This is a genomic window from Micromonospora sp. DT68, from assembly GCF_049847245.1.
Lineage (GTDB): Bacteria > Actinomycetota > Actinomycetes > Mycobacteriales > Micromonosporaceae > Micromonospora > Micromonospora profundi.
On record NZ_JBNCNZ010000011.1, the window covers coordinates 1 to 55,751 of the forward strand.

Consider the following 55,751-nt stretch of genomic DNA (forward strand, 5'->3'; position numbering starts at 1 on the left):
CCACCCCGAATTCATCCCACCCACCTGGCTCGACCCCACACAAATCCCCCGCCGCAACCACTACCACCACCGAACGTGAACACGACAAGCAACGACCACCACCTCCGTCAAGCGGCGTGGTGAAGGCGTGCACCGGCTTGGCCGCCGCCGAACCGGCCAATCGGTGACCGTTCACCGAGGCCGATTACCTGCGACCCGCACGCCCAGCGCGTAGGGCAAGCGAGCCCGCGACAATCAGCGAGTGCCCAGGAACCCAGCGGACAACTGGCACCAGCCAGCGACAAAGGCCAGCGGGAAAAGGGCAACGGCCCACGCCAGCGGGCAACAGCCAGCAGAAGCAGACAGCAGGCGGCGGGGCGGCGGGGCGGCGGGGCGGCGGGACGGCGGCCGCAGGAGGCAGGCAGCGGGCGGCAGGCAGCAGGCAGCAGGCAGCAGGCAGCAGGCAGCAGCAACCAGCAACAGGCAGTGACGCAGTGGTCAGCGGCAGCCGCCCAACAGCCAGCCGCCCCGCGCTCGTTCGGTCGAAGCGATTGAGGCAGACCGGCGACCTACGGCGAGTCCGCGCGGACCGCCGCCGCAGGCCGTTTAGATGTCGGTGACGCGGATGCCGGCGTGCGCCTTGTAGCGCTTGTTGATGGCGATCAGGTTGGCGGTGAACGCCTCGATCTGGTGGGCGTTGCGCAGGCGGCCGGCGTAGATGCCGCGCATGCCGGGGATCCGGGCGGCGAGCGCGCCGACCACGCCGACCAGTTCGCGGTCTTCGGTGCAGATCAGCACGTCCAGGTCGATCCGGTCGACCTCGGGGTCGGCCAGCAGTGGGGCGCTGACGTGGTTGAACGCGGCGCAGACGCGGGAGTTGGGCAGCAGCGCTGCGGCCTGCTGGACGGCGCTGCCCTCGGGGACGGTGAGCGCGTACGGGCCCTGCTTGTCGAAGCCGAGCGGGTTGACGCAGTCGACGACGATCGTGCCGGCGAGCGGCTCGGCGAGAGCGGCGATGGTCGCGGCGTGTCCGTCCCACGGCACCGCGATGATCACCACGTCGCTGCGGCGGGCCACCTCGTCGTTTGCCGCGCCGGTGATGGTGGCGTCGGCGGGCATGCCTGGCAGCGCGGCGATCTCGGCGGCGGACTCGGAGGCCCGCTCCGCTGACCGGGAGCCGATCAACACCGTCTGCCCGGCCCGCGCGAACCGGTAGGCGAGACCCCGCCCCTGATCGCCGGTGCCACCGATGATGCCGACCGTCAGCCCGGACACGTCGGGCAGCGTGCTCGCGTCGTATGCCATGGGTTCATCCTCGCAAACCGCCTGGTCCGGCAGCAGCGGTGGGCACTGTGACAATCCCCGCTACGCACGCGCCGGATGCCCGCCAAAGGCACGCCCAGCGCGGGCCAGCAGCGCGCCGGACTCCCGGTCAAGACGCGCCGAACGCCGGGCCAGCGACGCGCCGGGCTCCCGGCAGGCGTGCCGAACGCCGGGGCGAAGGCCGACGGACACCCGAGCGAGAAGGCTCAGGCCAGCTCGAACAGGACGGTACGGGTCGTCGGGTCGGCGGTGACGAGGCGGACCCGGACCCGTTCGCCGAGCGGCAGTTCGCCGAGGCAGCGGGCGCGGACCGGTGGGGCGTCCAGGGCCACCGTCCCGCCGGGCGGGCGGGGGCGGGACTTGCCGTTGGGCGGGGAGTCGACGTCGAGGACCGCCGCGTCGAAGGTCTCCCCCACCCGGTGCGCGAGCAGCACTGCTTCGGCCAGTTCCACTGCGCCGCGGCTGGCCGCCGAGGCGGTCCGGTCGGTGCTGGCCATCACCTCAGGCAGCCGGGGCAGCGCGGCGCGCGCCCAGTCGGGCACCTCCTGGCCCTCGTGCAGGGCCAGGCAGACCTCTGTGGCGTACCGGTCGGCCAGGCGCCGCAGCGGCGCCGTGACGTGGGCGTACGCGGCGGCGACGCCCCCGTGTTCGGGTTGTTCGGGCGTTGCCCCGTCGAATGCGGTGTACGCCGCGCCGCGCATCAGCTCGGCTGCCTGGTCGATGAAGGCGGCACAGCGCGGTTCGGCCGGGTCCAGCCGTGCGATCACCTCGCCCGGGGCGGCGCCGTCGGGCCAGTGCACGCCCAGCGGCGCGGCGGCGGCCCGCAGCCGCTGCACCGCCTCCGGCTTGGGTCCGGGCATGGTGCGCAGCAGGCCGACGCCGCCGGCAAGCATGATGTCGGCGGCGGCCATCCCGGTCAGCAGGGAGATCTGCGCGTTGTGTTCCTCCATGGGGGCCGGCCCACGCAGCACCAGCCGCCAGCCGTCGCCGTCGGGCTCCACGTCCTGTTCGGGCAGCGGCAGGTTGATGGCACCCCGACGCAGGCCTCGGGCAGTCAGCCGGTCGCCGATCTCGGGCAGCAGCGCGATCGGGTCGGGCAGCGTGCCGGCGTCGGCTGCCGCCTGCACCCCTGTGTAGTCGAGCTTGGCGCGGCTGCGGACCAGTGCGCGTTCCAGCTCGACGGCCACGGTGCCGCCGTCGGCGTCCAGGTCGATGGTCCAGACCACTGCGGCCCTGTCGTCGTCGGGCAGCAGACTCGCCGCGCCCTCGCTGAGGGTCAGCGGGTGCAGCGGTACGTGCCCGTCGGGCAGGTAGACGGTCTGCCCCCGCCGCCACGTCTCCTCCTCCAGCGCGCCGCCGGGGCGGACGTGCGCGGCGACGTCCGCTATCGCGTACCGCACGCGGTAGCCGCCGCCCGGACGGCGGGCGAGGTGCATCGCCTGGTCCAGGTCGCGGGAGGTGGCAGGGTCGACAGTGACGAACGGTACGTCGGTGCGGTCGACGGCTGGCCGGGGCGGCGCGGCTGCCGCCGCGTCGGCCTCCCGCTGGGCGTCTGCCGGGAACTCCTCGGGCAGGCCGAGTTCGCGGCGCAGCGCGCCGAAGTCGATGCGGGGGGCGAGTACGCGTCGGATCACCACGAGGTCAATCCTGACAGCGCCGCCGGTGATCCGCTTCCGGTGACCGGCCGAGATCTCCCGGCCGGTTCACTCCTCGGATCGGGCGGCGTGCGCTCAGCCGGTCGCCTTCCGGGCGGTGCTGCGCGTACCCCGGGGGGCTGTGGCTCGTGCGGCGACCGGGCGGGCCGGTGACTTGCGGGCGGTCACCTTGCGGGCGGGCGCCTTGGCCGCGGCGGTGGTCTTCTTGGCGGGAGCCTTCTTGGCCGCCGCCTTGCGGGTGGTGGCCGACGAGGTGCTTGTCGACTTCGCGGCGGGGGCCTTCTTCGCCGCGGCCTTGCGGGCGCCGCCGCTCGGGCGGGTGGACGCGGCCTTCTTCGCCGCCGTCGTCTTCTTCGCGGGAGCCTTCTTGGCGGTCGTCTTCGTGGCCGGTGCCTTCTTGGCCGCGGTCTTCGTCGCCGACGAGGTGGTCTTGCGGGCTGGCGCCTTCACCGCGGCGGTGGTCTTCTTCGCCGCCGACGAGGTGGTCTTGCGCGCCGTGGACGCCGGGGTCCGCTTAGCCGCGGTGGTGGTCTTGCGGGTGGTGGTCTTCTTCGCCGGGGCCTTCGCGGCCGCCGTGGTGGTCTTCTTGGCCGGCGCCTTCTTGGCCGCCGCAGTGGTCGTCCGCGCCGTGGTGGTCGTCCGCGCCGCGCTGGTCGTCCGCGCCGCGCTGGTCTTCCTCGCCGCGCTGGTCTTCTTCGCGGCGGAGGTCTTCTTCGCCGCGGTGGTCTTGGCTGTGGTGGTCTTCTTCGCTGGCGCCTTCTTGGCGGCCGTGGCGGTCTTCTTGGCCGGGGCGCGCCCCGCGCCGCCGGCTGCCTTCCGGGCTGGCGCCTTCGCCGTGGTGGACTTGCGCACGGGCGTGGTCCGGCTCGCTCCCGTGTTCCGCTCCGCCGCTGCGGTCTTCTTAGCGGTGGTGCGCCGGGCAGCCGGGCGGGTGGTGGCCTGCTGTGCTTCGGCCATCGTGGTTCCTCCTTGAGGACGTGCTCTCGCGTGCGTCCTCGCGGAGCACGAATCACCGCGACGCGGGCCGTCCCGCGCCGTCTACTTGTCCTCCCCAGCCCAACGGGCGTCCTCGGCATCCCACGCCTCGTTGCGCTCCTGCACCCGTTGCAGTGCGTTCTCCGCGTCGGCCGCCGAGTTGTACGGGCCGAGAACGTGCTTCGCCGGGCACACGTCGGCGTCCGTCTCGACCCGGTGGTGCCGCGTGCACCAGTAGAACTGCCCACCACGTCCGCTGTCGCTCATGGGAATCACTGTGCACCGGGAACCGACCGGCCGCCACTGGATCGCGCAAGTCGCCGACTTCTCCACAGTAGAGCTGGTTTTAGCCGCTTGGGCCAGAACAGCGAAAGAAGCCCAAGTCGGGATACTTCGTCCGCCAGCGGCAGTCGGCCGAACGGCCGGTTCCGCCCTTCCGAAGGGTGGGGCAGCATCGGTCGCCGTGATCAACACGGTGACCGGCACGGGGGCGTGCCCGGGGTGTGGGGCAACGACGGCGTCCGTACGAGACGCGGTGCCCTGGTGTCCCCGCTGCGAGTGGAACCTGGACACGTACGACCCGGTGCGGCGCGAACAAAGGAGTACGAGCGCTTCCGCCGTACCGTCAGCTGGTCGGCGTGACGCCGACGCGGCCTGACGCCGATGTGGCGCGCCGGGACGACGGCGGCCGCCGGGGTCGTGCCTATGATCGCCGGATGGGGACACCGGACTACATCGTGGGGATGCGTGAGCACGTCGGCCACGACCTGCTCTGGCTGCCGAGCGTCAGTGCCGTCATCCGTAACGACGCCGGTGAGCTGTTGCTCGGCCAACGCTCCGACGACAGGCGTTGGTCGGTGATCAGTGGGTTCGTCGAGCCGGGCGAGCAGCCGGCGACCGCGCTGGTCCGCGAGGTACGCGAGGAGACCGGCCTGGACGTGGCTCCGGTGCGGATGTCCAGTGCCGTCTCGCACCCGCACACCTATCCCAACGGGGACCGGTGCGAGTACCTCAACCTGGGCTTCCTGTGCCGGGTGGTGGCCGGCACGGCACGGGTCAACGACGACGAGTCGCTGGCCGTGCGGTGGTTCCCGATGGACCGACTGCCCGCGCTGGACAAGCACGCGCTCCTGGTCATCGCGTACGCGTTGCGCGAGAACACCACTGCCGGCTACCTGCCGCCGGGCACCACGTGGGACGACGTACCCGACTGAGCCGCGCCGGGCTGCTGCATGATCCAGGTCGGCAGCGGCTCTGCCACGTACCGCACGATCTCCCAGCCGGCGCGGCGGTACAGCTCGACGTTTGCCGGGTTGCTGGTCTCCAGGACCGCCGGTAGACCATCGGCGGCGGCCCGATCCAGCCCGGCCCGCATGGCGGCGCGACCCCAACCACGTCCGGCGCTGTCGGGGTGGGTGCCCAGGACGCCGAGATACCAGTACGGGAATTCCGGCAGCGCGGCGTGCACGGCAGCGTCATAACCCTCGACCCGGCCCAGCACGTCGGCCGGGTAGTGAGCGGCGAGGCTGACCTCCGGCGATCCGTGGCCGTCGGCCGGTGGCTCCCAGATGGCGACCGACGCGCCGCCGCCGATCGTCCAGATCGACGACCTGTGCACCCGCTTGTCGAAGAGGTGCCCGAAGAAGGCGGCGGCGTACCGCGGGTAGGTCTCCTCGTCGGGGAACAGGTACCGCAGGACGGGGTCCTTGACGAACGCGGCGACGAGCGTACCGACGACCGCCGGACGGTCCGCTGGGGTGGCGATCGTGATCTCGGGCGCTGTCACAGCCGCCGACACTATCGCGGGCCGAGCGACGCGGGTGTCGTGCGCTATCCGAAGGTGAACGCGTACGCCTGCGCGCCGGGTCCACCGAACCTGATCTCCAGGGTTCGCTCACGCACGGTGTCGTGCTGGCGGACGAGCTGGTAGAGCCGGCCCTCCTGGAGTACGCCGTTGCCGCCCTCGTCGACGTCGACGCCGTGCGACGCGCCGGGAGCCGCACCGTCGATGAGCACCTGGAACCCGACCGGCTGCCGTACACCTGATGACAGCACGAGATGCGCGTCGCGTGCGTGGAACCGGAAGGCGATGCTGCCGCCGGCACCGTCGAGCACGACGTTCTCCGGCCCGATCGTCCACTCCCCCGCCAGTGCCCACTTGTTGAGGTCCAGGCGCTCCGGTATGTCGTAGGCGCGACGTTCGTCGAGCGCCGCGCCGTTCGGCGACGCGAAGTGTTCGCCACGGCTGAATCCGAGGTACGTCTCCGGCGTGCGCAGCTGCCCCCAGTCGGCCTCCGCCTCCACGCCGACGCCTTCGACGGGTACGGGGGCGCGCTCGACGCCGAGCAGTTGCTGGATGACGCGCTCGGACTGCTCGTAGCGTCCCTCGCCGAAGTGCTGGTCGCTGATGACGCCGTCAGCGTCGACGAAGTAGAGCGCCGGCCAGTAGTGGTTGTCGAAGGCGCTCCAGATGGCGTAGTCGTTGTCGACAGCGACCGGGTAGTCGATCGCCCGCGCGGCGACCGCCTGCCGTACCCGGTCGGTGTCGTGCTCGAAGGAGAACTCCGGCGTGTGCACACCGACCACGACCAGCCCGTCGTCGCGGTACGCCTGGGACCAGGCGCGGACGTACGGCTCCTGGCGCAGCCAGTTGATGCACGTCAGGGTCCAGAAGTTCACGAGGACGGCACGGCCGCGCAGCCCCGCGGGGTCGAGTGGCTCGGAGTTGAGCCACTCGACCGCCCCACCCAGCGGGGGCATGTGCACGGTCATCTAGCGCAGCGACCGGAAGGCGGTACGGATCTCCTCCGAGAACAGTTTCGGCTGCTCCCAGGCCGCGAAGTGCCCGCCGGTGTCGAGCTTGTTGTAGTAGATGAGGTTGGGGTACGCCTGCTCGGCCCAACTCTGCGGCGCCTCGTACAGCTCGTCGGGAAAGACGCTCACGGCAACGGGGACGTTGACGCCCTTCGTGGCGAAGAACGAGAGCTTGTTCTCCGCGTACAGGCGGGACGCGGAGACCGCCGTGTTTGTCAGCCAGTAGAGCGAGATGTTGTCAAGGATGTCGTCGCGGGTGAGGCCGGCTGTGGCGCCGTCGAAGACCTGCGCGATCAGGGCCAGGCTCTTCGCGTCGTGGTCGAGCAGGAACGACGCCAGACCCACTGGAGAATCGGCGAGCCCGGTAAGGGTCTGCGGGCGCGTCGCCATCATGAGGGCGTACGCCACGTGCTTCCAGACGTAGTCCAGCTCGGTGGCCGCGCGCATCTCGTCGTCGGACAGCCCGGACGGCAGCGAACCCATGGCGTTGTTCGCGCCTGTGGTGTCGCCCTGGAACAGCAGGTCGATCTCCGGCGGCACCGCACCCGGCATGTTCGTGTGGATGCCGAGCAGCTCCGGGGGCGCCTGGACACCCATCTGGTCCACGACGACAGCACCCCAGTCGCCGCCCTGCGCCACGAACCGGTCGTAGCCGAGACGCTTCATCAACTCGGTCCAGGCCGTGGCGATCTTCTCCGGGTTCCAGCCCGACGCTGTGGGCTTGCCCGAGAAGCCGTGGCCGGGCAGCGACGGGATCACCAGGTGGAAGGCGTCCGACGCGCTCCCGCCGTGGGCAGTGGGGTCGGTAAGCGGCTCAATGATCTTCAGCTGCTCGATGATCGAACCGGGCCACCCGTGCGTGACGATGAGCGGCAACGCGTCCTCGTGCTTGGAGCGGACGTGGATGAAGTGGATGTCCACCCCGTCGATGGTGGTCAGGAACTGCGGTACGGAGTTCAGGCGTGCTTCGACAGTGCGCCAGTCGTACTCCTTCTCCCAGTAGCGGGCGACGGCCTGGATCGTCGCGAGCGGCACGCCCTGCGACTGGTCGTCGACAGTCTCCTTGTCCGGCCAGCGGGTGGCGGCGATGCGCCTGCGTAGGTCGTTAAGGTCGGCCTGGGGGATTTCCACCGTGAACGGCCGGATCTCCGTGGTGCCGGGACGTGTCTTGGTCTTGACCGCCATGCGTGCCGTCCTCTCCCGTTCGAGTTCACTGGAGGGTGCCGTCTGCTGGGCGCGGGCGGGCGGCAAAGAGGCCGCCGCGAACCCGTTCGTCAGGCCACTGCCGGGCTCCGGTGCCCGTCGAACCAGGGCACGCCCGCCGCCACATCTCGAAGCGTAGAACGGCCCGCCCCGTCATCGCGGGCATACCAGCAAGGCCCGTCCGGGACCAGCATCCGGCGGCCGGCCAGGCCGTCGTCACGCCATCGGGTCGGCCGTACGCCGTGGTCGACGTTTACGACGACGACGCGCACGATTGCCCATCTGAGCCGGACCGCTGCGGGGCTTTCGGCCCGGCCGGGGCCAGCCGTTCAACGGCTTCAGGACAGAAACGGCAGCGGACAGGGGAAAGATGGCCAGAACCGGCAAACCGATCGCCAGCGCCACAGCGAACACCCACTCGATCTCGCCATCGGGCCACATCCACTGCGCCCCCGGACCACTGACCCGACCGGCGACAGTGGGGCCAGGGTGCTCATCGCCGTGCACGAAAAGCTGCACCGAGTCGATGTGGAGCTCACCCGCGTCCGAGGTGAAGGGGCCGGTGCAGCTCCAGCCGAGCGTCCAGAACTGCGGGTCTTCCGCCGCCGTGCTCTCCTGACAGACCACGGCGACCGAACCGGGCACACCCCAGATGGTGGCCCGGACGCCGTCCCAGGCGTCGGGCAGCACGAGGTGCCACCAGGCCAGCGCGATCGCAAGAGCGCACGAGACCAGGACGCCGGACACGAGGCGGTCCAGCCAGTCGGCTTCCCGGATCGCTGCGGGCAGATGCTTCAGCCGCGGACGGCGGGCTCGTGACCTCCGCACACGCCGCATGGTCGGAGGGTAGCTGCCCTCGGCTTCACCACCGTCGGCCAGTAACACCGCCAGCGACGCAGAACCTCGATGACGGTGATCCCGGGAAGGACCACCTTCATATCGGGGTTCTGCGTCTTCTCGTTGCGCCGCAACGAGACCGGGCGCGTCCGGACCGCCGATCGAGCCAGCTACTCCAAGTCATCAACCCTTACTCGGAAAGGCCCAGTGGAGGATCAGCAGGGGGTCAGCTGCCAAGTCACCTTCGTCACGTTGACCGGTATATACAGGTCGCCCCCGGTCCCGCCGGCAGGAGCGCAGCTTTTGAAGGGAATCGACGAGCCGAAAGTGAACCCGGATATTACGGCGTCGCGGCCTGTGCCGTTGTAGAAGTTGAATCCCTGGATGCTGCCGGTCCACTCGCTGTTGGTCGTCAGAGACGGCGTCTCGACGGGGCCCTGCGGCGGGTGATTCCAGTTGGGCCAGATGCAGAGCATGCCCTGCGGGCAGTTCCCGGACCCCCAGTCTTGTATCGACACTCCGGGTGCCGCCGCCGAGGCGGCGGGGGCGGTGGCCAGCAGGCCTGCGACGGACGCGGCGATGGCGATGGCGATGGATTTCAACAGCACGGTTCACCCACTCTTAGATAGATGCTTATCATTGCGAATTTAAACTACCGGCGGAAAATTGACAGGTCAAGCACCTGAAGCGACGTAGTCCGGGCGGGTCGCTCGGAAGCTGGCGTCCTTCGCCACCATCCCTCTCCGAACGGCCTGCGACCCCGTCGGCGTGGCGGGTGACGGCCCACTCGATGATCTTGCGTTGCCGCAGGGCACTGCGGCAGCATCAGGCGTCATGATGGCGCCAGACCCGGACCCCAACGACGACATCCCGGCCGGCACCAACGGCACACGCCGGTGGCGTCGCCGTGCCAGACACTTGTTGGCCGGAGCCGGAATCACCGCCTTGGCGGCCGTACTCGGCATCACCCTCGCCGTACGTGGCGGCGCCACCCCGGCCTGCGCCGCGCCACCCACCGGAGACACCGTCCACAAGGCAAAAGCCAGCTTCTACGACGCCGGCCGATCGGGCGGCAACTGCTCCTTCCCGGGCCCACCCGCGGACCGGCTCTACGTGGCCCTCGGCTCGTCGGCATACTCCGGGGCCGCGGCCTGCGGCAGCTACCTGGACGTGACCGGCCCGAAGGGCACCGTCCGGGTCATGGTGATGGACCAGTGCGGCGGGTGCGGGTCCGGCAAGATCGACCTCTCCGAAGAGGCGTTCGCGAAGATAGCCGACCGGGCGCAGGGCATCGCGCAGGTGACGTACCGGGCAGTGGTGGACCCGCCGCTCGACGGAGGGCTCACCTTCCGGATGAAGGGCGGCGCCTCCCAGTGGTGGTTCGCCGTGCAGGTCGGCAACCACGGAAACCCGCTCCGCTCGGTCGAGGCGAAGGGGCCGGGCGGCAACTTCCGCAAGGCCGCCCGCCAGAGCGACAACTACTGGACCGTCGAGGGCGGGCTCGGCCCCGGGCCCTACAGCATCAGGGTCACCGACGTGTACGGACGCGAGGCGACCGCCACCACCATCCGGATGGTCACGAAACAGGCCCAACGCAGCACTGCCGTACTCGCCTCCCCCACCCCCAGCAGTTCACCTTTACCTTCAGCTCCGCCGTCCCCCAGCATCACGCCCTCGCCGACCCCGTCCGAATCGGTCGCACCAACAGCGACCGTCGAAGCGCTCGCCGGCGCCGCTCCCCTCAACGTCCCCCGCTGCTGACCGGCGAGGCCGTCGGGCCAGAGACAACCACCCGAGGAACCTCGCGTGCATGGCGGGCAGGTCCGGCCGCAGCCCCAGGCCGTACACATCGTCGATCGCCTCACGCATCGACGCGGCCAGATAGAACGTCAGCGCGATCGAGTGGCCGTGGAACTCGATCATGAGGCCGAGTTGCGCCGGACTGCACGGCCAGGGCGCGGCGCAGGTGCGGCACAACCACGCCGGGCGCATCGGCAGGTGCGGACGAGGCCGGGTCATCCGACCCGCACCGGACCCAGCCGGGCGGGACGACGCTTCACAGACCCCGACGGTACGACGGGCAGGGCCAGCAACCGCACGCCCGCGCGCATCACGAACAACTCCCGCCGCGCCACCGCGTCGCCGGCCGCGTCCAGCTCGTAGCCCTCAACCCATACCCATCCGTCGTACGTGTGCCGCTCGGGCAGCTCACGGATGACGCGTACGAAGATCGGGCGCAGGAACTACACGCTCGCGGCGGTGGTCAGGTAGACCACGTCGCCCGCCTTCATCGTCCCGATCACTGCTCGGGGCTTCCGGACTGGTCGTTCGCGGACGTTGGTCTTCTGCTCTCAGGCTCGTCGCCAGGCACAGTGCTCCCCCTGGTGCCGTCGGAAAAGGGCCGCAACCGCGAGTGCTGTGCGGCTTCGGTACGGACGCGACCGCCGGTGTCGTGGTACCCGCCGGACGCCGCCTGGTGACACTCTGCTGTGGAGGCCACTACGCTCGGAAGGTGCTCGCGACGTCCGGGCTGAGCTGGCAGAACAGGTGCCCGACGTGTGGTGCCACGGGTAGTTGATCTCTGATTTGGGAGGCGTTGAATGGGCGATGTGCCGAGTCCCCTCGCGGACTTCATCGTCAGCGAGATCCGCCGCGCTCGCGGCGCGGCCGGGATGACGCAAGAGGCGTTCGGCCGGGCGGCAGGGTTCAGCGCTTCCCACGTCAGCGCAGTGGAGAGCGGCACCCGAGCGCTGACGATGGACCTGATTCGTGGAGCAGACCGCGCCTTCGGCAACGGCGGCCTGTTCGGACGCCTGGTCGGGAAGCTCGGCGCACCGTCGTGGTTCCTGCCGTGGCTCGACGCCGAACGCGGCGCGCGACAGCTTCGACTCTTCGAGCCACTACTGATCCCGGGACTGCTCCAGACCGAGAACTACGCGCACGTCGTGATGCGCCTGAACGACCTCATGTCGGCCACAGAGGTGGACCAACAGGTGAGCGCCCGCATGAGTCGGCACAAGATCCTGACCGGTGACTCGCCGCCACAGGTGGTGGCAGTGCTTGATGAATCCACGCTTCGCCGCGCAGGCGAGGAACACGCCGGCATCATGGCTGAGCAGGTCGCCCACCTCATCGCCGTCGCCGAACTGCCCCACGTCCACGTGCATGTGATCCCGGCAGGCGCCGGCCTCCACATCGGGCTGTCCGGGCCGTTCGCGCTGGCGCGGGCAAGCGACGGGGCGTGGGTCGGGCACCTCGAAAATCAGCTGGGCGGGATCGTGGTCGACAGCGAAGATGGGCTACATACTCTTCAGGCGAGGTGGGAAAACGTCCGGAACGAAGCCCTCCCGCGCAGACAGTCCAACGAACTGATGAAGGAGGTACTCAGCCATCATGGACCTCACTAACGCCACGTGGCGAAAGGCCCAGCGCAGCGGTTCGTCGGGAGGCAACTGCGTCGAGGTCGCCGACAACCTGCCCGGAGTCATCGGCGTCCGGGACAGCAAGGACCCCGCCGGCCCGGCCCTCACCTTCGGCCCGGCGGCATGGCGGGCTTTCGTCGCTCACGTAGCCACCCAGCAGTAACCGAGCCAACAGGGAGACCGCCCCCAAGGGAGTAGGAGCCAGCTCCAAGCCAGGCCGTGACGGAAGCCTGCGGGGCCACTCTGCGCGGATGGCCGGGGCTTCCGCCTGCCGCGCCAGTCCAACCTCAGGACTGGCTTGCCACCGGGTCACCGGGAAGGAAGCAGATCAGGAGGCACCCAGCCTGATCGTGCTCTGCAGCCGTACCCTCGTGATCGTCGAGGAGGTTGCCGGGTGACCATTTCGTGGGGTGCTACGTGTCCGACGTCAGGGAAGTTCGCTTCGGTGGAGCGGTCGGACTTCGCTGGCCTCATCGAGCGGTTCGAAGAACTGCGTGCCCAGAGGCGCGGCTACCTCGAAGTACGGGGCAGCGCCGTGTTCCCTGTGCTGACGCTCGGGTTCGCGGGTTCTGCAGCGGTCGTCCATCTGATGATGGACGAGGACGCCATGTCTCTCCTGGCCGCCGATAAGCCTGCGGACGCAGATGCGGAAGTGGTGGTGCTGGACGACCCGGTCGACTTCAACGCGGACTTCGTTCTCAATCTCGAACGCGCCTGGCAGATTGTCGAAGAGTTCGTCCGCACCGGTGATCCTCGTCGGGCAGGAGAGTGGCGCGAGTTGTAGTGATGGCTACGGCCGGATTGCTCCCGCGCGTCGCCGCAGCGGGCAGCCGGCACGACGCTTGCTGAGCCGGCGCTCAGGGTGTCTCCAGGGCGTCCGGGCGTCGTTAGGCCGTCAAACGCCGACCATCGGCGCCCGGACATAGAACCAGCTCACAGCCATGATCGAGGCTCTGGGCTGGTGGGCGACGGACGAGTCGACCTGTACGCCGGATTCTGTGCGCGACGCGTACCCCGGAGGGTTGCGCCGGCGGCGGCCATCCATCTCGGCCTGCCGTTGCCGGCAGGCTCCAGCGGCCTACCCGCAGACATCGGGCGGGCAGCCCTCAAGCGTCTGCGCCGGGTCGTCATCTTCCGGTGACGGCCCTTGCTTGGCCTTGCTCCGGGTGGGGTTTACCGAGCCACCCCGGTCACCCGGGGTGCTGGTGGGCTCTTACCCCACCGTTTCACCCTTACCGACCCCCGTGGGGGTTGGCGGTCTGTTTTCTGTGGCACTGTCCCGCGGGTCGCCCCGGGTTGCCGTTAACAACCACCCTGCCCTGTGGAGTCCGGACGTTCCTCGGCGGCGGGCCGGGGCCCGCCGACGCGACCGCCCGGTCGACTCGTCCGTCGCGCTCTCATCCTAACGACGTACGGTCGGCTGGTATTGCCGCCCCGCACTGGGCAAGATCGCGCAGCTCAGGGGCCGACGGTCCGGCGGGTGGATTGCCGGGGGTAAGGACTAGCCTCAGGGGGCTATGGATCTCCCTCATGCCGCGCTGCTGCTCGCCGCCGGTCTCGCCGCTGGCACTGTCAACGCGGTGGCCGGCGGCGGTTCGTTGATCACCTTTCCGGCGATGATCGCGGCCGGCTTGCCGCCGGTGGCGGCGAACGTCAGCAACTCGGTGGCCGTGTTCCCCGGCTACGTGGCGAGCGTGGCGGGCAGCAAGGCCGATCTGCCACGCCGTCGGGCGCTGGCGACCCTCGTGCCCACCGCCCTTGTCGGCACGATCGCCGGGGCGTTGCTGCTGCTGGCCACGCCGGCCCGCGCGTTCGAGGTCGTCGTACCCTTCCTGGTCCTCGGTGCGACAGCGGTCCTGGCCTTCCAGGATCCGCTGCGCCGCCTGGTCGGTCACCCCCGCGATTTGTCGCCGCGCCGCCGGACGGTCGCGGTGCAGACGATGGTCGCTGTCGGCGCGGTGTACGGCGGGTACTTCGGCGCGGCATTGGGAGTGATGCTCGTCGCCGGCCTGGCACTGGTGCTGGACGCGACACTGGCACGGGTGAGCGCGATCAAGAACCTGCTCTCCGCGGTGGTCGGCCTCACGACGCTGGTGGTTTTCGCCCTGTTCGGCCCGCTGAACTGGGCGGCCGTCGCGGTGGTCGCGCCAGCCACGTTGATCGGTGGGTACGCCGGTGCGCGGCTCGTCCGCCGGCTGCCGCCGGTGGTGCTCAAGACGCTGATCGTGGTGTTCGGCACGACGATCGGCTTCTACCTGCTGTGGCGTGCCTTGAGCTGACCGCCCCGCCCACGCGCGCAAGATCTACGCAACTTCACTGGTAGTGCTGCCTCAACCGGCGTCGAGGCAGCACCTTCCCCGAACTTGCTGCCTCGCGAGCCCGGCGCGGGGAGCGGGCGTCGGGTCGCTCAGTAGGCCTCGCCTACCGGCTCTTCCGGGGCGTGTTCGCTCGACGACGGCGATGCCAGCGATGGCGAGGAAGGCCACCAGCGTGGTGGCGTAGATGGCACTGCGGTTCGGTTCGGTTCGCCGATCCACTGCGACTCCCGAGATAGCTGTATGATACAGGCACTTATCCTGTATCATACAGCTATGAGCGACGACCCCCGCCGGGACACCGAAGCCGCCCTGGACGAGGCCACCCTCGGCCGCATCGAGACCGAGGTAGCCCTACTGATGCGCTTCGGCGAGGCGACGCGCCGGGCCACCGGCAACGCCGAGCACCGGGTGCTCGACCGCGCGGCGTACGTGATCCTGCGCCACCTCGACGCCGCCGGCCCGCAGAACGTCTCCGTGCTCGCCGCCCGGCTCAACCTGGACGGCTCGACAGTGACCCGGCAGGTGACCGCGCTCCAGCGGGACGGCCTGATCACCCGTACGCCCGATCCGTCCGACGGCCGGGGCACGGTCATCTCCCCCACCACCGCCGGCCTGCAACGGATGGCGGCGGTGCGGGCCGCGCGGACCCGGCTCTACGGCGACATGCTCGCCGACTGGACCGCCGACGACCGGGAAGACCTGGCGCGGTTGCTGAACCGCCTCAACCAGGCCCTGGTGGACCGCAACAGCCGCCGTTCCTGAACCCCGCGCCGCCGCTCCGAAGCGCCACACCGACGGCTTCGGCCCGACGCCTGGCACCTAGCGCGTGGTGCTAGGCGCCAGGTGCCAGGCGTCGATCTTCGGACGGCGGGGCGTCAGGAGAATGTCCGCCGCGCCCAGGTGCGGAAGTCGGTGGTGGGCAGACCCATGGCACGGGTCAGCTCCGGACGGGCGGGGCTGCCGTTCTCGTTGATCTGCTCGACCGCCTTGACCATTGCGGGCAGCAGGCCGCGCTCGACCGCCTGCTGCGGGGTGAGCACGGGCGCGCTGATCTCCCGGCCGGTTACCTCGCTCAGGATGGCCGCGAGCTCGGTCATGGTGAGCATGTCGCTGGCGAGCTCGACGTCCAGGCCGGCGAACTTCTCCGGGTTGGTGAACGCGATCGCTGCGGCCTCGCCGATGTCGTCGACGGTGACCCACGAAATTCGCGTGTCCTCAGCGAAGCCGGTGATGATCGTGCCGCTGGACCAGTCGCCGAAGAGGTAGGACCAGCCGGTGAGGTTCTCCATGAAGGTCGACGGCTTGAGGATGGTCCAGCGGGCGAAGCCACCGGCGCGCACCATCTCGTCGATGGCTGCCTTGCTCTCCCAGTAGTGCTTGTCCCACCGACCCTCGGCCCATCCGGGCTGGTTGCGGTGGAACTCACCGGCACCCGAGACGCTGCTGTGCACGACGTGCGACACCCCGGCCCGGCGTGCGGCCTCGACGACGTTGCGACCCCGGGTCACCTCGGCGTCGCCCTCCATGTCCGTCACATCCGGGTACGGGATGGAGAAGAGGCCGTCCATGCCGTCCGCCGCGGCGAACAGCGACTCCGGGTCGTCCAGGTCACCAGTGACCAGTTCGACGCCCCGATCCCGCAGAGCCTGGGCGTTGTCGGCGCCGGGATCGCGGACCAGGGCACGGACCGCGACGCCACGATCGAGCAGCGCTCGGGCTGTGGCCCCGCCCTGCTTGCCCGTCGCGCCGATAACGAGAACAGCCATATTTCCTCCTGAGAACAAGTGGGGTGACCCCCCACTTCTCGACGGTTACGATATGGGGGACTACCCCACTTTTGCAAGGGCGAGCCATGAGAGCGGACGCGCAACGCAACTACGACCTCATCGTCAGGGCGGCCGCCGAGGCGATCGCCCGCGACGGCGCGTACGCCTCGCTGGAGGAGATCGCCCGATCCGCCGGGGTGGGATCGGCGACCCTGCACCGGCACTTCCCCACCCGGTGGTCCCTGCTCCAGGCGGTCTTCGGTGGCTGCGTCAGCAACCTCGCGGCGCGCGCCGGAGACCTGCTCGACTCGCGGGACGCCCTCGACGCGCTGACTACCTGGCTCCACGAGGTCACCGCGTACGCCACGACAACCCGAGGTCTCGCGGATTCGCTCCTGAACGAGCCGGCCGAGAAGCCCGACGCCTGCGGCGCGACGCTCGTCGCCGCCGGTGAACCACTGCTGCGCCGGGCCATCGACGAGGGCTCGGTACGGCCCGACGTCACGATGGCCGACCTGATGATCCTGGCCAACGGCATCTCACTCGCGGCGCAACCGATGGGCGCGGCCAAGGCGGAACAACTGCTGACCTTTGCCCTGCAGGGAATCGGGTCAGCGGGCCGACCGCAGCCGTGAGCACCGCCGCCCGGGTGGACCGGCGTGAACCGGTCCACCGGGCGGTGGGTGACAGCGTCCGCTCGGGCGTGGGCCGCGTCAGCGGCCGGTGCCGCACAGGGCCGTCTCGACGGTCTTGTTCACCGCGGCGAGCATCTGCTCGCTGTTCGGCAGGCCGGTCACGGCCACCACGGCGCTCCGGCCGTCCTGGGTGGCGAGGTTGCGGGTCTGGAAGCCCTGGATGTCACCGCCGTGACCCCAGGCATAGCCGCCACAGGGCAACTCATAGCGGGCCACACCCAGCCCGTACGCGTACTCACCAGCCAACTCGAAACCGGGCGCGGGCACTGTGGTCATCAACGCCGCCTGCTGCGCGGGCTTGAGCAACCTGCCGCCCACCAGCGCGTCGAAGAACGTCCGCAGCTCGTCCGGCGTGGAGACCAGTTGACCTGCCGCCCAACCCAGGGACGGGTCCATCACGGTGACATCCACCCACGGCACGCCCGGCGCCAGCGAGAGGTAGCCCTGCGGGTGGGTGCCGCGAAGACGCTGCTCCCCGACGCCCGGCCAGTAGGTGTCCCGCAGCTTCAGCGGCTGGATGATCCGGTTGGTGATCTCCTCACCGATCGGACGTTCGGTCACCTGCTCGACGATCAGCCCGGCGAGGACGAAGTTGGTGTTGCTGTACCCCCACTTCTCCCCCGGCGGGAAGTCCGGTGCGTTGGTGAGCGCCGCGTCCACCATCCGGCGCGGCTGGTAGTACGCGCTCCTCTTGTCGATCAGATCCTGCGGCCCGGTGAACACCACGTTGTCGTAGTCCGGCAGACCGCTCGTCTGTTGCAGCAGCTGACGTACCGTGATCTTGGTGCCGTCGTGACCGTTACCCCGCACGACCCCCGGCAGGTAGTGCTCGACAGGGCCATCCAGGTCGATGCGGCCCTCGCCCACCAACTGCAGGACGACCACAGCGGTGAAGGTCTTGGTGTTGCTGCCGATGCGAACCTGGCCGTCGCGAGGAACCGGGCGGCGCTTCTGGAGATCGCCGACCCCAGCCGTGTAGTCGCGCTCGCGCCCGCCGGCCTCCCGCACCGAGGCAAGCGCACCGGGGAAGCCACTCTCGCTGACCAGACCGTCCAGATGCTGCTGCACGGCGTCCCGCGGGCCGCCGTGCCGGCCGGAGTCGGAGTCGGAGTCGGCGAACGCAGACGGGCCGGTCAGGGCGGCGCCGACAAGGGCAGCAGCCACCGCGACGGCAGCCATCCGCGTGACTCGACGACGGTGGGCGGGATCGCCTGATCTGGCGGGCATGATGGCTCCTCGGTGTCGGAAACGCTTGCCCCTCAACGGTGCAAGAAGTCCGATTAAGGAACGATCCCCCCTGCTGCCATCCTTCAGTACAGCCTGCACTACCTAGGCTGTTCGGTGATCCCGGCCTCCGCGTCGATCATGGAGTTGTGGTGGGGGACGATTAGCGTAAATCGCCATCCACCAGGCACCACAACTCCATGATCGACCGGGGAGGGGGCGGGGACGCGGGGACAGGGCGGGTGGGTGGTTAGGCGACTGGTTCTCGGGTTGCGGTGGCTTCGGAGGTGGGGCCTGGGGTTACTCGGGGGTCGCCCTCGTCGGCGAAGTAGTCGTCCGGGGTTGTTCCGTCGACGCCCTCGGGGGCCTTGGCAGCACGCAGGATCAGCGTCAACAGGGCCGCTACCGCCAGGTTGACGAGCACCGCCACGATGCCCACGTAGATCGTCTTGGGGGTGTCGAAGCCGAACTTCTCCAGCGGGAACGCCGAGCCGCCGAAGTGCTTCCGGGTCGGGCTGGCCACCTGGTAGAGCATCCACATGCCGAGCCCCATGCCGGCCGCCCAGCCGACGATCAGCGCCGTCCGGTGGAACCAGCGCGTGTAGAGGCCCAGCGCCACCGCCGGCAGCGTCTGAAGGATGATCACGCCGCCGATGAGCTGGAGGTCGATCGAGAACTGCGGGTCGAGGAAGACGATGCAGGCCACAGCGCCCACCTTGACCACCAGTGAGGTGATCTTCGAGACGTTCGCCTCCTGCGCGGCGGTCGCATCGCGCTTCAGGTATTCCTTGTAGATGTTGCGGGTGAACAGGTTCGCGGCCGCGATCGACATGATCGCCGCCGGCACCAGCGCGCCGATGCCGATGGCGGCGTAGGCGACCCCGGCGAACCAGTCCGGGAACTGCTGGTCGAACAGCAGCGGCACGATCGTGTTGTTGTCGACGCTGCCCTCGGTCGCTCCAGGCAGCGGCTTCACCCCCGCCGCGATGGCCATGTAGCCCAGCAGCGCGATCAGACCGAGCAGCAGACTGTACGCGGGCAGCGCCGACATGTTCCGCTTGATCACGTCGCGGTTCCGGCTGGCCAGCACACCCGTGATGCTGTGTGGATAGAGGAACAGCGCCAGCGCCGAACCGAACGCCAGTGTGACGTACTGGAGTTGGTTGTTGCCGTTGAGCAGGATGCCGTCGTTCGGGTTCGGCGACGCCTGGAACTTCGCGTCCGCCGCGTCGAAGATCTCACCCCAACCACCCAGCTTGTACGGCAGGTAGATGACCGCCACCAGGATCACGATGTAGATCAGGCTGTCCTTGACGAACGCGATGAGCGCCGGCGCGCGCAGCCCCGACTGATAGGTGTACGCGGCCAGGATGGCGAACGCGATGATGATCGGCAGGTGCCGGGCCAGGGTGCTCTCCCCCGTCACGCCCATGGTCTTGAGGACCGCCTCGATGCCTACCAGTTGCAGGGCGATGTACGGCATCGTGGCCACGATCCCGGTGATCGCGATCAGCAGCGCCAGCACCGGCGAGTCGAACCGCCTGCGGACGAAGTCGGCGGGGGTCACGAACCCGTGCCGGTGCGATACCGACCAGAGGCGGATCAGCACCAGGAAGACAAGCGGGTAGACGACGATCGTGTACGGCACCGCGAAGAACCCGGCCGCGCCGGCCCCGAACATCAACGCCGGCACCGCCACGAAGGTGTACGCGGTGTAGAGGTCACCGCCGACCAGGAACCAGGTGATCCAGCCGCCGAAGCTGCGCCCGCCCAGGCCCCACTCGTCCAGGTGCGCCATGTCCTTCGGCGCCCGCCAACGCGCGGCCACGAAGCCCATGGCGCTGACCAGCAGGAACAGCAGGGTAAAAACGATGATCTCGGTGATATGGTCGCGCCACATCAGCGAACCCCCCGCTTTTTCGTCATCTGGTAGACGAACGTCGTGGTGGACACGCCGAGCAGGATCCAGGTCAGTTGCAGCCAGTAGTAGCGGGGGAACCCGAAGATCCGTGGTGCGTCGCCGTTGAAGAACGCCGGGATCAGCGGCACCACGATGGGCACAAAGAGCAGCCAGTTCCAGGGGCTGTGGTCCTTCGCCCTGGACTGGGCCGTCGTGGGCGCCGTGGTGGGCGCCTCCGGTTCCGGTGCAGCCATCTGACACACCTCCGGGGAGTCGTGGCTCTCGATGTAACGGCCGGAGGCTACGACTCTGTGACCGCCATCACGGTCGATGAATGGACGGCGCTGCGCCGAACGGCGTCCGTAGTGCGCCGAGCGGCATCGACAGACGTACCAGGTGTCAGGCCGATCCGAGCCGCCCCGGAGACGGCGTGGGGCCCGGGTGCGAAACGCACCCGGGCCCCACGTGGGCAGGCTGTCAGCTCACCCGATCAGACTCAACGCTGGGCTGCCCAGAGCAGCGCCCGACCGAGCTGCGACTGCAGACCCTTGGGGTGCAGGCGGAACGTCGGGTCGGTGCCGAACAGCACCACACCGTTGCCGGCCGTGGAGACGGCCCGCACGATGCTTGCGTTGTTTGCCGCAGCGGCCTGCCCGTTGGCGCCGCCGGTGGCCCACCAGCCCGACAGCAGCGGGTCGGCGGCGTACGACTGCTCGACCTGGACGTTGGCGCCCAGGTTGGTGAACCAGACGGGCTGGCTGATGAACGCGTGCGGGATGGCCGAGGTGGTGACCGGCCCGCCGTTGTTCACGATGTTGGCCACGCCGCTGGCCAGGCTCGGCGCCGCGGTGGCGGTCACGCTCAGCAGCCCCGTGCCGTTGCCGAAGGACGCCCCGGGGGTACCCAGGCCGACCACGCCGCCGCCGCGGGCCAGGAAGCCGTCGAGGGCGGCCCGGTTCTCGGCGGTCAGGTTCGTCAGGTTGACGTTGCTGGCGACCAGCAGCACGTCGACGTCGGACGTCAGCGTGCCGGCCAGCGTGGCGGCGGTGACCGCACGCGCCTCGAAGCCCAGGGCTGCGAGGGTGTCCCGCTCCTCGACAGTGCCGATGTAGCCGACAACTACCCGGTCCAGCAGGGTGCCCCGCCAGCCCTTCGGCGCCGCTTCGAAGCGCACGCCGTGAGCCTTCACCTCGGCACGGGCCAGCTTCTGGTTGGCCGGAGTGTTCGGAACGACCACCGAACCGTCGGCGAGCCGGTAGACCGCGACGTTCTTGGCCAGCAGCGAGTTCACCGCGAGCAGGTCGGCGGCGTCCCGCAGGTCGAGGCGCAGGTCGGACTTGCCGGCCGGCAGCGTGCCCTCGGCCCGCGCGTCGTAGACCCGCTCCAGACGCACCCCGGGGAGGGTGTTCCACAGGGTGTCCACAGTGGCGCCCCAGGTCAGGCCCTGGCTCCAGGCGGCCGGGCCGGCGTAGAGGTCGCCCACCCGGTCGGTGATGTCCGCGCCCGGTTCGAGCAGCGAGTTGACCAGACCGCGCTTGGGCTGGTGCATGTCGACGACGTACGAGCCGGCAGGGTAGGTCTTGCCGTCGGCCTTGAACGCCTTCTTCGCCTGCCACACCCGGCCGCCACTGCCGACCAGCAGGTCGACCAGACGGGCCGCGGCGGGCTCGGAGCGCTGCCCGGTGCCGGTGGGGATGACGTACGACCGGGGGAACGTGGTGTTGTAGTTGTCCTCCGGACCCCAGCCCGGGACGTAGCCGTCGGGGATGTCGCGCAGCGGCTCACCGGCGAGGCCCCGGCGGTAGACCTCGGCCTGGTCGTGCAGCACCTGCGCGCGGTTGTCCTGGATGTAGCGCAGCGACGTACGGATCGCCACCTCGTGCACGTCGGTGTTGATGCCGGAGCGGCGGACCCGCTCGGCAGGGGTGAGGTTGGTGCCGCGCGGGTTCAGCGGTGCCTCGATGGTGTACGGGATGCTGCTCTGGAGCATGGCGAACGACGGCACGTAGATCGGCGGGAAGTCGTCCCACACGCCCGGCTCGTCGTCACGGAACGGAATCCGCGCCTGCTGGGTCTCGGGGTAGCCCAGACCGCGCAGGTCCTCCTCGATCGCCAGGGCGTTCGGCAGGCCGTGCTTGATGTACAGGTCGTACTCGTTGTTGACGTTGTGCGGCGGGGTGCTGGGGTGCAGCAGGGTCGGGTTGACGTACCCGTGCAGGTCCAGCGTGATGATCGGCTTGGTGTCGATGATCAGATCGCGGATGATCTTCGTCTCGGGCTGCGAGACGATGGTCAGGTCACGGTTGAGGTCGTAACCCGCCGAGTTGGGCCGGGTCCCGGCCACCCGTCCGTCCGGGTTCGCGGTGACGATGAAGACCAGCCGGTTGCGCTTCAGCAGCGCGGCCACCTCGGGACTGCGGTCGGTGGCGAGGTTCTCGATGACCCGCAGCGCCGCGTCGGTGCCCTCCCACTCGTTGCCGTGCAGGTTGCCGTTGACGAAGAGCGGGGTCTTGTAACCGGCGAGCAGCTTGCGGTCGCGCTGCGCCCGCGCCGGGTCGTCCTCGATGAGCCGCTTCCAGGTCTCCTGCTGCTGTGCCTCGGCGCGGCTCTCCGGCGCGGTCACGGTGACCACGTACAGGTCGTAGCCACCGGCGGACTTGCCGGCGACCTGGGCGGACACCCGGTTGCTGGCCCGCTGGAGGGCGTTCAGCTTCGGCGCGATCTCGTCGTAGGGGATCACACCGATCGGGATGGAGGCGTCGGCCGGATTGTCCGGCCAGAGCGGCAGGGTGCTCTGCCGGGGGTAGCCCCGGACGTCGGAGTGGCCGGCACCGTGCTTCGGCCCGGGATGCCCCGGGGTCGAGTGCCCCGGTTTGGCGGACGCCGGGTTCGTGAGGGCCACTGTGGCCAGTAGCGCGGTGCTCACCACCGTCACGGTGAGGCGGGACAGACGTCTCTTGAGCAACATGGACAGATCTCCTGTCGGGAGGTACGCGCAGGCGGACTCGCCGCTGGGCCGGAGACCAGCGGTGAAGGGGGTACGCCTGCTGCGTGCGAGAAAGGGTGGACCCGGCGTCAGATGGAGCGTCGACAGGCTGCGCTGGCGACGCGCAGGAGGTCGATGTGACCCCGCTTCGTCAGGTGAACGCTTCGCACAAACCGATCTTGGGGCGCGCGAGCTCCACTGTCAACGGTTTCCGCCCTGGTCGGAGCCCTGGAGCTAAAACCCTCCCGACAGGTGGGAATTAGTCGATCTTTACGAGGTGTGCGGTGTCGTTCACCGTGCGCACCGCGATCCCGCCGTCGGGCCACATGTCGAGCACCGAGATGCCGGCCGCGTCCAGAAAGAGCCGGTGCAGGAAGCCGTCACCGGCGGCGAGCGCATCGCGCAGCGCCAGCTTGATCGGCGAGACGTGGGAGACGACAACCACAGCCTCAGCGGGGTACGCCGTGGGCAGCGCGCCGACGACCCGCCGGATGCGCTCGGCCACCTGGGTGAACGACTCGCCACCCGGCGGGGCGATCCGGGGTGAGGCGAGCCAGGCGTCCATCTCCCCCGGCCACTGCTGACGCACCTCGGCGAAGGTGCGCCCCTCCCACTGGCCGAAGTCGCACTCGATCAGGTCGTCCTCCGTGCGGACCGGCACGTCACCGAGCGCACTGGCGATCGCCGCCGCCGTGGACGTACACCGGGACAACGGTGAGCTGAGCACTGCCGCGACGGACGGGACCAGCTCGGCGACCCGGGCGGCGGTGGCGCGGGCCTGGGCGCGACCGCGCGCGGAGAGCGGCACGTCACCCCGGCCGGAGTAGCGGCCCTGCTCGGTGTACTCGGTCTCGCCGTGACGCACCAGGACCAGCCGGGTGGCGGTGAAGCTCGGACGCGGCTCCCAGGACGCCGGGGCGGTCGCCGGGTCGCTGCCGATCACGGCACCGCCGGCGGGGGCGCTGGCCGAGGCCGGGGCGCTGGCGGCAGAAGGCGTGGGGCGACCGGCGGCAGCGTCCATCGCGGCGTTGGCGAGCGCGTCGGCGTGCCGGTTCTGGTCGCGGGGAATCCAGGTGAACCGGACGGCGTCGAACCGGCCCACGAGCGTCGCCGCCTGAGCTGCCAGCGGACGCAGACCGGGGTGCTTGATCTGCCACCGGCCGCACATCTGCTCGACCACGAGCTTCGAGTCCATCCGGACGTCCACCTCGCCGGCACCCACCTCGGCGGCGGCCGTCAGACCAGCGATCAGACCCTGGTACTCGGCGACGTTGTTGGTCGCCGTACCCAGTGACTCGGAGCGTTCGGCGAGCACCTCGCCGGTCTCCGCGTCGCGCACCACCGCGCCGTAGCCGGCCGGGCCGGGGTTGCCCCGCGACCCGCCGTCGGCCTCGACGACCACCACGCGCGGTGCCACGACCTACAGGCCCGACTCGTTGGTACGGACCATGATCCGTCGACAGTCCTCGCAGCGGACCACGTCGTCCGGGGCGGTCTTGCGGATCCGCGCCAGGTCGGCGCCGGACAGCTCCAGCCGGCAGCCTCCGCAGCGGCCCGCGGTGAGTAGCGCCGCACCCAGCCCGGTCTCTTCGCGGATCTTGTCGTAGAGGGTGACAAGTTCGGCCGGGAGGTCGGCAGCGAGCGGCTGACGGGCGCCCCGCTTGAACTCCTCCTCCTTGGCGATCTCGGCAAGCGCGTCGTCGCGGCGCTGCTCGGTGGCGGCCCGCTTCTCCCGGACCTCGGCCAGCCGCTTCTCCACGCCGTCCAGCACGCCCTGCGCGGTCTCCCGCTGCTCCATCAGCTCCAACTCGGCGTCCTCAAGGTCACCCTGGCGCCGGTTGAGCGAGACCAACTCGTGCTGCAACGCCTCCAGCTCCCGGGCCGGCCCGGTGCCGGCGGCGAGCCGGTTCTCGTCCTTCTCCTTGCGCGCCCGGACCTGGTCGACGTCCTTCTCCAGGCGGGCGATGTCCCGATCCAGATCGTCGACCGCCACCTGGGCGCGGACCCGCTCGTCCTCCAGCGACGACAACTCCCGGGCCAGCGCCTCCAGCTCGGCACGCTCCGGCAGCGACCGACGGCGGTGCGCGAGCTGGGCGAGGTTGGTGTCGATGGCCTGAAGGTCGAGCAGGCGGCTCTGCACCTTGGGGTCAGCCTTCACGGTCGGGCTCCTTGTCGTCCACAGCGGGTGCGGCGGCGTGCACGGTCCACGGGTCGGTGTCCAGGTCGGACACCAGCGTCTCGACGCCCGGCGCCTCCCGAAGGAGGGCGGCCAGATCGTCGAGCCACGGTCGTTCGGTCGCCCAGTGGGCGGCGTCGATCAGGGCGGGACCACCGGCCGCGAGGTGCTCGCCGGCCGGATGGTGCCGCAGGTCGGCGGTCAGGAACGCGTCCACCCCGGCAGCGGTCGCGGCGCCGAGGAAACTGTCCCCCGACCCGCCGCTGACGGCGAGGGTACGAACCATACGCCCGGGATCCCCCGCAGCGCGAACTCCCCACGACGTGACGGGGAGCACGGCGGCGGCGTGCCGTGTCAACTCGGCGAGGGTCATCGGGCGAGGCAACTCACCGATCCGGCCGAAGCCCCGGTCGTCGCCGTACGCGGTGGAACCGGGCGCTGGCTGCTGCAACGGGCGCAGCCCGGTCAGGCCGAACCGGGCGGCGAGGGCATCGGAGACGCCGGGCGACGCCACATCGGCGTTCGTGTGCGCCACGTAGAGCGCCACCCCCGCCCGGATCAACTGGTGGACGATCCGGCCCTTGAAAGTCGTCGGGGCGACCGACGAGACGCCCCGCAGCAGCAGCGGGTGATGCGAGACGATCATGTCCGCGCCGACGGCCAACGCCTCGGCGACCGTCTCGGGCACCACGTCGACCACACAGAGCACCCGGCGGACGAGGGCGGCCGGCTCACCGAGCACCAGGCCGACCCGGTCCCACTCCTCGGCCCAGACCGGCGGGTAGCGCCGCTCCAGCTCGGCGACCACGTCGGTCACCGAGGGGGTGGATACGCATACGCTCACGGCGGCCCAGCTTACCGGCGCGGCGACGGTCCGGCGGCGACGCCCGGCCGCGCCGGTCGGGCTGCCTCGCGGACGCGGCCGGCGGGCGGTCAGGCCGCGCGGTAAGCGACGGTACGCAGCGCGGCCAGCGGCATCTGCCAGGGGAACATGTGCATGTGCTGTTCGCCTGTCCCGGGCGGGTGCAGGGCCACCACATGATCACCGAAGAGCATCGTGACGCCCCATTCCGCCAGCCGGGCCACACCGGCCCGAAATGCCGGGTGGGCGGCCATCGCGATGTTCGTGTACGGCACCGCCACGATGGGCAGCCCTTTGCCCTGCGCCTCCACCAGCAACCCGAGGGCCAGCGTGTCCGCGATACCGGCCGCCCACTTGTTGATCGTGTTCACGGTCGCCGGGCACACGATCATGGCGTCGGCCGGTGGCAGCACGTCCGGGTCACCTGGGTTCTTGTAGTGCGTACGCACCGGGTGCCCGGTCTGACGGGTCAGGGCGGGCTGGTCGACGAACTTGGCCCCGTCCGGCGTGGTGATCACGCAGACGTCCCAGTCGTCCTGCTGGGCCAGGTCGACCAGACGCCCGACGTGACGTGCCAGCGGCGAACCGCAGGCGATGACATAGAGCACGGAACGGTGCTCGCTTGTGCGCTGTCCGCCGGCCATCAGACCGGCTCCGCGCTCATACCCCTACTCCCATGTGCTCAGCCAACTCCGCTACCGGAGAAGGCGGCGCACCACGTGTGCGACGAAGGATGTCCGACATGACCTCGTGGGCGATCGGACGGCAACGGATCTCCGACGGCGCGAGCCGATCGCCGAGCAGCAGCATCTCGCCGGCGTTTGCCACATCGCCGATCTGCGCGTACCCGCGGGCGATGTCGAGCAGGTGATGAGCACGGCGTTCGGGCAGCAACGCGTTGAACAGAGGCTCCGAGATGCGCAGCCTGTGCACCTCCACGGCCCGGCCCCCGTCGCCCAACTCCACGGCGGCGGCGGCGCGGTGCAACTCGACGTTCGTCGGGCCGAACGACGTCCAGTAGTGGTTCTGGTCGCTGCCGAGCAGCGTCGCCGCCTCCTCCGCGCAGTTGATCAGGTCATCGACGCTTGCCGAGTCACCGATCCGGGAAGCCGCCATCGCGCCCTGGAGCAGCAGCATCCCGTAGACCGAGAGCCGGGCCGGCGAGACGTCGTTGCTGCCGCCGGGCGCCAGCCGGTTGGCGATCTGGACGTTCAGCTCCAGCGCCGGGCGACCCCTGCCCATGGCGACCAGTGCGTTGCAGACCCGGGTGGTGGCGATTCCGGCCAGCAGCGGGTCGTCCGCCCGCTGGGCCACAGCCATCGACCGGTCCGCCGCCAGCCAGGCCAGCTCGCACTCGCCGAGCTTGCGCAGCACCGAGGAGGCGATCTGATAGACCTGCCCGAGCAGATGGGCCGCCTCCGGCGCCTGGGCGCCGCCGTACGCGGCATCGGCCGCCTGGGCGTCGCGCAGCAGCTTCGGCAGCGCCCGGGTGAGCATCCCGTACCGGCCGTACTGGTAGGTGAGCCAGGCGTGGTTCACGGCCTTGCGCACGTCGTCAAGCGGCGGCGGGCAGGGCGCCGCGTCGAAGTACGCGCTCATCGAGTCGTACCGCTCCAGGGCCGCCCGGATCTCCTGCACCTCGACCTGGTCGATGCAGTTCAGCGCGTCGGTACGTCGCTCCGGGTCCCGGCCCAGCAGTAACTGCACGTCCATCTGGAGGATGTCGGCGATCTCGTAGAGGACCGAGAACTTGTCCAGCCGGCGGACCCCGCGCTCGACCTTGTCCACCCAGCTCTTCGACTTGCCCAGCCGGTCGGCGAAGACCTGCTGCGACATCTTGCGCCGGCCCCGCCAGTAGGCCACTCGCCGCCCTATGGGTAGCTCGTCCATCTCCCCATCCCCTCCCCTGCCGCCACCGTCCATCGGGCCGGGGCGATGTCCGCGGGTGCGGCGGTCCAGCGTCCTGTTCAGGTTTGCGCTGGTCGCACAGCGTGTACGTCAGCCGGATAGCCAGTCCTCGTACTTTTCGTGCAAGTTGCACGAGCCGTTCGTCAACCTCAACGATCGTGGGTTACGGCAGTGACGGCGCTCGACATGCGACCTGGCGTTCGCCAGGCCCGACGAAGGGAGATGGCACATCATGTGGCGAAATGTCGGACCGCGCGTCGCCGAACTGTCGCCGTTGGAGCGGGTCCGGCTGCGCCGGGTCGCCATCAGGTACGCCGTACACGGCTGGGAGGTCACCCCCGGCGCCTGCCTGGCCCGCAGCCGGTTCGTGTGCGGCCGGGCCGGCTGCCCCACCGTCGGCTGCCACCCCGCACTGGAGAACTGGGAGTTGGCCGCGAGCGCCGACCCGATCCGGGTGGCCACCTGGTGGCGGACGCGCCCGCACGGCGTACTGCTGCCCACCGGGCGGGCCTTCGACGTGCTGGAGGTGCCGGCGCACCTGGGCCGGCACGTGCTCGACGCGGTACGCACCCACCCGGCCGGCACCGGCGTACGCGGACCGGTGCTGGTCACCCCGACGGGCCGGTGGATGTTCCTGGTCCGCCCCGGCGATCCGCTCCGTCCGGAGTTGGAGCACTGTTTCCACGTCGTCCGCCACGGGCCGGGATCGTGGATCCCGGCGCCGCCCACCAGGCTGCCCGAGGGGACGGTCCGCTGGGCGGTCGCGCCGGAGCAGGCCCGGTGGCAGCTTCCCGATTCCTACCTGGTGCAGAACACGCTCATCGAGGCGCTGCGCGCCACAGGCGTGACGCTCACCCTCGACCTGCTCCCCGGCCACCTGCCGCTCCCCCGCCGGGGCATGTGAGCCGGCGCCACCCTGCCGGGGGCGAACTCGATCCGGTGACCGACAGCGTCGCCGGAGCGCCGGTCCTCGTTGAGCAGTGGGACAGCGACCAAGTGCCAGCGCGATCGCGCGCCACGAACGGGGGAACGATGTCCACGGACGACAGAGCGCCGCATCCAGGCGGCACCGAGCCGCCCCGCCGCAGCCACCCCGGACGCCGTTGGGCAGGCACCCGTCCCGCCGGCTCACGCCCCGGCCGCCCCCGCCCCACCGGCACCCGCCCAGCAGGCACAAACCGCCCGGTGCGCTGACCCCACCCCAGAATGCCCCGCGATCTTGCACTTTCTGCCCGGACAAACGCCTTAGTCACGGCAAAACGGCGACCGAAACTGCAAGATCGCGGCGACGTCGGGGCGGGGTCAGGTTGTTGTGGGGAGGGTTGGGGAGTGGTATTGGCGGGCGTTGTCCGTTATCACCGCGTGGGTGTAGTCGGGGCAACGGTCCAGCCAGCCGCTGCCGGCGGCGCCCATGGCAAGGGCCGCCGTGGCGTACGCGTCGGCCACCCCGAGATCGCTGCCGACCACCGTGACCGACCGCAAGCCGCTGGCGGGAGCGCCACGACGCGGGTCAAGTACGTGTCGACCCCGCTCGTACACCCCGGAGGTGGCCACTGCCAGGTCGGTTCCGGCGAGCACCAGGCAGGTCGCCATCGCGTCCCACGGGTGCCGGATGCCGATCCGCCAGGGCTCGCCCGCCGGGGAGAATCCGCGTACCCGCACGTCGCCGCCGGCGTTGACGCAGTGGTTCGGCGCTCCGGCGGCCAGCAGCCGGTCCGAGGCGACCTGCGCCGCCCAGCCCTTCACGAACCCGGACGGGTCGAGCCGCCCGGTGGCGTACGCGTCGAAGAATCCGTCGGTGGCACCCCACAGGTCGGCGCACGCCTCCAACACGAACCGCAGGTCCGCCGACGCCTCGGAGAGCAGCACCTCGCCCCTGTCGAAGCGGCACACCTCGCTGTCGTCCCGGTAGGTGCTGAACCGGGCGTCCACCTCGCGCATCCAGCCGAAGACCTCGTCGGCAAGCTCGTGCAGGCGTGCCGGCGGCAGATCGTCGGCGAGGTCCACGGTGATCGCCGTACCCATGATCTGCTCGACCCGGCACAGCCCGGGTCGGGTCGTCGTGGCCGGCACGTCAGAAAGCCTGCTCGATGGCGGCCCGCAGCGACTGCTTGTAGGCGTTGCTGGTTGCGGTGGCGCCGGAGACGGTGTTCAGGTTGGCGCTCTGCTTCTGCACGACCTCGCCGCCGGTGCCGTTGTACCTGTCCCGCACGTCGCCGCTGTGGATGTCGGACTCGCCGCCGCTGGGCAGCGACAGGGTGGTGGCCTCGACGATGCGGTTGCCGGAGACCACGATCTGCACCTGCACGTACCCGTACTCGTTGTCCACGCCCGGCCCGGTGATCCGGCGCGTGGTCGGCTGGGGTGCCTTGGTGGTGGTGCGCGGCGCTGTCGGCGCCTTCGCCGTGGTGCGGGTGCCCGACGGACGGGCTGTGGTCTTGCCCGGCTTGGGCGACGTGGCCGCGTCGGCGCTTTCCGACGGCTTCGACGTCGCACCGGTAGGGCCGGCGGGGGCGTCCGGGGCGACACTCGGGTCGGCGCCCGGGCCGGCGGGGTTGACCGGCTGGGACGTCGGCAGGTTCTGGGCAGCCGGGGTGACAGCTGGCGAGCCCTTGAGCACCACAAGCGCTGTGGTGCTGGCGGCCAGACCGGTGATCGCGAGCAACGCGCGACGCATGCGATGCCTTCCTACAACTCGAAGGTGGCCAGGTGGATCTGCCGGCGCGGCACGCCGGCCCGGCGCAACGCGCGCACCGACTGCTCGACCAGGCCGGGCGGACCGCACAGGTAGACGTCGCGGCGGGCCACGTCGGGCACCAGTTGGCGCAGCCCGTCGGGGCTCATGAGCTGGCGGGGGCCGGGATCGTCGCGGGAGCCGATGACGTACCAGATGGAGGTGTCGCGTTCCTGGGCCAGCCAGTCCAGCTCGCGGCTGAGCAGCACGTCGGCGGGCGTACTGGCCCGGTAGATGAGGGCGGCGCCCGGCGGCAACTCCTCAAGCATGGCCCGGATGGGCGTGATGCCGCTGCCGCCGGCGATCAGCAGGGCCCGTTCGCGGATCCGGTGCGCGGCGGTGAACGTGCCCGACGGACCCTGCGCCCAGACGCGGGTGCCCGGTTCCAGGTCGCGCAGGTCGGCGGTGTGCGTGCCGACCACCTTGACGGTGAGGCGCAGCCAGCGGCCGTTGGCGGCGGCCGAGACGGAGAACGGGTGCGACTGCCACCAGCAGCCGCGGGTGAGGAAACGCCAGCGGAAGTGCTGCCCGCCGAGCATCTCCAACCGGCCGAGCCGCTCGCCTGTGAGATAGATGGAGACGGTGTCCGGGCTCTCCGCGACCACGTCGGCGACCCGCAGCTTGTAGCGCAGGTTGAACGCCAGCGGCGCGATCACCCGTCCCCAGAGCAGGACGGCGACCACCAGCAGGTACAGGGCGATCCAGCCAGTACGCACCGGGCCGGGCCGGTAGAGCTGCGCGCCGTGGGTGAACTGGTGCCCGTAGCCCAGCAGCAGCACCAGATAGCTGGACCGGTGCAGCAGGTGCCACAGCTCGTAGGGCAGCGCCCGCCGGATCCCCCGCACACTGCTGAACCCGACGAGCATCATGATGCCGGTGGCGACGAACGCCGAGATCATGTCCTCGTAGTCGCCGAGCAGCGTGCCAACCTCGGCGACGATCGACTGGTTTCGCAGGTCGGCGTAGCCGACGAGGATCAGCGACATGTGCGCCAGCACCGCCACCAGCAGCGTCGCGCCGATGTCGCGGTGCCAGCGGGACAGATGCTCGCCGCCGATCCACCGTTCCAGCACCGCCAGCCGGCTCATCAGCAGCACCTGCACCAGCAGCAGGTAGCCGGCGATCAGGCCGGTGATCCGGCCCGCCGCGGTGACGGTCGCCGCGGTGGTCCGCAGCGAGCCGGCCGGCGTCCCCAGCCACCAGGGCAACACGCTTGCCAGCAGCCCGAGCACGAGCAGCACGACAAGCAGCCGCCGGCCGCCGGGTCCGCGCCGCTCCGGCACCTGCGGGGGTACGGGCGCAGCCGACCGGCCGCCGTGCCGGGACGAGGTCCCGGTGCGGCGGCCGGCGGCGTGGGTGTGCGGGTACGTCACGCGTACAGCTTCATCGGGGCGTACTTCATGCGGGGGAACACCTTCTGCACCTCCGCGTTGGTGAGCCCGAACCGACCCTGCGCCAGCGAGCCGTAGACGTTGAACATGTTGTTGTATTCCGGCACGTCGCCGGAGTCCAACTTGTCCAGGCCGTTCCAGGTGCCGAGCAGCGAGCCGGCGAGCTTCTTGCCGGACAGGACGGTGATCACGCCGCCGTGTCCGTGGTCGGTGCCGCCACCGTTGGAGCGGACTCGGCGGCCGAACTCGCTGGACACCATGATCGTCACGTCGGCGGACTGCGGGCCGAGGTCGGTGAAGAACGCCGCCATCGCCTTGGCCAGTTCGCCCAGCCGGCGGTGCAGCTGGCCGCCCTCGCGGGTGCCCTGGTTCTCGTGGGTGTCGTAGCCACCCATGCCGACGGTGGCGACCCGGACGTTCGCGCCGCCCTTGATCAGCTGGGCGAGCTGCTGGAACGCCCGACCGACGCCCTCGTACGTGACGCCCTCGGCGGGCTGGTACGGCTTGGCGGCGAGCTTCTGCGCCGTGGCCAGCGCACCCATGCCCTCCTGCACGGCCTCTTCGACCGGGTGGTTGATCCCGGTGAACAGCCCCTTGATGGCCTTCTCGGTGGCCGCCCGGAACTTCTCGTCACCGTTGAGCCGCAGCGAGCCGACGCTGTTCAGCGAGATCGCGCCGTTGTTGCCGACCAGCGAGCGCGGCAGCGTGCTGCCGATGCCGACGCTGCGGAACGCGGTGCCCTTGCCGAGGTTGTCGACGAGGCCGTCAAGCCAGCCCCGGCCGCCGGTCTCGTTGGGCAGGCCACCCAGGTTGCAGGCGTCCGCGGCCTGGAAGTGGCTGCGGGACAGCCGCTCGTCGGAGGCCGCCGGGATGAAGCCCAACTGGCCGGCCTTGAGCCACTGCTCCAGCGGCTTGAACGCGCTCGTCAGCTTGAAGCCCCGGCTCAGGGCGAGCGAGTCGTTGCCGAGCAGCAGGTCGGGGCGGGCCTGGGCGAGCACCGGGTCGTTGTCCGGTGCCACCAGGCTCAGCCCGTCCAGGCCGCCGTAGAGGAAGACGTGGATAAGCGTGCCGGTCTTCGTCGCCGCGAACGACGCCGACGTGGTGACGAACTGGGCGGTGGCCAGCGCGGTGGCGGTCGCCGCCGCACCGGCGACGAAGGTACGCCGGGTGACACCGCGACCGTCCTGCTGGGCCTCCTCCAGGTTCTCCAGCGTGCGGTAGCGGTCCGCCTCGGCCGCGTTCTCGGCGGCGACGAGGTCTGCCTCGGCACGCAGCAGCGCCTCGGCCGGGTTGTCGGCCAGCCGCCGCAGGTCGGGGCATTCGGGGTGCAGGGGGAAAGAGTTGTACACAGTCTTCTCCATCGGGTGCCTCACCGGAGGTGGTGCTGGGGGGACGCGAGGATCGCCCGCGCGACGGCGGTGATGGCCCCGTTGAACGTGGCGTCGACCTTGGCGGTCGCCGGCAGGCCGGCCACGCCGAGGATCAGGTTCTTCTCCCGGGTGCTCAGCTTCTGACCCACGAGTCGCAGGGAGAGCGCGTCCACGTACGCCCCGGCGGTGGCCGGCGGCTTGGCGACGAGCTTCTGCGCTGGCGTGTACGTGAACACGGTGCGGTAGCCGGCGACGATCTCGCCGGCCTCGTTCCAGCCGTTGACCATGGTGCCGGCCGAGGTCCACGCGACGTAGACGTCCGGGTAGCCGTCCGGGGTGGGCTGACCCATCGGGTACTGGCCCAGCTCGCGCAGCTTGTCGTGGACCTGCCGCAGGCCCCGGGCGAAGGGGGTGCGCTTGCTGTCGCCGTTGTTGTGCGTCGGCGACGCGTCCGGGCTGACACCAAGCGTCCGGTACGTGGCCACCAGGTACTCCATCGGCCGGCGCACCTTCTGGCCCACCGCCGCCCAGAACTCCGAGGAGCTGAACAGCGTCATCAGCACCGGCTTGATCAGGCCGTTGTTGCTGCTGTACGTCTTGGCGAGCCGGTCCACAAGGGACTTCGGCGGGGTGTCCGAGACGAACCGGGTGGCGAGGCTCTGCGCGACGTACTTGGCCGTCGACGGGTGCAGCGCGATGTAGGTGATGTACTTGTCGATCGCCGCGTCCACGGCGGCGATCTCCTTGTCGGTCGGGTTGTTGACGTCCTTGATGCTGAACGTGTTCGGGTGGGTGAAGCCGAGGATCTTCACCTTGCCCATGTAGTGCTGGTTGACCCGCAGGCGGTACTGGCCCTTGTCGTCGACGCCACGGCCGGTCTGCAGCATGGCCGCCTGGCGGACGTCGCCCTCCGTGTAGCCGCCGTCGACGCCGACCGAGTACAGCTCGAGGTTCTCCCGGGCGAGGTTCTCGTTGATCGCGTCCTTGCGGGAGTCCTTCTGGTTCAGGTAGATCAGCAGCGCGGGGTGCTTGTTCGCGGCGACAAGCATCTCGGGGTAGCTGCCCAGCGCGTGCTTGCGCACCACGTCCTTGTCGAACGAGGTCCGGTACGCCTCGCCACCGTCGAAGTCGGCGGCGACGTGCAGGAAGTCGTTCCAGAAGTCGACCATCACCTCGAACAGTTGGCGCTTCGACCAGATCTGCCGGGCGATGGTCGCGTCGACAACCTCCCGCTGCGCCTGGGCGCCCTGCTCGTTGAGCGCCTCCCGCTGCTCGCGCAACTGCTGCACGGTGAGCTTCTGGGTGGGCAGCTCGGCGATCTTCAACTCGGCCTTGCTCGGCTCGATCTTGTCCGGGTCGAGCTGGGCGCGGATCCAGGCGTCGATGCCCTGCTTCTTGATGTCGGCGATCACGCCCGGCGTCGGACCGAAGGTGGTCCGCCGGGCCAGGTGCAGGATCGGGTCCTTGGCCAGCACCGTCTTGACAGTCACCTGGGTCTCCGCGGCGGCTGCCGCCGGCCCGGAGAACGTCCGGCCACCGGCGGGCGCGTTCTTCTTCAGCGCCTCTCCGGCCCGGGAGCCCATGTAGCTCTCGTTCTGCTCGGTGTAGGTGCGCACCGTGCTGGGCTGCTGGCCGCTGGGCCGCGCCGCGTTGCCGTCGGTGACAGTGCTGCCGGTCGCGTCGCCGGCCGCCGCCTCGTCGCCGAAGAGGCCACGGATCTGCGGGGTCATGGCGAGCGCCGCACCGCCGGCCACGACGGCGGCCGTACCGCCAAGCGCGACGATGGCCTTGCGCCGGCCGACCTTGCGGCCCGGCTCGTCGTCATCGTCCAGGGTGGGCAGTCCGCTGCCGGCCGGGCGGGCGGGGGCCGGGCGGCCCAGACCCTCCGGTCCGACCCACTGAGGTCCGCGCGGGGCTGCGGCGGGGTGTCCGTATCCGTCGCCGTACTGGTTACGCGGGTCGGACTGCGCCGGGTAGCCGCCCTGATGGGAGTCGGGCGAGTCGTACCCGTACGACGCGGACGCGGTGGAGTCGCCGTACCCGTCCGCACTGTGGTGCTGGCGTCCGTCCCAGCCGCGGTCGTCCCGCGGTCGACGTGGTGGCACATTCTGGTCGGCCATGTACCAATCCCGATTTCTGATGAGCGCCGAAAGCTGCGACCGAGCGGGTGCGGCAGGTGCGGCGACTGTTGCCTGAGGGGGTTGCTACGGCAAGGTAACCAAGCGCCCAGGTGCCTTCAAGCTGTCCTGAACGCCCTCGTGAGGGCACTTAAGACAGGGCTCACCAGCGCCGTGGTGCCGGTTCGGGCACACGAGACGGGCATCGACCTTCCCAGCAGGGCGGACGTACCGCAGCCGGGGACGGATCGGACCACGCCGCCGTACGCGAGACATTCGGCGTCGTCCGCGACCACAGACAAACTTAAGGTACGGATAAGCAGGACGTGAGGTGCCTTCACGCGGGAGGAAAAGTAGGAGCGGCGGGCGAGCGTGAGCCGCCACCGCAGCGGGTATGCCGCCGAACCGCTGAACGCGTGAGGGGAAGGCAGCGCCATGCTCAGCAAAGAGGATCAGCGCAGGTTCGACCAGATCACCCGTCAGCTCCGGGAGAGCGACCCAGCTTTCTTCGCCCGGCTCGATCACCGGATCCGGGGCCGCCGGGGCCGCTACCTGATGTTGTTGACGATCGTGCTGTGGGCTTCGCTTCCGGCGATGGCCGTGTTCGCCGGCCGGCTGGCCGGTGCGATCTGCGCGGTGGTGCTGATCGCCAACGCGGCGGTCATGTGGCGGTTCCGCCGCCGATGGACATGACGGCTCACCGGTCGGCCGGGTCGAACGCCCGGTACGCGCGCCGCAGCCGTTCGAGCAGTCCCGGCCCGCCGATGGCCGGCGCTGGCGGACCGAGCTGGCGCAGCAGGAGGTCCGGTCCGGTCGCCAGCCTGGGCGGCCGGTCAGGAAGCGGGACCGGCGACGCCCAGAACCTGTCCGTCGCCTCGGCGAGCGGGGTCGCCGACAGCCCGGCGAGCGCCCGCGCCGCACCGGCCGGCGGCAGGACGTCCACATCGGACCCTCTGCGGTCTACGGTGGACGACTCCGGGACGGTGACCGCCGCGCCGGTGGCCTCGGCCCGACGGGCACGCAGCCGGTCGAGCAGGTCCGCGCGGGACCGCCCACGCCAGTGCAGCAGCTCGAACGGGTCCGCGTCGAACGCCTCGGCCAGCAGATAGAACGTGGCCGCGAGGTGCTTGCACGGCACCGCGAAATCGGGACAGTTGCAACGCTGGGTCAGCTCGTCCACGGCGCCCGGAAAGAGCGGCGCGCCGGCTGCGGCGAACAGCTCCTCCAACTCGTCGGGCAGGTCCCCGGCGAGCAGTCGGGCGCTGAAGAACGCCTGCCCGGCCAGTTCCGCCTCGACCTGGGACCACAGCGCGGGCGGAAACGCGGCAAGTGCGATGGAGACCTCGTACGGGCGCGGCCGGGAGCCCTGCACCTCGGCCGTGACCCGCCCGGGCGCGATGTCGAGCCGGAGCACTTGACCAGCCCGCGCGTACGATCTGCCACGCGTCAACCGGGTGCCGAGCGCGAACGACTCCAGCACCTCCAGGAAACGCCGGGACCACCAGGACCGCCCGATCGCGCCACGGGCGCTGCGGGCGCGCAGACCCCCGTCGACCCGGCGGGGACGGCCGTAGTCGGCGAACCTGTCGGTGCTCACGCCAGCACTCCGCTGCGATCCGTGCTGCCGCGAGGCACAACGCTGCTGTGCCTGATGGTTCGCTCGCTCCGCTCGCTCACTACTCCACCACCGCGCCGGCCTCCAGGGCGAACAGCTCCCGCAGCTGCCCGGTGGACAGCTCGGTGATCCACTGCTCGCCGGTGCCCACCACCCGCTGCGCTAGGGCGCGCTTGTCCGCGATCATCGCGGCCACCTTCTCCTCCACGGTGCCGGCGCAGACGAACTTGCGGACCTGCACCCGCCGCCGCTGCCCGATCCGGAACGCCCGATCGGTGGCCTGGTCCTCCACCGCCGGATTCCACCACCGGTCCACATGCACCACGTGGTTGGCGGCGGTCAGGGTGAGCCCGGTGCCGCCGGCCTTGAGCGACAGGACGAACAGCGGCGGCCCCTCGGCCGACTGGAACCGCTGCACCATGGCATCCCGCTCGGCCTTGCCGACACCGCCGTGCAGGAACAGCACCTCCCGGCCGAACCGCGCCGACAGGTGCCCGCGCAGCATCGCACCGAACTCGGCGTACTGGGTGAACAGCAACGCCCGCTCCCCCGCCGCCAGCACCTCCTCCAGGATCTCGGTCAGCCGGGCCAGCTTGCCGGAGCGACCGTCAAGCGGCGAGCCGTCGCGCAGCAGTTGCGCCGGGTGGTTGCAGACCTGCTTGAGCCGGGTCATGGTGGCCAGCACCAACCCGCGCCGTTCGATGCCGTCGCTGGACTCGATCCGGGCGAGCATGTCGTCGACGACCACCTGGTAGAGGGCCGCCTGTTCGGCCGTGAGGTTGCAGAGCACCTCCATCTCCAGCTTCTCCGGCAGGTCCGAGATGATCGACGAGTCGGTCTTGAGTCGACGCAGCACGAACGGTCCGGTGATCCGGCGCAGCCGCTCGGCGGCCTCGGCGTCACCGTTGCGCTCGATCGGCTCGGCGAACCGCTTACGGAACGTCGCCGCCGGCCCGAGCAGACCCGGATTGGCGAACTGCATGATCGACCAGAGGTCGGCGAGCCGGTTCTCCACAGGCGTACCGGTCACCGCCACCCGTTGCCGCGCGGGCAGCGCGCGGACCGCCTCGGCCTGCCGGGTCGACGCGTTCTTGATCGCCTGGGCCTCGTCCACTACCACCCGATGCCAGTCGATGCCGGCCAGATCCACCGCGTCGCGGGCCGCCACCGAATAGGTGGTGAGGACCAGGTCCGCGCCGTGCGCGGCCGCCGTGAACTCCGGCCCCCGCACCCGCTCCGCCCCATGGTGTACGTGCACACGCAGCCCCGGCGTGAACTTCGCCGCCTCCCGCTGCCAGTTGCCGACAAGCGACATCGGACAGACCAGCAGTGTGGGCCCGGCGTCCGGCGGATCCCCGGCGAGCAGCGCCAGCAGCTGCACCGTCTTGCCCAGCCCCATGTCGTCGGCGAGCACGCCGCCCAACCCGAGTGAGCGCAGGAAGGCCAGCCAGGCCAACCCACGCCGCTGGTACGGCCGCAGCGTCCCCACGAAACCCGGCGGCGGATCGAGCGGGGTGAGCCGCCGCTCGACAGCACCGGCGAGAAGATCACCCAGCGGACCGTCGGCGGTCACCTCCAGCACCGGCAGCGCACCGGTGTCGTCGCCGTCGGCGAGCCCGAGGCGCAGCAGGTCGGCGACGGTCAGCTCGCCCGCCGACCGGAGCAGACGCAACCCGGCGGCGAGACGCCCCGGGTCCAGCTCCACCCAGCGACCGCGCAGGCGTACCAATGGGGTCTTCAACTCGGCGAGCGCCGCCAACTCGTCGGCGGACAGCGGTTGGTCGCCGAGCGCCACCTCCCAGCGGTAGTCGACGAGCGCGTCCAACCCGACGCCGGCCTCGGTGCCGGCCACCGTGCCGGGCGCGGTACGGCTGCGGGCGCGCAGCCGGGCGCCGAGCCGCGCCGACGGGCGCTGCCACCAGGACGGCAGCAGCACCCCGAAACCGGCGGCGTGCAGCACCGGAGCGCCCTCGCTGAGGAACCGGTGCGCGCCGTCGACGTCCAGGTCCATCGCCTCGGGCGCGGCGGTACGCAGCGCGGCGTCCAGATCCGGCCAGAGCCGGCTGGCCCTGCCCAGCTCGGCGAGCAGGGTCTCCTGCGGATTGGAAGTGGCGCCGGCCAGCCCACCGAGGGTGTGCGGCGACCGCCAGATCTGCCCGGCGTCGACGTGCAGGCCGGGCTCGTCAGCGGCCTGCAAGCCGAACTCCAACCGCCACCGCCCACCACCGGCAGGCCCGTCTTCGACGGGGCTGGGGGCGGCCGGGCTGGGGGCGGCGCGACTGCCGTCGGCGTGGCTGGCATCGGCGTGGCTGGCGTCGGTCGGCGCGGACCGGGTGGCGAGGATCGGTTCGGTGATCTCGTCGGGAGGCGGCTCCACCAGGCGGAAGCTGGCCCGGACCGCGCCGCCTGCCGCGTCCCGCTGCCAGTCGTCCAGTTCGGTGCGGAGGGTGGCCAGCGCCGCCGCCTCGATGGTGAAGTCGCGCCGCGGCCCGGCGAGCGCCGCCAGCCAAGCCGGTGCCGGCCCGCCCGGACGCAGGCCCCGGGCCAGGGTGGTGGTCGCCAGTGCGGCCCGGGCGGCGGCGTCGGTAAGCGCGTCGAGCGCGTCCGCGACCAGCGCAGCAGCGGTCAGCTCGGCACCGCTCGAACCGGTGGTCTCCGCGGCGGCGGCTCGGGCCGCTGGCGGCAGGGCCAGCGCCAGGGATCGCGCCCATGCGGCGTCGGTGCCGGTCAGCAGCGGACGCCAGACGGCCAGGGCCGGAACCTGGCCGCCGGCACCCGGCAGCGCCACAGCGGCCGTCGGGCTGACGCCGGGTAGGACGCGGCCCCGGGTCACCAGGTCGGCGGCGAAGTCGGCAACCTCGGCGAGGTGGCGCAGGGTCGAGCCAGGCACCACAGGGAGATCGTGCAGGGCGCGTAACAGCGGTAGGGCGTCGTCTGGGGCGTACACCAGGATGGGGACCCGCCACCTGGCCAGGGTGAGCCGGGCTCGGGCCGGGGGTGCGACGGCGGTCCGGATCAGCTCGGGTGAGTCGGTCGGCGCGCCCGCCCGGGTCGGCAGGGTGAGCAGCGCGGTGTCCGGGCGTGCCGGCTCGGCGGCGTCGGCGAGGACTGCGGCCAGGTCGGCGTGCCCGGCGACGAACGGGTGCTGGCGCTCCCGGGGCGGGCGGCCGGAGCGCGGCGTGGCGGCTACCGGGGCGGCGCTGTCCTCCGCCCACACCGCGAGCCCCGCGGACGCGCCGTCGCCGGGCAGCCACAGCCCGTGGATGACAAGCACGTACTCCCCCTCGTCGCCGCCCGCGCCCAGGATAGGCGGCCCAGGTGGGAAGACGACGCGCCGCCGCCCATGATCGACTCGATTTCACTGAAATCGCGGTATCCGCGTCGGCGGGACACCCCGATTTCCATGAACCCGGGATCAAGCGGTTCGGAGCGCAACAGATCAGACCGCGCCGGTCTCGCCGTCGGTCAACTCCCGCAGGATGTCGGCATGACCGGCGTGCCGGGCCGTCTCCTCGATGAGGTGCACGAGAATCCAGCGCAGCGACACCTCGCCGAGCTGCGGGTGCGACACCACATGGTCGAGGTCGAATCTCGCAGCGACCGCCCGGGACCGGGCGCAGGCCCTTTCGTACGCCTCGGTGAGCCCGGCGACAGTGTCCTGGTCGTCGAGCGTGAAGCTCGCCGCCGCGTCCTCGGCCGAGGTCAGGTGGACCGCACCGGGCTCCGGGGCCAACAGGGTCGGAAACCAGTTCCGCTCGACCAGGGTCAGGTGCTTGACCAGACCGACGAGCGTGGTCGCCGACGGCACCAACCGGCGACCGGCATCGGCGTCGGACAGACCGCGCAGCTTGCGCAGCAGCACGGCGCGGTGGAAGTCGAGGAACGACTCCAGCACCGCCCGCTCGTCGCCGGTGCGGGCGCGCACCGGACCGAGCGTCATATCGATGGACTGCTCTGCCATCCGCCGACCCTAGCCGCGCAACTGTCGTCGCACTGCCCCGCTATCCGCTGCGGGCGGGCGGCACGGCAGGCAGGATGGGCGCATGGCTTCCTCCGTGCAGATCCTCCTCGTCGGCGGCGCGGCGGACGGGCAGACCGTGACCGTGGAACTGGACAGCAACGGCCGCCCGCCGCTCACCCACCACCACCTCGGTTCCGGAGGGCTGGCCGAGGCGCAGATCTACGAGTTGGAGTCCGCCCGCGAGGAAGACCGCGAGTGGCGCTACCGGTGGACCGGCCCGGCGGTGTGACAGCCGGATCAGACCCGGGTCAGCGTCTGGCTACGCAGGCTCTCCAGCACCGCGCGGGTGACCTCCGAGGTGCCCCGGGCCTGCTCGCAGACCTCGGCCACCCGCCGCGCGGTGGCCTCGGCGCGTTCCTCGCGTTCGTCCCAGAGCCGGTCGACCTCGGCAAGTAGCGGCCCTTCGACCTCCCGCTCCACGCCACGCAGCGCCGGCACTCCGAGCCGCTGGGCAAGGTCGAAGACCTTGCCGGCGTACGGCAGTGGGAGGAACGGCGTGCCCACCATCGCCGCGAAGATCAAAAAGTGCAGGCGCATACCGACGGCCAGGTCGAAGTGGCGCATCAGACCGAGCACCTGCTCCGGGGAGTAGTTGCCGTGCAGGATCCGCCCCCGCTCGGCGGCGACCATGTGCGACAGCACCCCGTGGGAGTGCCGGATGTCGTCGCGTTCCATCGGCACGAACAGCACGTGCGCGTCGATCCGGTGCACCAGGAAGTCGCCGATCTGGGCCAGCAGCCGGTGGTATCCGTCGACGTCGAGGCGTTCGGCGGCCCGTCCCGGCTCCCGCACGCTGATCCCGACAAGAGGTTTGCCCACCGGCACACCCTCCTCGGCCAGCAGGTGGGCCGGAAAGTCGGCTGGCTGCAACAGGAACGCCGGGTCGGCGGTGACAGTGATCGGGTTGAGCAACCCGGCCTCCTCAAGCACCATCCGGGACTCCTGGTCACGGACTGTCACCTGCACGGCGCTGGCGAGCGTCTCCCGGACCATGCCGGTGTCCACCGAGTCGCTGAGCGGCCCGACCCCCACCGCGTACGTGATAAGGGGTAGCCCTCGTTCCTGCGCGACCCGGACGACCCGCAGGTAGCGGCGGGCCTCCCGGTCGTAGAGGATGCCGCCACCGCCCAGGATGAGCAGGTCGAGCTGGGCCAGGACAAGCGCCGAGTCGGTACGGCTGACGCCCTCCCAGGGCACCGCCTCCACGTCCGGGTGGGCGGCACGGGTGTGCTCGGGGTTACGGGAAAAGACGATGATCCGGGCGTTCGGCTCCTGCGTGCGCAGATCGGTGAGCAAGCCGGTGAGGATCGCCTCGTCACCGAGGTTCCGACCACCGTACGAGCCGAGCACACCGATTGTCAGTCCGGCGCCATGCGTCATCCGTCGCTCCTCCCCGGGTGCGGTCCGGCGCGGTTTCCCGCTGGACGGACGAACAGTCCTGCTCAGAGGACCGGCGTCGCCGCAGGCTCAGCCCACCGGGTCGATCGGCTTGGCCATCTGCTGCGCGGTCACCTGGAACCCGAGGCTCTGATAGAGCCCGATCGCCACGGTGTTCGTGCCGAAGACGTTCAACCCCACCTCGGGTACGCCGAGTCGGGCCAGTTCGGCCTCCATGAGCTGGATCATCCGCCGCGCGTAGCCGCGTCCCCGGTGCGCCGGATGCACCTCGATGTTGTGAATCCAGGCCCGGGTGGCGTCGGTGGTGCCGGCCGCCCCGGGCAGGGTCACCCAGATCCAGCCGACCTCGGTGTCGCCGACCCGCGCCAGCCGCAGCAGCGCCTCCTCGGTGGCCGCGCCCGCCGGCAGCAACTGCCGTAACTGGTCCGCCGACCGCTCCCGCGCCGCCTGCACGCTCATCCCCTGGTGCGTGGCCAGATCCTCGGCGTACGCGCGTTCCAGCGGGCCCAGAAGCCGGGCCAGCTCCTGCTCACTCATCGGCATCAAGGTCAACTCCACCGGCTCCGCCTTTCTCTGGGTGTCGGGATCCAGCAGGAAGTGGAGCAGAACCGGCCCGACCCTGCCACCCCGTCAGCGAGCCGCCCGGTCCCCGTCGCCGGTCAGCGTGCCGTGGGAGCCGACACGAGTCCGTCCGCCAGTTGCGTCAGGTCGACAAGCCGCAGGTCGCCGTCGAGTCCCTTCAGCGCCGCGGTCATCGCGCCCGCCGCGCGCCCGGCCTGCAACCCGACCTCGGCGTCCTCGACGACCAGGCACCGCTCCGGCGGTACGTCGAGCAACGCGGCCGCACGCAGATAGCCCTCCGGGTCCGGCTTACCTACGCGTACGTCCTCGACTGTCACCAGCACCGGCGCCTCGATGCCTGCGGCACCGAGGCGGGCCTCCGCCAGCCGGACGTCGGCGCTTGTCACCACCGCCCACTGCAACCCCAACCGGGCAAGGACCGCCAGCACCTCGTGTGCGCCCGGGGTCGCTGTCACGTCCGACAGGTCGTCGTACTGCAACGTCAGCTGCCGGGCCGCCGCCACGGCGACGGCCGCGTCGTCGAGCCCGGGCAGCAGCCGGCGAATGGTCTGATCGGCGGGCCTGCCGTGCGCTATGGCGAGCGCCGCCACCGGGTCGACGGCGTACTCGGACGACCACCGCTCCCACGCCCGCTCCACGGCGGGGTCCGAATCCACAAGCGTGCCATCCATGTCGAACAGCACCGCGCCGATGTGCGCCAGTTCCACGATCACGCTCCCTGAATTCGCCCTGCCCCGAGGGTAGGGCGCTTCCGAGCGGACTGCCGGTCAGGTGGCCGCCGTCATGTCCTGGACCACAAACCGACGGCACTTCAGCGCACGCGGCCTCGACGGATCAGGTGGCGCGCCGGCTCGGGGGTGGGGTCAGGTGGGCGCGCCGACCCGGTGGGTGAGGAACGACAGCACCGCCGCCGGCAGGGCCGGTGCGCCGACGATGTCGTAGTGCGTGTGGCCGGGCAGCACAGCCAGTCTGGCGGCGGGCCGGTCGGTGCCGTCCCAACCGGCGTCGCGGTGCCCGCCGCCAAGCAGCCCGTAGAACTCCGCCACGTGGTTGGTCGGGATCGAGTCGGCGTCGGCGAAGACCAACATCGTCGGCATGCTCAGCCGGGCCACCTCGCCCGACCAGTCGTAGTCACGGCGTAGCAGGTCACCGCTCTTTGCCCACAGACGTGGCCAGTCCTGCGGGCGCGGCGCGACACGTTCGTAGAGCAGGTGTGGTGGCGTGCCGCGCATCCGCTCGCCGGTCCGCTCGTCCTGGGCGGCCATGGCGGCCAGCACCTCCGGATACCAGCCGGCGCTCCGACATGGGGTGGAGACCAGCACCAGCCGACGTACCAGCGTCGGATGCTGGATGGCGGTACGCAACGCGACACCACCGCCGAGTGAGTAGCCCAGCAGATCGGCCGTTGACAGGTCGAGGTGCCCGAGCAGCGCGGCGATGTCGTCGGCCATCGTCTCGTAGCGCAACGGCCTGTCGACGTCGGCAGTGCGCCCGTGACCCTGGAGGTCCACCGCGACGACCCGGCGTCGCTTGGCCAGCGCCGGCACGATCGGGGCGAACATCTCCGTCGACCCGTAGCCGCCGTGCAGCAGCACCAACGGCCGACCCGCGCCGTACGACTCGTACCAGAGCCGCAGCCCGTTGACCTGCGCGTACCCCACTCGGCCTCCCGCTCTACGGCGTCACAGGTCCCGATCCAACACGGGCGCACAGCATCCACGAACGCAACGCGCCGATCCGTCCGTACCTCGATCGCGGCAAGCCAGCGCTCCCGGTGCCTGTCGCGCAACGGCACCACCGTTCCTCTGGTGGGCCAGGGTGAGTTGGTGGGCGGGTTGCCCGGGTCGTCTAGCTTGCGGGCATGTCCCCTCGCGTGGCGCGCCTGCTGATCTGGCCCTTCGCGGTGGCCGCGCTCGCCCTGCGGATCTGCACCGAACTGTGGTTCAAGCCGGTGACCTGGCGGATCGAACCGAGTGGCCTCGCCTTCGTGGTCTGGGCGGCCGCCCAGGCCGCATGCATACTTCTGCCGGCGGCAGCACATGCCCTGCTCACCAGGCGGGTCCGCCAGCGTCCGGCGACCTGGGAGATCGCGGCCGGGACGGAGAGCTTCGTCGCCACGGCCAGCCCTCGCTGGCTCAGCCACTGGGCGATCCTCGTCGGCTGGCTGGCCGGAGGTGCGGTGTTGACCGAGCGGGTTCCGGGCGCGGACCGCGTGCGGCTCGCCGAGATCCCCGGCGCTCTCGCCCTGAGCATTGCCGTCCCGGCCGTCGTCCTGGCAGCCATGGCAGCCGTGCTGCTGCTGGACCGACCGCGCCTGATCCTGGACCGGGAGGGCATCACCAAGCAGTGGCTGGCCCGGCGCGCCTTCGTCCGCTGGGACCGGCTGCTCCCCGGCGGCCCACCGCCACCGGCCCGGCGCACCGCGAACCTCACCCTCATGCAACAGCCGGCGACGCCGGGCCGCCCACCCGTACCGTTCTCGCTGCCGATGGCCCACTGCACGTCGATCCGACATTTCTCGCGGAAACGATCCGCCACTACGTCGAGCACCCCGAGCACCGGTCGGCCATCGGCACGCAACACGAGCTGGATCGGGTACGGGCACGTTGCTCGTAGGCTCGCCCAGGAGTCAAATATCCGACGCAGGCGATGCAGACAAGATCACGGCCGTCGGTCGTGTTCAGAATTGTCCCACTTCTCTGCCGGCTCTCGGATTCGGCCGTACGCGACAAGTTTTCATCCGCCGTTAGGATGCAGCACCCGAGGCAGCCACACCGGCGGAGAGCGCAGATGCTTGGAGCTAAGAGATCGGTGAGGACGAAGCTGACCATCTGGCGCTACCGGCTGTGGCGCTTCCGACTCACCACCGTCGGCATTGTCTTGGCCTCGTTCGGCGCAGCAACCGCCCTGGTCAATCCGCCTCGGCCAGTTAGTGTGGCTGCGGGACTTGCTGGCGCTACCCTCTCCTTCATGGAGACCCGGGCCAACCGCCGCCGCTCAGAGGAATTGCGGTTCCAGCCGCGAGAGGGCGACAAATACAAGGACGTTGTAGATCAGTCGGTCGCCCTCGGCCCGAGCATAGAAAGCGCCCGAGACGTAGGAATAATGCTGTGTCGGGAGAATGCCGAACTCCGCAAACGACCCATCCGCGCCATTCTTCAAACCCCGGACTACGTGCTTCCCCGTGATTTGAGGACCTGGTCCCTTGACTATCTGACCCGCCGCGCCAAGACCGGGAAGATTTACAACGACCGCGTGCTCTGCCTGGCATCGGATCTTCTGGGCGACGACGTCGCCAAGCTGAGAGCCGCCCGCTACTTCGACTTCTTGTGCAGCAACCTGCTCGCCCCCCTGGATGTCTGGGAGGTGGGACGCAAGAGTCCCGCCCTTCGTGGTCGTGATCTCATCCTCGACCCCGAGGGACGGCTGATCCCCTTCAGGCGAAGCCGCCTCGCGAACATCATCGGCGTATCGACGCTTGCCTTCACCACCGACGGGCAATTGCTCCTTGTGTCGCAGACCCCCGAGAACATGGGCAGCCCCGGCTTGCTTGCCCCGTCCGGATCGGGTGCACTCGAACCCAAGGACATGCCTCACAACATGGCCGACTGGACTATCCAAACTATTGTTATCAACGGCGCCGAGCGCGAACTGCAGGAAGAATGCCACCTGGAAGCGAACGAGATACAGGGCAGCGCTGTCGTTGGCCATGGTCGTTGGATCAGCCGGGGAGCCATGCCCGAATTCTGCGCCGCAACCCTCCTCAGACTCACCGGTGACCAGATGCTCGACCGATCAGTGCGGCGAGTGGAGCGGTCTTTCGTCCACGAAGTCATGCCGGTCAGCCTCGCACCGGTGCGGCTGTGGGACCCTCGTCAGCCGCTTGAGATGCTGCCGCGCAAGCACCGGGATGCGGTTTCCTGGCCTCTGGCACTTGGGCTGGCCTGCCTAGCAGAGTGCATCAATGACGAATCGTGGCCCTTGCGTAATGAACTGATATCCCGACTGGCAGGTTAGACCCGCAGCAGTTCTCGCGCCGGCTTGACGTCGCCGTACTGACGCCGGATGCACCACGCGCCCGCGGAGGAGCCCGGACTGCTGTCCGGGCTCCTTCAGTAAATGCAGTGTCGTCAGGCAGGAATCGCGGTGAGGTACCAGAGCTGACCGGTCACGTTCTGGCACTTGTCCGTGAACGACGCCCCCTTCAGCACGGACGCCGGTGCGAACCGGTTACCTTCCAGGCATTCGCCTTCCTTCTCCCGGAACTTCGTCTGTAGCCGGAAGAGGTTGTCACCGGCTTCGACCAGCTTCCACTGTTGTCCGGTGACCTCGCGGCAGGTGTCGAGGAATGCGGCGCCGCCGAGGACCTTCCCATCGATCTGGTTGCCTTCCAGGCACTTTTCCTCGCCGAGGAACTTCGTCCGCAGCGTGTAGTAGCCGTCGGGGCGCTTGGTGAAACTCCAGGCTTGCCCGTCCACGTCCTTGCAGGTGTTCTGGAACGCGGCGCCGGCGAGGGTCGAGTTGCCGTCGACGCGGTTGCCTTCCAGGCACTCGTCCTCGCCGCGGAACACGGTCTTGAGCTTGTAGTACCCCGACGCCGAGGCTGGGGCCTGCGCCGCCGGCCGCGCCTTGACGTCGACCGTCTTCACGGCAGCGGCGTCCGAACCGTCCACCGGCTTCTCGTTGGTGGACGTGTCGATGTCGACCGCCGCGGGCGCGGATGCGGACGCGGACGCAGCTGCGGATGCCGCGCTCGTCGGCGTGGCCGGCTCGGACGCAGACGGGCTCGACTCTGCGTCCTGCCCACATCCCGCCGCCGCCATGGCCAGAACCGCCAAGACCGCCACAGACCTTCTCATTTTCTTCACATTAAATCCCATCAAAGATGAATTCCGATTCCATCAGCACCGCTGCAATTGCCACAATTCATCTGGCTAATCACACGGAATGCTGGTGCGGCAACCGTACGGGTGCGGCTGATGGCCGACAACAGGTCAAGCGGCTGGCAAAACTGTGCCTGCGGGGTGGCCCGCCTGGTTCCTCGGCTCGATGTGGACGCTGGGCGGCGGCGTCGGATCCACCGGCTGGCCGGAACCCTAAATGCGATTTACAATAAGGCAATCAGGAATGCCGATCAAATACATCGGTCCACTGCCGACAAATTGGGTATCCCAAGCATCCGCAACACAGGTCGTAACATTATCTTGAATAGCGAAGATCTTCCGATTGCCGCCGTCTCGGACGGTAATGCTCAGCCACAAATACCCCTCATCCCACCGAAAGTGCGAACCCCGGCACCGCCGAGCAGGTGGGCCCGCCGATAGTTCTGGGCGCTCGGCCGGCTCGTCCACGCACCGGGTGCGGCCCGGTGACTGACCGTCCGCCGCCCCGGCGCCGTCGAGGCTCGGTTCCGGCAGGGAGCCGCAGGGCGGAGCCGCCGCCTGCCGCAGAGCAAGTACGGTGTGCCATGGGAAATTCGAGGAACCGTCGACGAGCCTCGCAGACAGTCGCCGCTTGTGCGGTCGCGATCGCCTGCGCGATCCTCGGTTACGGTCTGCGCTTCTCGCGGCCAGACCGAGAGGCGTGGGGCGAGTTGGAGGCCGGCGGCAGGTTCGGCGCGTTCATTTTCATCTACCTGCCGTTCTACTTCCTGGCGCTCGTCGTGGCCGTCGTGGTCGTCCTTGCCCTGGTCTCGACCCGCGGCTGGTTGTCGGGGCTCCTGACCACCGCTGCGGTCGGGGTCGCGCTCTTCGCGTGCTGGGTGGCCCTGATCGGCACCCCTCTGCTCCAGGCCCAGCCCCACCTCCTGGCGTCCCTCAACTGGTCCCTCGCCGCTGACGGCGTGGCCTTCGTGGCGCTGGCCGGCGTATGGCTGACCCACCCGAATCATCCGGCTCGGACAGTGAACGGATGATCAGTGGGACGATCCGCCACCGGCGGAGTCCCGCCCGATCAGCTGGGGGCGCTACCCGGCCGGCCGCCGGCGCACGCGACTAGCCTTGCCCACGGGGGTTTGACACCGTCGAGGCAGTTGGACGGCTTACCGTCACTCCGGCCTGTCGGTGTTCCTCCCTACACTGCCGCGCATGAGTTCGACGTACATGCAAAGGTTCATCGACCCGTTCCGCGCCAAGGCGGCCGAGCAAAGCATCCCGCCAGCCGACGTCGACGAATGGATTAGCGGCCTCCGCCCGTTTGCGACGCTCCTCCCTTACGGGGACGGGCCGGTAGTAGGCCGGTGGGGTGGCAACCCGTGGCTTCCGGCCGACGTGCCCCACCCGCCGTTCACCCTTGTCGCCTCGATCGACTGCGCGGCCCTGCCTGCCGAGGCGACAGACCTGCCCCTGCCCTCCGACGGTCAGCTGCTGCTGTTCTCCGGCGACGACGGCGACGCGTGTTGCGACCTCGGAGGCACGGTGCTGTATGTCCCCGCCGGAGCAGCCGTCGCCGAGCGACCCTGGAGCGTCGAGGGCGAAGACGAAGACGAAGACGAAGACGATGAAGACGAAGATGGCCCGTGGCCCGTGGAGAGTCTGCGCCTGACGATCGCCCCCTATCACCCTCTCCACTCTGCCGACGACAGCGATACCCCCGAGCATCCGTGCGGCAAGGGCCTGTCCAGGGCGTGGGAAGACTCGCAGGTATATCCACTCGGCGAAAGAGGGGTGCAGCTGGGCGGCTTCCCCATTGAGCTCAACAACGGGCCCATCGACGCGGTCACAAAGGTCGCCAATCCGCGGCCGCCCGCTTCCGGCATGGAATCGCCAACGGACGAGGACTGGGTTCTGCTGGCCTCGGCGGACGGCACCGACATGGTCAACGGCGGGGAGCAGAACCTCATCAGCTGGATGGTTCCGCGCCAGGATCTGGCCGAGCTGCGCTTCGACCGGGTGTACGTCCACCTGGACGGCGCGTGAACCGACGCGGCAGACGGCAGGCGGTGCGCCCGGTAAGCGAGTGCTGTCCGAGCGCCTGAGCGATCGGGTGGTGCTGCACACCTCCCACGTTTCCGCAGGTGAGAGGGGTTTGTGGGCGCGGCAGGTTTCGAACCTGCGACCCCTCGCTTGTAAGGCGAGTGCTCTCCCACTGAGCTACGCGCCCGGAACGCCCCGTGTGTGGCGGGCCGGTGGCTGGCAAGCTTACCTGCTCCCGCCCGCTCGGGGCGCGCGGCGTACCCCGGGTCAGGCGGCGGCTTCCGCGATGGCCTTGCGCCAGCGGGTTTGGACCCGGGCCTCCCCCGGGCTGTTCATCTCGGCGAAGCGGACGATGCCGGTCTTGTCGATGACGAAGGTGCCCCGGTTGGCGACGCCGGCCACGTCGTTGAAGACCCCGTACGCCTGGGCGACAGCACCGTGTGGCCAGAAGTCGGCGAGCATCGGGAACTGGTAGCCCTCCCGGTCGGCCCAGATCTTGTGGCTGTAGACCGAGTCGACGCTGACCGTCAGAACCTGTACGGCGTCGTTGACGTACTCGTCGAGGTTGTCTCGAACTTCGCTCAGCTCGCCCTGGCAGACGCCGGTGAAGGCGAGCGGGTAGAAGACCAGCAGCACGGTGCGACGCCCCCGGAAGGCCGAGAGGCGGACCTCCTGGTTGTTCTGGTCCTTCAGGAGGAAGTCCGGCGCCTCGGTGCCGACCTGGATGGGCATGAGGGCTCCTCGTGTTGCTCGATGACGCCAGCCTGCCACACCCGGCGGTGTGGACCGCCGGGTGCGGGGGGCCGGTTGGGCTACTTCTTGGCCTTGGCCCCCCGGCGCAGCACCAGGCGGGCGCCGCTCCAGTCCCGACCGGCGTTGACGGTCGAGGTCTGCTGAAGGCCGGCGGTGGGCGCGGACTCCGCGACCTCACTCGGCTCTACGTGACCCTCGCGCCCCGCCTTCGGGGTCAGCAGCCACACGACACCGTTGTCGGCCAGCGGGCCAAGGGCGTCGACGAGAAGCTCGAAGAGGTCACCGTCGCCGTCGCGGTACCACACCAGCACCGCGTCGACCACCTCGTCGGTGTCCTCGTCGACCAGGTCTCCACAGCGGTCGGTCAGGGCGTCCCGGAGATCCTGGTCGACGTCGTCGTCGTACCCCATCTCCATGACGACCATCCCCGGTTCGATGCCGAACCGGTCCGCCAGGCTGCGTACCCCGTCGGCGGCCTGACCAGCGGTCGCGCTCACTGTCGCGTGCCTCCTCTTCTTGTTCCTGCTCGCGGCGTCGTGCCGACGCCGTCTGGCAAAGTCCACACAGTTGTGGGCCCCCGCGCAAGTGGCACACCGGGTGGATCGGAATTTACCGTGCCAGCAGCGTACGGGCACCCTCGGTAATGGCTTCCACGGAGACCAGAACCTGGCGTGCTGCCGGACCTAATGGTACAAACGAGTCAACTCCGGCTACTCGACGCGCCGCACCGACATATCCGGCGTCGACAAGCGCGGCGATGACACCCTCACCGACCCCGCCTGATCGGCGTGTCTCGTCCACCACGAGCACACGGCCGGTCGCCGAGGACTCCCTGATGATGTCGGCCACCGGCAGCGGAGCCAGCCACCGCAGGTCCACGACCCTCGTACCCACCCCCTCCTCGGCGAGAACAGCCGCCGCCCGCAGCGACATCCGTACCCCGTTTCCGAAGGTGATGATCGTCAGGTCGTCGGCCGTACCGACCTGGTAGACCCGCGCCCTGCCGATCGGCACGTGCCCCGTCACCCACGAGCCCGGCTCGGGATAGCCGGCCAGCCACTCGCCGTCGCCATCGGCGTACAGGTCGCGGGTGTGGTAGAGCGCGATCGGCTCCAGGAAGACGCAGACGCTGCCGTCCACTGCCGCGCTGGCCAGGCAGGTCCGCAGCATGGGCGCGGCATCGTCCGGCCGCGCCGGCACCGCGATCACCAGACCGGGCACATCCCGGAGTACGGACACCGAATTGTCGTTGTGGAAGTGCCCGCCGAAACCCTCCTGGTACGCCAGCCCGGCCACCCGGACCACCATCGGGTTGCGGAACGCCCCCTGCGAGAAGAACTGCATGGTGGCGGCCTCGCCGCGCAGCTGGTCCTCGGCGTTGTGCAGGTACGCCAGGTACTGGATCTCCGGCACCGGCAGCATCCCGGCCAACCCGGCGCCCAGCCCCAGCCCCAGCACCGACGTCTCGTCGAGCAGTGTGTCGAAGACCCGGGCCGCCCCGAAGCGGTCGCGCAGACCCTTCGTCACCCCGTACACGCCGCCCTTTGCGGCCACGTCCTCACCGAAGACTGCCATCTGCGGGTGGTCGAGCATCCCGTCGGCGAGCGCCGCGTTGATGCTCTGCGCCAGTGTCAGCGGGCCGGTCAGCTCCGGCGGCTTGCCCCCGAACGCCTCCGCGCGGGCACCAGCGCCGGGCCCGCTGGCCCGCGCCGCCGCGTCGGCCACCGCACGTGCGACCCGCACCGGGCGCCGCGGTGCCAGCGCCGACACCACCTCGGCTGCGGAGGCCAGCTTCGGCTCACCCAACACGTCCTCGGCGAGCCGGCGGATCTGCCAGCCGGTCTCGTCGTACCGGGCCAGCAACTCCTCGCCCGTCGCCACGCCCGCCTCGACGAGCAGCCGGGCGGTGGCGGCCACCGGGTCCCGGGCCACGTCGTCGGCGAGCTCGGCCGGGCTGCGGTACGCCGACTCGGCGTCCGCGCCCGCATGCCCCATCAGCCGGACGGTGTGCAGGTGCAGCACAGCCGGTCGCCGGTGTCGACGCACCCAGGCCGCCGCCTCGGCCGCCGCCGCGTACGTACCCACCGGGTCCGCGCCGTCGGCGCTGAAGTAGCGGATACCCGGCTTGGAACGCAGCGTCGCCTCCACCCAGCCCTTCGGGGAGCGGACGCTGATGCCCAGCCCGTTGTCCTCACAGACGAAGAGCACCGGGATGCGCAGCCCCGCGTGGTCGTACCAGCCGGCAGTGTTGAAGGCGGCGGTGGCGCTCGCGTGGTTGACCGACGCGTCGCCGAAAGAGCAGACCACTATGGCGTCCTTCGGCCACGGCGCGTTCCCGGCACCGCCCACCTGAGCCCCCGCCCCGGTACGCCGGCCGGCGCTTTCCATCCGGCGCAGCCGCTCCACGGCCAGCCCCATCCCGACCGCCCGGGGCAGGTGCGAGGCGATGGTGGACGTGGTCGGCACGATGGCCAGATCGGCCCGGCCGAACACCTTGTGCCGCCCGCCGGCGATCGGCTCCTGGCTGGAGGCGACCATGCCCCGCAGCACGTCCCGGGCCGCCTCCGCGTACGCCTCGAAGCCACCGAGCGGCGTGGACCTGGCCGGCACCTCTGCGGCGGGGTCGGCCGCCGGCTCCCCCTCGGTCGAAGGGCCTGCGCTGGACCGTGACTCGGCGCTGGGGGCCGGCACGGCGGTCGAGGCGAGTCCGGCAGCGGAAGCGGGTCCGGCAGCGGAGGCCGGCTCGACGTTGGAGGCGGACCCGGCCGCAGAGGTGGGCATGGCAGCGGAGGTGGGCACGGCGCTGGAGGCGGGCCCGACAGCGGAGGCGGGCCCGACAGCGGAGGTCGGCGCGGCGCTGGAGCCGGATCCCACAGCGGAGGTCGGCGCCGCGCTGGAGTCGGACCCGGCCGCGGAGTTCGGCTCGACGGTGGACGTCGGTGGCGGGTCGGCGGCGGCCTGGGCGGCGCGCACGCAGTAGAAAGCCCCGGAGCGGTAGTGCAGCAGCGCCGGGTCGGTGGGGCGCAGCGCGGCGGCGACCGCGGCGTTGCCCTCGTGCCCGGCCGAACCGATCGTGTAGAAGCCCTCTCCGAAGCTGCGTAGCCAGCGACCGGCAAGGTCGAGCTGCCTGCTGGTGACCTGCGCGTCGAACAGGTCGAGCAGTTGCGCGCCGGTCAGTGGAGCGTCGTCGGTGACCGGGTCGGCGGCATCACGCCGGCGTTGCTCGGCGGGAAGTGCCGCCAGCGTCTCCCGGAAGCGGTCGTCGAGATCTTGCGGGGTGGTCACGTCGCACAGCATTACCGACGCGGGCCATAGTCGCCCACTGGGACACGGCGGGCACGGGTCGACTGGCGCCGGTTCACACGCCTGCGCGCAGCCACTGTCGGGCACCTTCCACACCAGGTCACGCAGGGCAGGGAAACTCCCGACCAGCCAGCCCGGCCGGAAGTCGGGAGTCAGACATCACCCCGACCCCTACCCATGACCCGACCCCGCACCGCGCGGGCAGCAGGCGACCGAGCCGGCTCAAGATCCGCACAAGATTAGTGAAAGTGCTGCCTCGGCGTGTGCCGAGGCAGCACTTTCCGGGTAGTTGCGCGGATCTTGAGGCAACACGGCCGCACCCGCACCCGCACCCGCACCCGGGTTCAAGATCCGCGCAAAACCAGTGAAAGTGTTGCCTCGGCACGCGCCGAGGCAACACTTTCCAGGAAGTTGCGCGGATCTTGAGGCGGGACGGCGGCGCGGCGGCGCGAGGGCGGGCCGCGGCGGCGTCAGCCGGGTAGGAACGAGAAGCGGACCTGGCGGGTGGGATTGTCGCCGTTGGTGTCGACGAGGCAGATCGACTGCCAGGTGCCAAGGGTCAGTCGGCCGTCGAGCACCGGGACCGTCGCGTACGGCGGGATGAACGCCGGCAGCACGTGGTCGCGTCCGTGGCCGGGCGAGCCGTGCCGGTGCCGCCAGCGGCCGTCGGTGGGCAACAGGGCGTCGATCGCGGTGAGCAGGTCGTCGTCGGAGCCGGCGCCGGTCTCGATGATCGCCAGGCCGGCGGTGGCGTGTGGCACGAACACGTGCAGCAGTCCGTCGCCTTCGCTGGAGACGAACGCCTGTGCCTCGGCGGTGATGTCCCGGACGGTCGGCCGCGACCCGGTCTGGACGGTGATCACGTCACTGCGCATACGCCGCATTCTGCCGCAGTACGCGGTCAGGAACCGCCACCACCACCGCCACCGCCGTCACCCCCGGACGAGCCGCCGGACCAGCCGCCGCCGGAATCTCCACCGCCGGACCAGCCACCACCGGACGAGCCACCGGAATCTCCACCGCCGGACCAGCCACCACCGGAGTCTCCGCCGCCGGACCAACTCCCACTGTCTGATCCGCCGTAGTACGTCCCCGGGATGCTGGTGTCCGCGTGCCGCATGCCCTGCCCGGGGCCAGGGCGCACCGGGCGGCGTGGTGCCGGAGCGCGAAGGCCAGCGCGTAGCCGCACCGCGCCGAAGAGCATGGCGCCGCCGCCGATGATCATTATCGGCAGCGGTGCCAGGTCGCCTGTCAACAGCACCCGCGCGGCCGGAAGCACCGCGAGGACGCCGGCCGCCAGCAGAAGGCCACCCACCACCACCCGTCGCCTGTCCATGCCCGGCACGGTAGTGGCGCCGGGCAAAAGAGGGGTTCGGGCGACCGTCGCACTAAGTTACCGATGGGTACCTGTGTTCAGCATCGCGTCCGGGGCACCTAGACGTGACGAGGGGTGCCACCAGGGGGCAGGATGGCGCTAGAGACCTATCCCACACACAACCGAGGGACCGCC

Annotated in this window: 53 protein-coding genes, 1 tRNA gene and 1 other RNA gene; 15 read left to right on the forward strand and 40 right to left on the reverse strand. The window is 70.4% G+C overall.

The window, feature by feature from the left end; genetic code table 11:
* Positions 1-585 precede the first annotated feature (585 nt).
* From npdG to ACPXB1_RS20145, 4 genes are all read right to left on the reverse strand, one after another.
* Complete coding sequence (gene npdG / locus ACPXB1_RS20130; RefSeq protein WP_355633015.1) at positions 586-1,284, reverse strand: NADPH-dependent F420 reductase; 699 nt, start codon at positions 1,282-1,284, stop codon at positions 586-588.
* A gap of 224 nt (positions 1,285-1,508) precedes the next feature.
* Entirely contained in the window at positions 1,509-2,939 is a 1,431-nt protein-coding gene (locus ACPXB1_RS20135) for an RNB domain-containing ribonuclease (protein WP_355633018.1), read from the reverse strand.
* A gap of 93 nt (positions 2,940-3,032) precedes the next feature.
* Positions 3,033-3,914, reverse strand: a complete 882-nt coding sequence (locus tag ACPXB1_RS20140; RefSeq protein WP_425735649.1) for a histone — start codon at positions 3,912-3,914, stop codon at positions 3,033-3,035.
* Between the two features lie 81 nt (positions 3,915-3,995).
* Positions 3,996-4,199, reverse strand: coding sequence for a hypothetical protein (locus ACPXB1_RS20145; protein WP_082377299.1), 204 nt, complete (start codon positions 4,197-4,199; stop codon positions 3,996-3,998).
* Between the two features lie 449 nt (positions 4,200-4,648).
* Here ACPXB1_RS20145 and ACPXB1_RS20150 point away from each other — a divergent pair, with 449 nt between their 5' ends.
* A complete protein-coding gene (locus ACPXB1_RS20150; protein ID WP_355595295.1) occupies positions 4,649-5,146 on the forward strand; it encodes an NUDIX hydrolase in 498 nt (165 codons plus the stop codon).
* Here the strand turns inward: ACPXB1_RS20150 and ACPXB1_RS20155 are convergent.
* The 5 genes from ACPXB1_RS20155 to ACPXB1_RS20175 form a co-directional block, all read right to left on the reverse strand.
* The gene (locus ACPXB1_RS20155; protein ID WP_355633024.1) at positions 5,104-5,718 is read right to left on the reverse strand and encodes a GNAT family N-acetyltransferase; all 615 of its coding nucleotides are present in this window, start codon (positions 5,716-5,718) and stop codon (positions 5,104-5,106) included. The genes ACPXB1_RS20150 and ACPXB1_RS20155 overlap by 43 nt on opposite strands.
* A gap of 44 nt (positions 5,719-5,762) precedes the next feature.
* Positions 5,763-6,704 carry a redoxin family protein gene (locus ACPXB1_RS20160; RefSeq protein WP_425735650.1) on the reverse strand — a complete coding sequence of 314 codons (942 nt, stop codon included), beginning with the start codon at positions 6,702-6,704 and terminating at the stop codon, positions 5,763-5,765.
* Positions 6,705-7,931, reverse strand: coding sequence for an epoxide hydrolase family protein (locus tag ACPXB1_RS20165; RefSeq protein ID WP_425735651.1), 1,227 nt, complete (start codon positions 7,929-7,931; stop codon positions 6,705-6,707).
* Positions 7,932-8,165: 234 nt separating this feature from the next.
* Positions 8,166-8,786, reverse strand: a complete 621-nt coding sequence (locus ACPXB1_RS20170; protein ID WP_355595287.1) for a hypothetical protein — start codon at positions 8,784-8,786, stop codon at positions 8,166-8,168.
* 215 nt (positions 8,787-9,001) lie between these two features.
* Positions 9,002-9,394 carry a hypothetical protein gene (locus ACPXB1_RS20175; RefSeq protein WP_425735652.1) on the reverse strand — a complete coding sequence of 131 codons (393 nt, stop codon included), beginning with the start codon at positions 9,392-9,394 and terminating at the stop codon, positions 9,002-9,004.
* A 226-nt stretch (positions 9,395-9,620) separates the two neighbouring features.
* Here ACPXB1_RS20175 and ACPXB1_RS20180 point away from each other — a divergent pair, with 226 nt between their 5' ends.
* From ACPXB1_RS20180 to ACPXB1_RS20195, 4 genes are all read left to right on the forward strand, one after another.
* Positions 9,621-10,547, forward strand: a complete 927-nt coding sequence (locus tag ACPXB1_RS20180; RefSeq protein WP_355632694.1) for an expansin EXLX1 family cellulose-binding protein — start codon at positions 9,621-9,623, stop codon at positions 10,545-10,547.
* A gap of 839 nt (positions 10,548-11,386) precedes the next feature.
* Positions 11,387-12,193 (forward strand): helix-turn-helix domain-containing protein, encoded by an 807-nt coding sequence (locus tag ACPXB1_RS20185; RefSeq protein WP_306273730.1) that lies wholly within the window; start codon positions 11,387-11,389, stop codon positions 12,191-12,193.
* Positions 12,180-12,371: a DUF397 domain-containing protein gene (locus ACPXB1_RS20190; protein ID WP_355632691.1), complete on the forward strand. Its 192-nt coding sequence runs from the start codon at positions 12,180-12,182 to the stop codon at positions 12,369-12,371. Before ACPXB1_RS20185 ends, ACPXB1_RS20190 begins: the two co-directional genes overlap by 14 nt.
* Before the next feature lie 282 nt (positions 12,372-12,653).
* A complete protein-coding gene (locus ACPXB1_RS20195) occupies positions 12,654-12,992 on the forward strand; it encodes a hypothetical protein (protein ID WP_355632688.1) in 339 nt (112 codons plus the stop codon).
* 185 nt (positions 12,993-13,177) lie between these two features.
* Here ACPXB1_RS20195 and rnpB read toward each other — a convergent pair.
* An RNA gene (gene rnpB / locus ACPXB1_RS20200) (RNase P RNA component class A) lies at positions 13,178-13,593 on the reverse strand.
* Positions 13,594-13,725: 132 nt separating this feature from the next.
* Here rnpB and ACPXB1_RS20205 point away from each other — a divergent pair.
* On the forward strand, positions 13,726-14,487 hold the full coding sequence (locus ACPXB1_RS20205; RefSeq protein WP_355595275.1) for a sulfite exporter TauE/SafE family protein: 762 nt from the start codon (positions 13,726-13,728) through the stop codon (positions 14,485-14,487).
* Positions 14,488-14,799: 312 nt separating this feature from the next.
* Entirely contained in the window at positions 14,800-15,288 is a 489-nt protein-coding gene (locus ACPXB1_RS20210; protein WP_355595273.1) for a MarR family winged helix-turn-helix transcriptional regulator, read from the forward strand.
* A gap of 113 nt (positions 15,289-15,401) precedes the next feature.
* On the opposite strand, the gene ACPXB1_RS20215 is transcribed toward ACPXB1_RS20210, so the two are convergent.
* Positions 15,402-16,292, reverse strand: coding sequence for an NmrA/HSCARG family protein (locus tag ACPXB1_RS20215; RefSeq protein WP_425735653.1), 891 nt, complete (start codon positions 16,290-16,292; stop codon positions 15,402-15,404).
* A gap of 86 nt (positions 16,293-16,378) precedes the next feature.
* Between ACPXB1_RS20215 and ACPXB1_RS20220 the strand changes: the two genes are divergently transcribed.
* On the forward strand, positions 16,379-16,927 hold the full coding sequence (locus ACPXB1_RS20220) for a TetR/AcrR family transcriptional regulator (RefSeq protein ID WP_355595269.1): 549 nt from the start codon (positions 16,379-16,381) through the stop codon (positions 16,925-16,927).
* A gap of 78 nt (positions 16,928-17,005) precedes the next feature.
* Here ACPXB1_RS20220 and ACPXB1_RS20225 read toward each other — a convergent pair whose 3' ends face one another.
* The 10 genes from ACPXB1_RS20225 to ACPXB1_RS20270 form a co-directional block, all read right to left on the reverse strand.
* Positions 17,006-18,166 (reverse strand): serine hydrolase domain-containing protein, encoded by a 1,161-nt coding sequence (locus ACPXB1_RS20225; RefSeq protein WP_425735654.1) that lies wholly within the window; start codon positions 18,164-18,166, stop codon positions 17,006-17,008.
* Positions 18,167-18,461: 295 nt separating this feature from the next.
* The gene (mctP, locus tag ACPXB1_RS20230) at positions 18,462-20,111 is read right to left on the reverse strand and encodes a monocarboxylate uptake permease MctP (protein WP_425735655.1); all 1,650 of its coding nucleotides are present in this window, start codon (positions 20,109-20,111) and stop codon (positions 18,462-18,464) included.
* On the reverse strand, positions 20,111-20,365 hold the full coding sequence (locus tag ACPXB1_RS20235; protein WP_355595263.1) for a DUF3311 domain-containing protein: 255 nt from the start codon (positions 20,363-20,365) through the stop codon (positions 20,111-20,113). The genes mctP and ACPXB1_RS20235 overlap by 1 nt, the downstream gene beginning before the upstream one ends.
* A 242-nt stretch (positions 20,366-20,607) precedes the next feature.
* Positions 20,608-23,079: a M14 family zinc carboxypeptidase gene (locus ACPXB1_RS20240; RefSeq protein WP_355595261.1), complete on the reverse strand. Its 2,472-nt coding sequence runs from the start codon at positions 23,077-23,079 to the stop codon at positions 20,608-20,610.
* 107 nt (positions 23,080-23,186) lie between these two features.
* Entirely contained in the window at positions 23,187-23,423 is a 237-nt protein-coding gene (locus ACPXB1_RS20245; RefSeq protein WP_355628967.1) for a putative leader peptide, read from the reverse strand.
* Entirely contained in the window at positions 23,357-24,514 is a 1,158-nt protein-coding gene (locus tag ACPXB1_RS20250) for a bifunctional RNase H/acid phosphatase (RefSeq protein ID WP_355595259.1), read from the reverse strand. Before ACPXB1_RS20250 ends, ACPXB1_RS20245 begins: the two co-directional genes overlap by 67 nt.
* A 3-nt stretch (positions 24,515-24,517) precedes the next feature.
* Positions 24,518-25,255: a zinc ribbon domain-containing protein gene (locus ACPXB1_RS20255; protein ID WP_053653196.1), complete on the reverse strand. Its 738-nt coding sequence runs from the start codon at positions 25,253-25,255 to the stop codon at positions 24,518-24,520.
* Positions 25,245-26,081: a Nif3-like dinuclear metal center hexameric protein gene (locus ACPXB1_RS20260; protein ID WP_355595317.1), complete on the reverse strand. Its 837-nt coding sequence runs from the start codon at positions 26,079-26,081 to the stop codon at positions 25,245-25,247. Before ACPXB1_RS20260 ends, ACPXB1_RS20255 begins: the two co-directional genes overlap by 11 nt.
* Positions 26,082-26,206: 125 nt before the next feature.
* Positions 26,207-26,779 carry a flavoprotein gene (locus tag ACPXB1_RS20265; protein WP_355595257.1) on the reverse strand — a complete coding sequence of 191 codons (573 nt, stop codon included), beginning with the start codon at positions 26,777-26,779 and terminating at the stop codon, positions 26,207-26,209.
* Between the two features lie 16 nt (positions 26,780-26,795).
* Complete coding sequence (locus ACPXB1_RS20270) at positions 26,796-28,025, reverse strand: helix-turn-helix domain-containing protein (protein WP_355595255.1); 1,230 nt, start codon at positions 28,023-28,025, stop codon at positions 26,796-26,798.
* A 250-nt stretch (positions 28,026-28,275) separates the two neighbouring features.
* Here ACPXB1_RS20270 and ACPXB1_RS20275 point away from each other — a divergent pair, with 250 nt between their 5' ends.
* Positions 28,276-28,947: a bifunctional DNA primase/polymerase gene (locus ACPXB1_RS20275; protein WP_355595253.1), complete on the forward strand. Its 672-nt coding sequence runs from the start codon at positions 28,276-28,278 to the stop codon at positions 28,945-28,947.
* Between the two features lie 398 nt (positions 28,948-29,345).
* On the opposite strand, the gene ACPXB1_RS20280 is transcribed toward ACPXB1_RS20275, so the two are convergent.
* Genes ACPXB1_RS20280 through ACPXB1_RS20300 form a run of 5 tightly spaced genes read right to left on the reverse strand, consistent with a single transcriptional unit; the run spans position 29,346 to position 35,658 of the window.
* Entirely contained in the window at positions 29,346-30,068 is a 723-nt protein-coding gene (locus ACPXB1_RS20280) for an FAD:protein FMN transferase (protein WP_355595315.1), read from the reverse strand.
* A 49-nt stretch (positions 30,069-30,117) separates the two neighbouring features.
* Complete coding sequence (locus ACPXB1_RS20285) at positions 30,118-30,720, reverse strand: FMN-binding protein (protein ID WP_425735656.1); 603 nt, start codon at positions 30,718-30,720, stop codon at positions 30,118-30,120.
* Between the two features lie 11 nt (positions 30,721-30,731).
* Positions 30,732-32,150, reverse strand: coding sequence for a ferredoxin reductase family protein (locus tag ACPXB1_RS20290; protein WP_425735657.1), 1,419 nt, complete (start codon positions 32,148-32,150; stop codon positions 30,732-30,734).
* A complete protein-coding gene (locus tag ACPXB1_RS20295; protein WP_355595247.1) occupies positions 32,147-33,529 on the reverse strand; it encodes a DUF1501 domain-containing protein in 1,383 nt (460 codons plus the stop codon). The genes ACPXB1_RS20290 and ACPXB1_RS20295 overlap by 4 nt, the downstream gene beginning before the upstream one ends.
* Before the next feature lie 8 nt (positions 33,530-33,537).
* On the reverse strand, positions 33,538-35,658 hold the full coding sequence (locus ACPXB1_RS20300; RefSeq protein WP_425735658.1) for a DUF1800 domain-containing protein: 2,121 nt from the start codon (positions 35,656-35,658) through the stop codon (positions 33,538-33,540).
* A gap of 432 nt (positions 35,659-36,090) precedes the next feature.
* Here ACPXB1_RS20300 and ACPXB1_RS20305 point away from each other — a divergent pair, with 432 nt between their 5' ends.
* Positions 36,091-36,348: a DUF3040 domain-containing protein gene (locus ACPXB1_RS20305; protein WP_355595243.1), complete on the forward strand. Its 258-nt coding sequence runs from the start codon at positions 36,091-36,093 to the stop codon at positions 36,346-36,348.
* Between the two features lie 4 nt (positions 36,349-36,352).
* Here the strand turns inward: ACPXB1_RS20305 and ACPXB1_RS20310 are convergent, their stop codons facing one another.
* The 3 genes from ACPXB1_RS20310 to ACPXB1_RS20320 all read right to left on the reverse strand — a co-directional run bounded on the left by ACPXB1_RS20310 (position 36,353) and on the right by ACPXB1_RS20320 (position 41,231).
* Positions 36,353-37,252, reverse strand: coding sequence for an SWIM zinc finger family protein (locus tag ACPXB1_RS20310; protein WP_355595241.1), 900 nt, complete (start codon positions 37,250-37,252; stop codon positions 36,353-36,355).
* Between the two features lie 79 nt (positions 37,253-37,331).
* Complete coding sequence (locus tag ACPXB1_RS20315) at positions 37,332-40,544, reverse strand: SNF2-related protein (protein WP_425735659.1); 3,213 nt, start codon at positions 40,542-40,544, stop codon at positions 37,332-37,334.
* 165 nt (positions 40,545-40,709) lie between these two features.
* Positions 40,710-41,231 (reverse strand): DinB family protein, encoded by a 522-nt coding sequence (locus ACPXB1_RS20320; protein WP_355595237.1) that lies wholly within the window; start codon positions 41,229-41,231, stop codon positions 40,710-40,712.
* An 82-nt stretch (positions 41,232-41,313) separates the two neighbouring features.
* Between ACPXB1_RS20320 and ACPXB1_RS20325 the strand changes: the two genes are divergently transcribed.
* Positions 41,314-41,520 carry a hypothetical protein gene (locus ACPXB1_RS20325; RefSeq protein ID WP_167943160.1) on the forward strand — a complete coding sequence of 69 codons (207 nt, stop codon included), beginning with the start codon at positions 41,314-41,316 and terminating at the stop codon, positions 41,518-41,520.
* 8 nt (positions 41,521-41,528) lie between these two features.
* Here ACPXB1_RS20325 and ACPXB1_RS20330 read toward each other — a convergent pair whose 3' ends face one another.
* The 4 genes from ACPXB1_RS20330 to ACPXB1_RS20345 all read right to left on the reverse strand — a co-directional run bounded on the left by ACPXB1_RS20330 (position 41,529) and on the right by ACPXB1_RS20345 (position 44,932).
* On the reverse strand, positions 41,529-42,671 hold the full coding sequence (locus ACPXB1_RS20330) for a polysaccharide pyruvyl transferase family protein (protein ID WP_355595235.1): 1,143 nt from the start codon (positions 42,669-42,671) through the stop codon (positions 41,529-41,531).
* Positions 42,672-42,758: 87 nt separating this feature from the next.
* A complete protein-coding gene (locus ACPXB1_RS20335; protein ID WP_355595233.1) occupies positions 42,759-43,226 on the reverse strand; it encodes a GNAT family N-acetyltransferase in 468 nt (155 codons plus the stop codon).
* Between the two features lie 122 nt (positions 43,227-43,348).
* Complete coding sequence (locus tag ACPXB1_RS20340) at positions 43,349-43,978, reverse strand: HAD-IA family hydrolase (RefSeq protein WP_355595231.1); 630 nt, start codon at positions 43,976-43,978, stop codon at positions 43,349-43,351.
* Between the two features lie 156 nt (positions 43,979-44,134).
* Entirely contained in the window at positions 44,135-44,932 is a 798-nt protein-coding gene (locus tag ACPXB1_RS20345) for an alpha/beta fold hydrolase (RefSeq protein ID WP_355595229.1), read from the reverse strand.
* Positions 44,933-45,132: 200 nt separating this feature from the next.
* Between ACPXB1_RS20345 and ACPXB1_RS20350 the strand changes: the two genes are divergently transcribed.
* Both ACPXB1_RS20350 and ACPXB1_RS20355 read left to right on the forward strand, forming a co-directional pair.
* Positions 45,133-46,086 carry a hypothetical protein gene (locus ACPXB1_RS20350; protein WP_425735660.1) on the forward strand — a complete coding sequence of 318 codons (954 nt, stop codon included), beginning with the start codon at positions 45,133-45,135 and terminating at the stop codon, positions 46,084-46,086.
* A complete protein-coding gene (locus tag ACPXB1_RS20355; RefSeq protein WP_355595225.1) occupies positions 46,083-47,288 on the forward strand; it encodes a hypothetical protein in 1,206 nt (401 codons plus the stop codon). The genes ACPXB1_RS20350 and ACPXB1_RS20355 overlap by 4 nt, the downstream gene beginning before the upstream one ends.
* A 113-nt stretch (positions 47,289-47,401) precedes the next feature.
* Here ACPXB1_RS20355 and ACPXB1_RS20360 read toward each other — a convergent pair whose 3' ends face one another.
* Positions 47,402-48,118 (reverse strand): RICIN domain-containing protein, encoded by a 717-nt coding sequence (locus ACPXB1_RS20360; protein ID WP_355595223.1) that lies wholly within the window; start codon positions 48,116-48,118, stop codon positions 47,402-47,404.
* 620 nt (positions 48,119-48,738) lie between these two features.
* Here ACPXB1_RS20360 and ACPXB1_RS20365 point away from each other — a divergent pair.
* Positions 48,739-49,185, forward strand: a complete 447-nt coding sequence (locus ACPXB1_RS20365) for a hypothetical protein (protein ID WP_355595221.1) — start codon at positions 48,739-48,741, stop codon at positions 49,183-49,185.
* 172 nt (positions 49,186-49,357) lie between these two features.
* Entirely contained in the window at positions 49,358-50,188 is an 831-nt protein-coding gene (locus tag ACPXB1_RS20370; protein WP_355628984.1) for a DUF1963 domain-containing protein, read from the forward strand.
* Positions 50,189-50,300: 112 nt separating this feature from the next.
* On the opposite strand, the gene ACPXB1_RS20375 is transcribed toward ACPXB1_RS20370, so the two are convergent.
* The 6 genes from ACPXB1_RS20375 to ACPXB1_RS20400 all read right to left on the reverse strand — a co-directional run bounded on the left by ACPXB1_RS20375 (position 50,301) and on the right by ACPXB1_RS20400 (position 55,577).
* Positions 50,301-50,372 (reverse strand) — tRNA-Val (locus ACPXB1_RS20375).
* An 80-nt stretch (positions 50,373-50,452) separates the two neighbouring features.
* Positions 50,453-50,917, reverse strand: a complete 465-nt coding sequence (locus ACPXB1_RS20380; protein ID WP_355595217.1) for a peroxiredoxin — start codon at positions 50,915-50,917, stop codon at positions 50,453-50,455.
* Between the two features lie 80 nt (positions 50,918-50,997).
* The gene (locus ACPXB1_RS20385; protein WP_030330240.1) at positions 50,998-51,435 is read right to left on the reverse strand and encodes a DUF3052 domain-containing protein; all 438 of its coding nucleotides are present in this window, start codon (positions 51,433-51,435) and stop codon (positions 50,998-51,000) included.
* A gap of 112 nt (positions 51,436-51,547) precedes the next feature.
* Complete coding sequence (locus ACPXB1_RS20390; RefSeq protein ID WP_425735698.1) at positions 51,548-54,010, reverse strand: thiamine pyrophosphate-dependent enzyme; 2,463 nt, start codon at positions 54,008-54,010, stop codon at positions 51,548-51,550.
* A gap of 701 nt (positions 54,011-54,711) precedes the next feature.
* Positions 54,712-55,116 carry a secondary thiamine-phosphate synthase enzyme YjbQ gene (locus ACPXB1_RS20395; protein WP_197281448.1) on the reverse strand — a complete coding sequence of 135 codons (405 nt, stop codon included), beginning with the start codon at positions 55,114-55,116 and terminating at the stop codon, positions 54,712-54,714.
* A gap of 26 nt (positions 55,117-55,142) precedes the next feature.
* On the reverse strand, positions 55,143-55,577 hold the full coding sequence (locus ACPXB1_RS20400) for a hypothetical protein (protein WP_355630679.1): 435 nt from the start codon (positions 55,575-55,577) through the stop codon (positions 55,143-55,145).
* Positions 55,578-55,751 lie beyond the last annotated feature (174 nt).

Bases quoted from the DNA above. Each gene is read 5' to 3' on its own strand.
- npdG (WP_355633015.1), bottom strand. From the start codon at position 1,284: ATGGCATACGACGCGAGCACGCTGCCCGACGTGTCCGGGCTGACGGTC.
- ACPXB1_RS20140 (WP_425735649.1), bottom strand. From the start codon at position 3,914: ATGGCCGAAGCACAGCAGGCCACCACCCGCCCGGCTGCCCGGCGCACC.
- ACPXB1_RS20145 (WP_082377299.1), bottom strand. From the start codon at position 4,199: ATGAGCGACAGCGGACGTGGTGGGCAGTTCTACTGGTGCACGCGGCAC.
- ACPXB1_RS20150 (WP_355595295.1), top strand. From the start codon at position 4,649: ATGGGGACACCGGACTACATCGTGGGGATGCGTGAGCACGTCGGCCAC.
- ACPXB1_RS20160 (WP_425735650.1), bottom strand. From the start codon at position 6,704: ATGACCGTGCACATGCCCCCGCTGGGTGGGGCGGTCGAGTGGCTCAAC.
- ACPXB1_RS20165 (WP_425735651.1), bottom strand. From the start codon at position 7,931: ATGGCGGTCAAGACCAAGACACGTCCCGGCACCACGGAGATCCGGCCG.
- ACPXB1_RS20170 (WP_355595287.1), bottom strand. From the start codon at position 8,786: ATGCGGCGTGTGCGGAGGTCACGAGCCCGCCGTCCGCGGCTGAAGCAT.
- ACPXB1_RS20180 (WP_355632694.1), top strand. From the start codon at position 9,621: ATGATGGCGCCAGACCCGGACCCCAACGACGACATCCCGGCCGGCACC.
- ACPXB1_RS20185 (WP_306273730.1), top strand. From the start codon at position 11,387: ATGGGCGATGTGCCGAGTCCCCTCGCGGACTTCATCGTCAGCGAGATC.
- ACPXB1_RS20190 (WP_355632691.1), top strand. From the start codon at position 12,180: ATGGACCTCACTAACGCCACGTGGCGAAAGGCCCAGCGCAGCGGTTCG.
- ACPXB1_RS20205 (WP_355595275.1), top strand. From the start codon at position 13,726: ATGGATCTCCCTCATGCCGCGCTGCTGCTCGCCGCCGGTCTCGCCGCT.
- ACPXB1_RS20210 (WP_355595273.1), top strand. From the start codon at position 14,800: ATGAGCGACGACCCCCGCCGGGACACCGAAGCCGCCCTGGACGAGGCC.
- ACPXB1_RS20215 (WP_425735653.1), bottom strand. From the start codon at position 16,292: ATGGCTGTTCTCGTTATCGGCGCGACGGGCAAGCAGGGCGGGGCCACA.
- ACPXB1_RS20220 (WP_355595269.1), top strand. From the start codon at position 16,379: ATGAGAGCGGACGCGCAACGCAACTACGACCTCATCGTCAGGGCGGCC.
- ACPXB1_RS20225 (WP_425735654.1), bottom strand. From the start codon at position 18,166: ATGGCTGCCGTCGCGGTGGCTGCTGCCCTTGTCGGCGCCGCCCTGACC.
- mctP (WP_425735655.1), bottom strand. From the start codon at position 20,111: ATGTGGCGCGACCATATCACCGAGATCATCGTTTTTACCCTGCTGTTC.
- ACPXB1_RS20235 (WP_355595263.1), bottom strand. From the start codon at position 20,365: ATGGCTGCACCGGAACCGGAGGCGCCCACCACGGCGCCCACGACGGCC.
- ACPXB1_RS20240 (WP_355595261.1), bottom strand. From the start codon at position 23,079: ATGTTGCTCAAGAGACGTCTGTCCCGCCTCACCGTGACGGTGGTGAGC.
- ACPXB1_RS20265 (WP_355595257.1), bottom strand. From the start codon at position 26,779: ATGGCCGGCGGACAGCGCACAAGCGAGCACCGTTCCGTGCTCTATGTC.
- ACPXB1_RS20270 (WP_355595255.1), bottom strand. From the start codon at position 28,025: ATGGACGAGCTACCCATAGGGCGGCGAGTGGCCTACTGGCGGGGCCGG.
- ACPXB1_RS20275 (WP_355595253.1), top strand. From the start codon at position 28,276: ATGTGGCGAAATGTCGGACCGCGCGTCGCCGAACTGTCGCCGTTGGAG.
- ACPXB1_RS20280 (WP_355595315.1), bottom strand. From the start codon at position 30,068: ATGGGTACGGCGATCACCGTGGACCTCGCCGACGATCTGCCGCCGGCA.
- ACPXB1_RS20285 (WP_425735656.1), bottom strand. From the start codon at position 30,720: ATGCGTCGCGCGTTGCTCGCGATCACCGGTCTGGCCGCCAGCACCACA.
- ACPXB1_RS20295 (WP_355595247.1), bottom strand. From the start codon at position 33,529: ATGGAGAAGACTGTGTACAACTCTTTCCCCCTGCACCCCGAATGCCCC.
- ACPXB1_RS20300 (WP_425735658.1), bottom strand. From the start codon at position 35,658: ATGGCCGACCAGAATGTGCCACCACGTCGACCGCGGGACGACCGCGGC.
- ACPXB1_RS20305 (WP_355595243.1), top strand. From the start codon at position 36,091: ATGCTCAGCAAAGAGGATCAGCGCAGGTTCGACCAGATCACCCGTCAG.
- ACPXB1_RS20320 (WP_355595237.1), bottom strand. From the start codon at position 41,231: ATGGCAGAGCAGTCCATCGATATGACGCTCGGTCCGGTGCGCGCCCGC.
- ACPXB1_RS20325 (WP_167943160.1), top strand. From the start codon at position 41,314: ATGGCTTCCTCCGTGCAGATCCTCCTCGTCGGCGGCGCGGCGGACGGG.
- ACPXB1_RS20330 (WP_355595235.1), bottom strand. From the start codon at position 42,671: ATGACGCATGGCGCCGGACTGACAATCGGTGTGCTCGGCTCGTACGGT.
- ACPXB1_RS20335 (WP_355595233.1), bottom strand. From the start codon at position 43,226: ATGAGTGAGCAGGAGCTGGCCCGGCTTCTGGGCCCGCTGGAACGCGCG.
- ACPXB1_RS20350 (WP_425735660.1), top strand. From the start codon at position 45,133: ATGTCCCCTCGCGTGGCGCGCCTGCTGATCTGGCCCTTCGCGGTGGCC.
- ACPXB1_RS20365 (WP_355595221.1), top strand. From the start codon at position 48,739: ATGGGAAATTCGAGGAACCGTCGACGAGCCTCGCAGACAGTCGCCGCT.
- ACPXB1_RS20370 (WP_355628984.1), top strand. From the start codon at position 49,358: ATGAGTTCGACGTACATGCAAAGGTTCATCGACCCGTTCCGCGCCAAG.
- ACPXB1_RS20380 (WP_355595217.1), bottom strand. From the start codon at position 50,917: ATGCCCATCCAGGTCGGCACCGAGGCGCCGGACTTCCTCCTGAAGGAC.
- ACPXB1_RS20395 (WP_197281448.1), bottom strand. From the start codon at position 55,116: ATGCGCAGTGACGTGATCACCGTCCAGACCGGGTCGCGGCCGACCGTC.
- ACPXB1_RS20400 (WP_355630679.1), bottom strand. From the start codon at position 55,577: ATGGACAGGCGACGGGTGGTGGTGGGTGGCCTTCTGCTGGCGGCCGGC.